The organism is Barnesiella sp. An22 (assembly GCF_963931395.1).
In the GTDB taxonomy this organism is placed as follows: domain Bacteria; phylum Bacteroidota; class Bacteroidia; order Bacteroidales; family Barnesiellaceae; genus Barnesiella; species Barnesiella merdigallinarum.
In genome coordinates this window covers 1960323-2017993 of sequence record NZ_OZ007014.1, presented here as the reverse complement: position 1 = coordinate 2017993, position 57671 = coordinate 1960323, and the positions used below count along the sequence as shown (strand labels likewise).

The window sequence follows — 57671 nt, the reverse complement described above, 5'->3', positions numbered from 1 at the left end:
GCAACCACAACGAGGCCGCTGCCGAGCATCAGGTCGAACTGATTGACAAGATGGCTCACACCTTCGACTTCAGCGAATTGCCGGCCGAGGAACAGCAGCAATGGAAGAATGTTCAGACGGCTATCCAGTCGCTCAAGGAATTTTTGCTGGGGAGCATCAAACCCGATGAAAACAAAGAATCCCTTTCATAGGAAGGGATTCTCGTTGCGTTCGATGCCTATTTCGGTCTCGGGTCCGTGCCCGGGATAGACTACTGTTTCGGGGGGCAATGTCAATAGATTTTTATGAATCGACTCGATGAGCTGGCGGTGATTTCCGCCGGGGAAATCGGTGCGTCCGATATTCAACTGAAAGAGGGCGTCGCCCGAAAGAACGAATCCTGATTCGGGCGCATAGAAGGCCAGACTGCCCGGCGAATGTCCCGGCACGGCAATGGCTCGAATCTCTTCCGTCCCGAGCGTGAAGATGTCGCCGTGGTCGATGTAGTGGCCGATGGGCTCGATTTCTCCTTTGAACGGGATACCGAATGCCTGGCACTGCTGGGGCATGTGCTGCAACAGAAACTCGTCGGCTTGCGAGGCACTGAGGGCGACTCCGTACCGCTGGGCCACAAAGGCGTTGCCGAAGCAGTGGTCGAAATGCAGGTGGGTAGCCAGCAGATATTTTACCGTCAACCGGTTGTCGGCGATAAATCGGGCCAGAGTCTCCTCTTCCTTGGGATAGTAGCACCCGGCATCGACAATGGCACACTCCCGGCTCTCGTCGTCCCACAGCACGTAGCTGTTCACGGGGAGCATGTTGAAGTAGAAACGGTTTATCTTCATGGTTTCTATTTTTTTACAATCTGTACATAGATGACCTTCTTCGTCTCGAAATACTCCTCTTTGAAGTAGTCGCTCAGGTTGAAGAGAATCGACGTCTTCTTCACCGGGGCGAGTTCGCTCTGCAAGTCACCACCCTTGAGGCAGAGCAATCCGTTGGGCAACGCGTTCTGCTGCTCGCGCCGGATGTTCTTTCGAATCAGTTTCAGCAGGTCGGGCAGGGTCATGACGGCCCGGCTCACCACGAAATCATACTCGGTCTTGAGCTCCTCTACACTGCCGTGCTGGAAGGTGACGTTTTGCAACCCGATGGCTTCGGCTACACTCTGGGCCACCTTGATTTTCTTGCCCACCCGGTCGATCAGGTGGAAACGACACTGGGGAAAGAGAATGGCCAGAGGAATACCCGGGAATCCGCCGCCGGTACCCACGTCGAGTATCGTGGTGCCGTCGGTAAAGTCGATGGCCTTGGCGATACCCAGCGAGTGGAGTATGTGGTGCAGATAGAGGTTGTCTATATCTTTGCGCGAGATTACGTTAATCTTCGCATTCCAGTCGGTATACAAGGGGCCCAGTGCCTCGAATTGGCTCTCCTGGGTCGGGGTCAGATTGGGGAAATAGGTTTTGATATATTGCATGAGATTTTATTTAATCAGTCGTCTAACAGGGCTCTCGGGGAGCATGTACATCTCGATTTCCTTGAACGGGACCGCTATCTGCACCTGACCGGTAGCATAGCAGGCAATCTCGTAGGGGTTGAATACCCAGCAGATGCTGTCGTCGGTGAGGTAGAAGTTCTCGTTGGCCGCAATGTTTTCGGTATCGAAAAATCCCAACTCCAGCAGGGAATCGGGCGAAGCCAGGTTCAGACTCTTAAGCAACTGGTCCAGCAATACGTGATTTACCTGGTCGGTCAATTCGGGCAGGAAAATATCTTCGAGAACGATGCGATGCCAGTTCGAGAGGTCTATTGTGTAGAACAGGTCGGAGTACATGCCGTGGGCTCCACCCGTGTACTCCGAGGTGGAGAGGCTGTAGCAGAAAAAGTCGTTGCGGTTATAGACCGTAGAGAGGTTGTAATCGAACTCCCACTCGCACGAGTAGGAGGGACCGTTCTCTTTCATCTCTTTTTCAAACTCGGGTTCGAGCTCCTTGTAGGCGGCTATGTGCGACGCCACGGCTTTCTGAGCCGAACTTTCGAAGAGGGAGTCGCTGGCATAATCGTCGCCGAATACCAGAGGGGCCAGCATCTTTTGCAACCGAATGCCGTCGCCCTCCTGCCGATATTTCGTAGGAACGTCGATAGTTACCGAAACTTTACAGGCCGGCATGGCCGTATCGCCAGCGAGATGATAGCTCTCTTTGATGACGACCTCTTTCACGGCGACCGTATCGGCCGTTGCGTCGTCGGTCGAGTTGTTGCTCTTGAAATTGCAGGAATATAAACAGCCTACCAAGGCGATTATACTCAGTAACGATACCTTTTTCATAGCTACAAGTTTTTTACAAAAATACGCCTTTTACCGGGCTCGGCAAGGGAAAAGTGCAAAAAAAGCAAATTGATGTGGGTGATGGGGTCGCCGATATGAAAGCAAACTGTACCCAGAACAGGCACGATGTTTTTCTGCAAACAGCTGCGAGCAGAGTCGAAAGAATTGTGTACCTTTGCCCACGAATCCCATAATGAAACGGGTATTGCAAATAGAATCGGTATGTTACAAATCGGAAAATTCAATACACTCAAGGTCGTTAAGACGGTCGATTTTGGGCTCTATCTCGACGGTGGCGAGAAAGGCGAAATCTTGTTACCCCGCAAATTCCTCCCCGAGAAGCCGTATGCCGAGGGCGACGAGCTGTCGGTCTTTGTCTATTACGATTCGGAGGACCGACTGATTGCAACTACCCGTAAGCCGTACGTGCAGGTGGGGCAGTTTGCCCGCTTGCAGGTAAAGTCGGTCACGAAGGTGGGAGCCTTTCTCGATTGGGGCGTAGAGGCCAAAGACCTGTTGGTGCCGTTTCGCGAACAGCATGGCGAAATGCAGCCCGACCGATATTATATCGTGTATGTCTATCTCGACTTTGCTACCGGCCGTATTGTCGCATCGGCCAAGCTCGACAAGTTTCTCGATAATGTCCCGCCCGAGTATACCCCCAACCAGCCAGTCGAGATTCTGGTGGTGCAAGAGACCCAACTCGGCTACAAGGTCATCATCAACAACCTGCATTGGGGTGTAATCTATCACAACGAGATTTTCCGTCCCGTTGCCATCGGCGAACATCTGCAAGCCTATATCAAGCAGGTGCGCGACGACGAGCGAATAGACGTGTCGCTGCAACCGATCGGTTATGAGCAGCACATTGACCCGTTGAGCGAAACCATTTTGAAACGGTTGGACGAAGCCGGTGGCCGTCTGCCCCTCTCCGACAAATCGCCGGCCGAGGAGATAGCCCGCTACTTCCAGTGCAGCAAGAAGAGTTTCAAGAAGGCGATAGGGGCTCTCTACAAGGCCCGCCGCATCGTTATCGACGAGCGGGAGATACGCAAGGCCTGATTCGTATCGGTTCCATTATCTTTCGACAAGTTAAAAGAACTTTTTTCTACAACTGTTGTTTAAGAGTTGTAAAGTTTCCCTTGAGGAAATCAAACAACTTTTAATAGGTACTAAACAACAAAAACAGTTATGAAAAGAGTTTTCGTTATGTTGGTCGTCGTGCTGGGAAGCGCGGGACTGCTATTCGCTCAAAAAAGCAACCAAAAGGAGGTAAAACAACTGCAGAGTTTCTTGCAGCAGACCTCGGCCAAAGGCGATGCCAATTATGTGCGCTTGGAAATCACCAATATCAACAATCCGGCCTCTTGGAAGGGGGTGACCTGGAGCGGAGGTCGGGTAATCTCGATTGAGTGGTCGGACAAGAATCTGGCCGGTGAGCTAGACCTGGCCGGCTTTACCGCCCTGCAAAAGGTCGATTGCTCGCGCAACCAGCTTACCGGTATCGAGGTGTCGGGCTGTACGGCACTCAATACCTTGAACGTAAGCCGCAACAAACTCTCGACGTTGAATATCGACAACTGTCCGGCCCTGATCAAGCTCGATTGCTATAAGAATCGGCTTACCGACCTGTCGCTCGCGGAGCTGCCGGGATTGAAAAATCTGAACTGCTCGAACAACCTGTTTGTCGAACTCAATGTGAACGGAGCCCAGCAACTGCAAAGTCTGAACGTACAGGGGTGCCACCTCGAATCGCTGATGGTCGACAGTTGCGAGAACTTGAAAAACCTCTATTGCGGATACAACAAACTGACCAGCCTCAACCTCTTCGGTACGGTGAGCCTCTCGAACTTGAATATCGACGACAACGAAATTGCCAATATGGTTATCTCGAAACTGCCTTCGCTCACTTCGTTTGTTTGCAGCGACAACAACATGAAGACACTGGGTCTGCTCGACTGTACCGCCTTGTCCGACCTAGTCTGCTCGTACAACGACCTCACGACGTTGAGTCTCGACGGGAGCAACAACCTCTATTTTGTCGATTGCTCGTACAACGACCTGACCAATCTCGACTTGAGCAACCGCACCATGCTGCAACGGCTCATCTGCAACAACAACCAGCTGAATACGCTCGACGTTTCGTTTTGTCCCAATCTGGTCTATATCAACTGCCGGTACAACCAGATTATCGACCTGCGCACCATGGGCGACAGCAACCTGCGCATGATTGCCTGCCAGTGGAACTACTAACCAACCATATCCCCTTATCTTGACCGAAAGAGCGATTGCTTGCCCGCATGCCGGGCCGTGCAATCGCTCTTGTCGTATAGGGGTGTGGGGCTTTTACTGGTGTTTGCTTTCGTGGACCGGCGATTGGGCCGATTGCTCTTCGGCAGCCTCTTGCTTGCGATACTCCTCGATCATATACCCCTTGACCTCCTTGAAGAGTCGGGTGGCAAATACGAAGTCGTTCAGGGCTTCGTTCGACGAGGTGAATATCTTGTTTTTGTTGCCGACCCACTCCCGATGGCCCTTGTTGATGAAAACGATATTTTCACCGATACCGATAACCGAGTTCATGTCGTGGGTGTTGATGATGGTCGTCATGTTGTATTCGTGGGTGATGTCACTCAACAGTTCGTCGATAAGAATCGAGGTCTTGGGGTCGAGGCCCGAGTTGGGCTCGTCGCAAAACAGGTATTTGGGGTTCAGGGCAATGGCTCGTGCAATGGCCACCCGTTTCTGCATACCGCCGCTTATCTCCGAGGGGTAGAGGTCATTCACCCCTTTCAGGTTTACACGCTCGAGACAGAACTCGGCCCTCTTCTTGCAGGTGGCATAGTTGTCGCGGGTGAACATGCGCAAGGGGAACATCACATTTCCCAGCACCGTCTCCGAGTCGAACAGGGCCGACCCCTGAAACAGCATGCCTATCTCGGTACGCAGCACTTTGGTCTGGGCCGGTGTCATGGCCATCACGTCGCGGCCGTCGTAGAGAATCTTCCCCTGGTCGGGTCGCAACAGACCTACGAGACATTTCATCAATACGGTTTTTCCCGAGCCGCTCTGTCCGATAATCAGATTGGTTTTCCCGGAGTAGAATTTGGCGGAAACGTCGTGCAGAATCTCTTTCCCGTCGAATTGCTTGTATATGTTATTTACCGTTATCATCAGAACAAGATTTGAGTGAGCACTACATCGAGGAGCAACACGATTACACTGCTGACCACAACCGAATCGGTACTGGCCTGACCCACCTGCAAGGCGCCACCTTTGACCCGATAGCCGTAATACGAGGCTACGCTACTGATGACAAAAGCAAAGAAGAGGGCTTTGAATATGGCTTGCCAAATGTAGTATTCGACAAAGAAACTTTGCAGGCCGTAGATATATTTCGAGACCGAAATGATGTCGGTAAACTGGGCTATGAGGTAGCCGCCCACGATACCGCTGGCCATACTGAAGACAACCAGCACCGGGATGAACGAAACCATGGCGGCAATCTTGGGCAGGATGAGCAGGTTGGCCGAGTTGACACCCATGATTTCGAGGGCATCGATCTGCTCGGTTACCCGCATGGTACCTATCTCCGAAGCAATGTTCGAACCCACCTTGCCGGCCAGAATCAAGCAGAGTATCGACGAGGAGAACTCCAGCAGAATCACGTCGCGGGTAGCCAATCCCACGGCGTATGCCGGTATGAGGGGCGACACCACATTCTTCTGCATCTGAATGGCGATAACCGCACCGATGAAGACCGAGATGGTGATGACGATGGGAATGGAGTCGATGCCCAGTTTGTAGATTTCGGCAATGTATCGTTTGAAAAACTCCCGCCAGCGGTCGGGTCGGGTGAAGACCCGCCTCATCAGCAGGACGTAATCCCCGAATTTTCGTAGTGAATCGTCTATAATCATATCCGTCGTTTTGGAATATCAAGGAACAAAAGTAGTGAAAAAGATTGATGTACAGCAATGCTTTGCCCCTTGAAATGAACTTGACATTATTTTATTTTGTAAAAGTGGCGCATGAATATCTCTATTTCCGTATCTTTGCACGAGATAGAGCAGGACCGTATGCGGTCGATCGAAGGCATACACCTCTCTTGTTGAGTAAAACGCTAATAGATAAAATATGTTCTCCAAACTATTCAAACATCGGGCCGAAGCTGCCGATGCCGCACCCAAGACGACGGCCGAAGTACAACAGCCGGCCTCGGAACCCACGGGCAACAACATGGTGCTGCGTACCGAGGACTTGGTGAAGAAGTATCGCCAGCGTACGGTGGTCAACCATGTGTCTATCGATGTGACGCAAGGCGAAATCGTAGGTCTGCTGGGCCCGAACGGTGCCGGTAAAACGACCACTTTCTACATGACCACGGGTTTGATTACACCCAACCAGGGACATATTTATCTCAACGATCTCGACATCACCGACTATCCCGTCTACAAGCGGGCACAAATCGGCATCGGCTATCTGGCCCAGGAGGCTTCGGTATTCCGCAAGCTGTCGGTCGAGGACAACATCCGCTGTGTGCTCGAGATGACCCCCACGACCAAGGAGTACCAGCGCGAGAAGCTGGAGAGCCTCATTGCCGAATTTCGTCTGCAAAAGGTGCGCAAAAACCTGGGCGACCAACTGTCGGGTGGCGAGCGGCGGCGTACCGAGATAGCCCGCTGTCTGGCCATCAGCCCCAAGTTCATCATGCTCGACGAACCCTTTGCCGGTGTCGACCCCATTGCCGTAGAAGATATTCAGTCGATTGTCTACAAACTGAAAGAGAAGAATATCGGTATCCTCATTACCGACCACAACGCGCCCGAAACCTTGAGTATCACCGACCGTGCCTACCTGTTGTTCGAGGGGAAAATCCTCTTCCAGGGTACCTCGGAGGAGTTGGCCGAAAATCCTATCGTGCGCGAGAAATACTTAGGCCGTAACTTTATCTTCCATCGGAAGAAATTCCTCTAACTTCGCGATTGGCCGCAAATACTTTCTTGTAAAAGAGATAGAGCAGGAGGGCGGTGGCAACGAGACTTACCCAGGCCAGCCACCCCGTGGACGATTGTGCCGTGCCCAGTGCTTCCAGCGTATTGTCCGATGCGTTGCCGGTGACGTAGGCGATGCAGACCACCATGCTGTTGTTAAGAAAATGTCCGAAGATGGGCAGCCACAGGTTGCGGCTCCACACGAGCAGATAACCGAAAAATGCACCCAGCAGCAACCGGGGGAAGAATCCGTAGAATTGCAGGTGTATGGCACTGAACAAGAAAGCGCAGGTCCAGATGGCCCAGTGAGCCCGGCGGCTTTTGCCCTGTACCACTTGCTGGAGTACCCCTCTGAAAACCATCTCTTCGCCCATGCCGGTGAGTAATCCTATACCCAATACCACGGCCAGGAAATGGGCAAACGATTTGATTTGCAGCATCTGTTCGGTCACTGCGGCGGCCGCCTCTTCCTGTTGTCGCATCCACGCCTCGATGCCGCTGAAAGCAGCGGGCAGGCTGATGGACTCGTTCCACTCCACCAGCCGGTTGAACATGGGGGTGGCCACGAAGTAGAGCGCCACGATGCACAGCAACTCGACCAGTCGGGGCGCCTTGTTCAAGTGCAGACCCTGACTGGCATCGCCCCAAAAGAGCATGGCGGCCACCAAGGCCGGCAAGATGAACATGCCAATGTTTTGCAGATACATGCCAATCAACAGGGCATATTCACCCCGCACGAAAAGCATGGGTATGGCGATGACAAACACGCCGCACAAAATCAAAACCAGCAACACGATGAGCTTTACGCCCACCGACGAATGGCGAATGTATTCGGTAATCTTCATAGTGCTCATTTTTTTCGTGGGTAAAGATAGTACAAAAATAAAAGGCGGCCCAGAGAAAAACGTCGTTTTAGTTGGTGCATAAGATTATTTTTGTGCTTCTTTGTATAAGCCTTTAATCTAAAAAGCGCAAAGTGTCTGTCCGGTTGATTTATTGGAATGTATAAATAAAAGAATATACAATAGGCAAACGGTAAACCGTGAACAAATCACATATAACAAAAAGTAAATAAAATTGCATAAATCTACTATTTTGTCAACTTTTTGTTTTGAAGAGTTGGATAAATGTCTATATTTGCAAAATAAATGTGACAAAATAATAGATTTATGGAGGTCGCTATTGTAAAATACAATGCAGGGAATATTTATTCGGTTGTGTGCGCTTTGCGCCGCTTGGGTATCGAGCCGGTGGTGAGCGATTCGCCCGAGGTGCTCTCGCGTGCCGATAAGGTGTTGTTCCCCGGGGTGGGAGAGGCTTCGTCGGCCATGGCGTATTTGCGTGAGCATGGGCTCGACCGGGTGATTGTGGGTCTCACCCAGCCGGTGCTGGCCATCTGCATAGGCATGCAACTGCTCTGCTCGCACTCCGAGGAGGGTGATGTCGATTGTCTCGGCCTCTTCGATACCGAAGTGCGACGCTTTGTTTCGCAGACCAGCGAGCAAAAGGTGCCCCACATGGGGTGGAATACCTTGCGCGGTCTGCGTGGCCCTCTCTTTCACGGCATCGACGAGGGTAGCCATGTCTATTTCGTGCACAGCTACTATGTCCCGGTTTCGGCCGATTGCATAGCAGCATGTGACTATATAAACCCGTTTTGTGCGGCTATGAACAAGAACAATTTCTATGCCACCCAGTTCCACGTCGAGAAGAGTGGGGCGGTAGGGGTACGCATCCTTGAAAACTTTCTGGCCCTATGATTCAACTGATTCCGGCTATCGATATTATTGGAGGACGCTGCGTGCGATTGTCGCAGGGCGATTATGCCCGGCAGCAGGTCTACAACGAGAATCCGCTCGAGGTGGCCAAGGCGTTTGAAGACAGCGGGGTGACCCGCCTGCACCTGGTCGACCTGGACGGGGCCAAGGCCAGCCACGTGGTCAATTACAAGACACTCGAGCAGATTGCCGGCCACACGAGCTTGACAATCGACTTCGGGGGCGGCGTGAAAAGTGATGAAGACCTGCATATCGCCTTTGAGAGTGGTGCCCGGCTGGTGACGGGCGGCAGCATTGCCGTGCGCGACCGCGACCGGTTTGTCGGGTGGATCGAGCGGTATGGCAAAGAGCGCATCATCCTGGGTGCCGACGTACGGGACGAGAAAATCTCGACCGGCGGCTGGCTCGACGACTCGGATGTGGAGCTGATACCCTTTGTGCGCGACTACATGCAGGTGGGCATCGAGCAGGTAATCACGACCGACATTGCCCGCGACGGCATGTTGCAGGGGTGCTCCGTAGAGCTGTATCGCAAGATGCTGGCCGAGTTGCCGGGCATTTACCTGATTGCCAGCGGCGGCGTGGGCTCGTGGGCCGACATCGAGGCACTGCAGTCGCTGGGCGTCCCGGCCGTCATTTTGGGAAAAGCCATTTACGAAGGGCGCATTTCGCTCGACGAAATAGCCCGATTCATCATACATAACAACTGACGTATCATGTTGGCAAAACGAATTATACCTTGCCTCGATGTAAAAGAGGGTATGACTGTGAAGGGAACCCGTTTCGTGAACTTCAGAGAGGCCGGCGACCCGGTCGAGTTGGGCGAATATTACAGCCGACAGGGGGCCGACGAGTTGGTCTACCTCGACATTACGGCTTCGTACGAAGGGCGTGCCACCTTTACCGACCTGGTGAAACGTATCGCTGCCCGTATCGACATACCGTTTACGGTGGGGGGCGGCATCCACTCGCTGGCCGATGTGGACCGGCTGCTGAATGCGGGGGCCGACAAGGTGTCGCTCAACTCTGCAGCCTTGAAAAATCCCCAAATTATCGAAGAGGTTGCAAAAAATTTCGGTTCACAAGTATGTGTTATCGCAATAGATGCTAACTTTGAGGACGGAAATTGGATATGCTACCTGAACGGCGGTCGTGTGCCGACCCGTCGCACGCTTTTCGAGTGGGCCGCCGAGGCGACCGACCGGGGGGCAGGCGAAATACTGTTTACCAGTATCGCTCACGACGGCACACACGGCGGCTATGCCTGCGACGCCTTGCGCGAGTTGCACCGGCAGTTGTCTGTACCGGTAATTGCCTCGGGCGGAGCCGGGACGATGGCTCACTTCAAGGCGGCTTTTGTAGAGGGCGAGGCCGATGCCGCACTGGCAGCCGGTGTATTCCATTTCGGGGAGATTGCCATCCCGGAGCTGAAACAATATTTATCGGGAGAGGGCATTCCCATAAGATTATGACGATATGAACGAAGAGACGATGCAACTGGATTTCGACAAGATGGGCGGCCTGGTGCCGGCCATCGTTCAAGACGACGTGACACAAAAGGTGCTCATGCTCGGCTTTATGAATCCCGAGGCGGTGCGTAAAACCATCGATACGGGACGGGTAACCTTTTTCAGCCGGACCAAGGGCCGATTGTGGACCAAGGGCGAGGAGAGCGGCCACTTCCTGCTGGTGAAATCGATACAGAAGGATTGCGACAACGACACACTGCTGATCAAGGCCCACCCTTGTGGACCGGTGTGCCATACGGGGGCCGATACCTGTTTCGGCGAGACCAACCGCGACGATATGGCCTTTATCACCTATCTGCAAGACTTCATCGAACAGCGCAAGGCCGAGATGCCCGAGGGGTCGTACACCACCTCGCTCTTCAATTCGGGAGTCAACCGCATGGCTCAAAAGGTAGGCGAGGAAGCGGTCGAGACGGTCATCGAGGCCACCAACGGGAGCGACGAACGGCTCATCTACGAGGCTTCGGACCTGCTGTATCACCTGATTGTGCTGCTTACCTCGAAGGGGTATCGTATAGAAGATTTAGCTCGTGAATTAAAAAAGAGGCATAAATAAGACACTATGGAAAAGAAATTGCTTGTCAAATATACCGATGTGCAGATTTGCCGGGAGGAGTTGACCATACTCGATCATGTAAACTTCGAGTTGTACAGCGGCGAGTTTGTCTATTTCATCGGGCGCGTGGGCAGCGGTAAGAGTTCGCTGTTAAAGACCATGTATGCCGATTTGCCCATCAGCGAAGGAGAGGCTTCGGTGCTCGACTTCGACGTGCGCCATATCCGCAACAAGGAGATACCCCTGTTGCGTCGGAAACTGGGTATAGTCTTCCAGGATTTCCAACTGCTTACCGACCGCTCGGTCTACGAGAATCTGGCTTTTGTCCTGAAGGCTACCGGCTGGAAGGATAAAGAGGAGATCGATACCCGGGTAGCCGAGGTGCTCGACCAGGTGGGGATGCGCAAGAAGTCGTACAAGATGCCGCACGAGCTGTCGGGCGGCGAACAGCAGCGTATCGTCATCGCACGGGCTCTGTTGAACTCGCCCAAGATTATCCTGGCCGACGAGCCTACTGGAAACCTCGACCCCCAGACCGGGCAGCAGATTGTCTCGCTGCTTCACCGCATCTGCGAAACGGGAACGGCTGTAATCATGACAACGCACAACCTGAATCTGGTCGAGGAGTTCCCCGGGCGCATCTTGAAATGCGAAGACAAGAGTCTTGTCGAAGTTTAATTTGGCCCGAATAGTTGATAATCCGGCGAAAAAAAATTATTTTTGCCCAGCGATAAGTATAAATTTACATTTTAAAACAAGTAGAATAGAAATGAAAGTACTCAAATTTGGTGGAACTTCTGTTGGTAGCGCCCAATGTATGAAAGATGTTGCCAAATTAATTTGTGACGGGAATCAAAAAATCGTAGTGTTGTCGGCCATGGCCGGGACAACGAACACCTTGGTGGAAATATCGGACTATCTGTATAAGAAGAATACCGATGGAGCCCGGGAAACGATTGGAAGTCTTGAACGAAAGTACATCAAAGTCATCGATGAACTGTACAGCACCGACGAATATAAGCAAAAGGCCCTCGATGTGGTGAAGGGTTGCTTCGACCACATACGCTCGTTTACCAAAGACCTCTTCACGCTGTTTGAAGAGAAGGTCATTTTGGCTCAGGGCGAATTGATGTCGACGGCCATGATGCACAACTACCTGTTGGAACAAGGGGTGAAGTCGGTTCTTATCCCGGCTCTCGACTATATGCGTACCGACAAGAATTCGGAACCCGACAACCAGTTTATCAAAACCAAACTTACGGCATTGTTGCAAGAGAACTCCGATGCCGAAATCTATATCACTCAAGGCTATATCTGCCGCAATGCCTACGGCGAGATTGACAACCTGCAACGCGGTGGCAGTGATTATTCGGCTTCGCTGATAGGTGCTGCTATCAATGCCGAGGAGATACAAATCTGGACCGACATAGACGGCATGCACAACAATGACCCCCGATTCGTGGAGAATACGAAACCGGTTCGTCACCTGCAATTCGAAGAGGCTGCCGAGCTGGCCTACTTCGGTGCCAAGATTCTGCATCCTACCTGTGTGCTCCCGGCCAAGTTGAACAATATACCGGTACGGTTGCTCAACACGATGCAGCCCGATGCTCCCGGTACCCTGATTTGCGATACTCACGAAAATACCAACGGGCAGATCAAGGCTATCGCCGCCAAAGAGAACATCACGGCCATCAAGATAAAATCGGGCCGCATGCTGCTGGCCTACGGTTTCCTGCGCAAGGTATTCGAGATATTCGAGAGCTACCAGACCTCGATCGATATGGTTACCACCTCGGAGGTAGGGGTGTCGCTGACTATCGACAACACGAAACATTTGCAGGAGATTCTCGACGACTTGCGTAAGTTCGGTACGGTTACGGTCGACGAAGACATGGTGATTATCTGTGTTGTAGGCGATTTGGAGTGGAACAATGTAGGGTTTGAATCGGCAGCCGTCCAGGCCATGAAAGATATACCCGTGCGCATGATCTCTTACGGAGGCAGCAACTACAATATATCTTTCCTGGTTCGCCGGCAAGACAAGGTGAAAGCGCTACGATCGCTCAGCCAGTACCTTTTTGAAAACAAATAAATAAATTATAACACAGTGTCATGCAGAATGTGTTCTGCATGACACTTTACTTTTTGTGACACATGTTTCCTATTACTCATTTCAATCAAGAAAAAACTCCGTTTTATTATTACGATAAGACGCTGTTGAACAATACACTCTCTACACTTACCCGCCTGGCCGAAGAACGGAATTTTCAGGTACACTATGCCATCAAAGCCAATGCCAATCCCGAGGTATTGCGACTGATTGCCGCTTCGGGAGTAGGGGCCGACTGCGTAAGCGGCGGCGAGATAAAGGCCGCTCTGGAGGCTGGATTCCCGGCCCGAAAGATTGTATTCGCCGGCGTAGGAAAGGCCGACTGGGAAATCGAGTACGCGCTCGATAACAAAATATTCTGCTTCAATGTAGAGTCGGCCGAAGAGTTGGCCGTCATCGAAGAGCTGGCCCGCAAAAAAGAGACGGTAGCCTCGATTGCCTTGCGGCTGAACCCCAATATCGACGCACATACCCACGAGTACATCACGACGGGCCTGAGTGAAAACAAATTCGGTATTCCCATCGAGATGCTCGATGGCGTACTTGCCCAATTGCAAGGCTATACGCATGTACAGCTTATCGGCTTCCACTTTCATATCGGATCTCAAATCTTGAACATGGAGGCTTTCCGGGTACTCTGCGAACGCATCAACCGCCTGCAAGACGATCTGGTGAAACGGAATATCCAGGTAAAGCACATCAATGTAGGAGGCGGCCTGGGTGTCGATTACGACAATCCGGATAAAAACCCCATCCCCGATTTTGAAACCTACTTCAATGTATTCCGCGACACACTCGACCTGCGCAGCGGCCAACAGTTGCACTTCGAGCTGGGACGTGCTATCGTATGCCAGTGCGGTTCGCTCATCACGCGAGTACTCTATGTGAAGAAATCGCTCAAAAAGCAATTTGTCATCGTCGATGCCGGTATGACCGACCTTATTCGTCCGGCTCTGTATCAGGCCCATCATCATATCGAGAACATTACCTCCGATATGGCCATGCAGCCCTACGATGTAGTAGGCCCTATCTGCGAATCGTCAGATTGCTTCGGAAAGAATGTCATGCTGAATGCAACCGAGCGAGGCGATTTGATTGCTATTCGGTCGGCCGGAGCCTACGGCGAAATCATGGCTTCGCAATACAACTGCCGCCCATTGCCCGGACATTTGATAGAATAAAATAATTATTAACAATAATTTATGTATTCGTATTTAGAAATATAGTATTTTTGCGATTACAAAATTGTAATCATTACAAATAAAGAAAGATGAAAGAATCGGCTCAAAACAAACTACGTCGTTACAACATAAAGCCCTCGGTACAGCGCATGGCCGTGTTGGATTATCTGATGACTCATCACACACATCCGACGGCCGATACAATATTCAATGCTTTGTATCCGTCTATTCCCACACTGTCGAAGGCAACCGTTTACAACACGTTGAATTTGCTGACCGAGCAAGGCGTCATTCAAATGATTACAATCGATGAAAAGAATGCCCGTTTCGATGCCCGTGAAACACCTCACTTGCATTTCAGGTGCAATGAATGCGGCGAAATATTCGATTTCGATTTGCCTCCTTTTGCGATGGATGCACTCAAGGAGTTCGAAGTTACCGACATTCAGATGTATTGCAAGGGCGTATGTCCGTCGTGCCAGAAAAAGAAAGAGAACATCAACTAATCAATAACACAGCATTAACAACTAAAAATAACCAATCATGAAAAAGTTTATTTGTACTGTATGCGGTTACGTATACGAAGGTGAAGAAGCTCCTGAATTTTGCCCCCAATGCCACCAACCCCGTTCGAAGTTCAAAGAACTGGTTGAGTCGGACAAACTCGATTTCGTAACCGAACACCATATTGGCGACGGTGTTGTAGAAGACGCCGAGGTTATGGAAGGTCTTAAAGCTCACTTCGCTGGCGAATGCACCGAAGTAGGTATGTACTTGGCTATGAGCCGTCAGGCCGATCGTGAAGGCTATCCCGAAATTGCCGAGGCTTTCAAACGCTACGCTTTCGAAGAGGCTGAACACGCTTCGAAATTTGCCGAATTGCTGGGTGAAGTAGTTTGGAACACCGAGAAGAACGTAAAAGCCCGTATGGAGGCTGAAAGCGGTGCTTGCGCCGACAAGATGCGTATCGCCAAACGTGCCAAAGAATTGGGTTACGATGCAATCCACGACACGGTACACGAAATGGCCAAAGACGAAGCTCGTCACGGCAAAGGCTTCGAAGGTCTGTACAACCGCTATTTCAAGAAATAAAAAATTGCCATTAGTTTACAGAGAGAGGGCGGCCCGAAAGAGTTGCCCTCTCTTTTTTGTCTGCTGTGTCGCAATAAAATACAGACCGACCGGAATGAAAAATATCTGAAACGATGTTTCGATATTTTATTCTCCACTCATCTTTTTGTATCTTTGTCGCAATTATCAGACTGATCTCAATGAAGAATATACGCAACTTTTGTATCATAGCCCATATAGACCATGGTAAAAGTACCTTGGCCGACCGCTTGTTGGAGTACACCAAAACCATTGCCGAGAAAGACCTGCAAGACCAGGTACTCGACAATATGGATTTGGAGCGCGAACGCGGCATCACCATCAAGAGCCATGCCATACAGATGGAGTATCTCTACCAAGGTGAAAAATACATTTTGAACCTGATAGATACTCCGGGGCACGTCGATTTCTCGTACGAGGTTTCTCGCTCCATCGCCGCCTGCGAAGGAGCTCTACTCATTGTAGATGCTTCGCAAGGCATTCAGGCACAAACGATTTCGAACCTCTATATGGCTATCGAGCACGATTTGGAGATTATTCCGGTAATCAATAAAATCGACCTGGAGAGCGCCCGCCCCGACGAGGTGGAAGACCAGATTGTCGAGTTGCTGGGTTGCAAACGCGAAGAGATTATCCGGGCCAGTGGTAAGACGGGGCAGGGTGTCGAGGAGATTCTTGCCGCCATTATCGAGCGAATAGAGCCGCCCAAGGGCGACGTAGATGCCCCGCTGCAGTGTCTTATTTTCGACTCGGTATTCAACTCGTTCCGCGGAATTATTGCTTATTTCAAGATATGCAACGGCCGTATACGGACCGGCGACAAGGTGAAATTCGTAGCTACGGGCAAGGAGTATGAGGCCGACGAAATCGGGGTGCTCAAACTGGACATGGTGCCGCGCAACGAATTGCTGGCCGGCGATGTAGGCTATATCATTTCGGGTATCAAGACCTCGCGTGAGGTGAAGGTGGGCGATACCATTACCCACATAGACCGCCCGTGTGCGGCAGCAATCGACGGGTTCGAAGAGGTGAAGCCCATGGTCTTTGCCGGTGTTTATCCCATCGAGACCGAGGACTTCGAGAACCTGCGCTCGTCACTGGAGAAACTGCAGTTGAACGATGCTTCGCTTACGTTCCAGCCCGAGTCGTCGGCTGCGCTGGGCTTCGGATTCCGTTGCGGATTTCTGGGGCTGCTCCACATGGAGATTGTGCAGGAGCGTCTCGACCGCGAGTTCAATATGGACGTGATTACGACCGTGCCCAACGTATCGTACAAAGTCTATGACAAGAAGGGCGGAATGATCGAGGTTCACAACCCCTCGGGGTTGCCCGACCCGACCTTGATCGACCACATCGAGGAGCCCTACATCCGGGCTTCGGTCATCACGGCTACCGACTACATAGGCCCCATTATGACCCTCTGCCTGGGCAAACGGGGCGAACTGGTAAAGCAGGAGTACATCTCGGGCAACCGGGTAGAAATCATCTACGACATGCCGCTGGGCGAAATCGTTATCGACTTCTACGACAAGCTGAAAAGTATATCGAAGGGGTATGCCTCGTTTGATTACCACATTCACGACTTCAGAGAGTCGAAGCTGGTGAAACTCGATATTCTGCTCAACGGAGAGTCGGTCGATGCCCTGTCGACCTTGACCCACGTAGACAATGCCGTCACCTTTGGCCGACGCATGTGCGAGAAGTTGAAGGAGCTCATTCCGCGTCAGCAGTTCGAGATTGCCATCCAGGCCGCCATCGGTGCCAAGATTATCGCCCGCGAGACCATCAAGCCGGTACGCAAGGATGTAACGGCCAAATGTTACGGCGGCGATATAAGCCGTAAGCGCAAACTGTTGGAGAAACAGAAAAAAGGAAAGAAACGGATGAAGCAAATCGGTTCGGTCGAGGTGCCTCAAAAGGCTTTCCTGGCGGTGCTGAAACTCGACTAAGCGGGGTTATCCCTTTTTTGATTCCGAGGCAGAAAAACTGTAACGAGCTTTTTTTGTTTAAACTACAAAAACAACCCATATGGACAGCTTGTATGCCATAAAGAAATCGATCAAGAACTACGCCAGCGGCGGTAACGTGTTGATCGTAGCTACACTTTTAGCTTTTATCATAGCCAATTCACCGCTCGCCGATCTCTATTTTTCGTGGTGGGCACAACCCATATCCCTTCAGGTGGGCGGGTTCAACCTCTTCAGTCACGGTGGCGAACCGATGGCGGTCATGACATTCATTAACGATGCACTCATGGCCATCTTCTTTTTCTCTATCGGCCTCGAAATCAAACGCGAGGTGCTGGTGGGCGAGTTGACCTCTCTGAAGCAGGCCCTGCTGCCCATTGTCGCAGCTATCGGCGGCATGGTGGTGCCGGTATTGCTCTTCATGTATGTAGGGCGGGGAAGCGATTTTCTGCGGGGCAGTGCCATACCGATGGCTACCGATATAGCCTTTTCGCTGGGTGTACTGGCGATGCTGGGCAAGCGGGTACCCATTGCCCTGAAGATATTCCTCACTACGCTGGCGGTTGTCGACGACATAGGCGGCATTCTGGTGATTGCCTTCTTCTACTCGACACACATCGAGGTGACCTATCTGCTCTATGCCGTAGGGGTATTCCTGGTGCTATGGATAGGCGGACGGGCCGGCGTAAACAGCAAACTCTTCTACTTTGCATTGGGCGGTGTCGTGTGGTTCCTGTTCCTCAATTCGGGCATTCACCCCACCATTGCGGGGGTATTGGTCGCCTTCTGTATTCCAGCCAAGCCGGTGTTGGCAACCTCGCACTTTATCTGCACGATACGCCAGGAGATTGCCAATTTTCCGCAAGAACAATTCGAAGACAGCGACCGCTCGATTATGCTCTCGAAAGAGCAAATCAACTGCCTGAAGAGCATCGAGTCGGCCTCGGATAAGGTCATCAGCCCGCTGCAGGATTTGGAAGATACGCTGCACCCCGTCATCAACTATCTTATCATTCCGCTCTTTGCCTTTGCCAATGCCGGCATTGTGCTCTCGGGTCTCGAGTTCTCCTCGCTCTTCTCGGGTATCAGTCTGGCTGTTTTCGTGGGTCTGTTGGTGGGAAAATTCCTGGGTATCTTCCTCTCGTCGTGGCTGGTCATCAAGCTGAAAATCGTGCCGATGCCCACCCGCACCACCTGGAAGTCACTGGCAGCCGTATCGGTATTGGGTGGTATCGGATTCACCGTGTCGCTCTTCATCGCCAACCTCTCGTTTGGCGACATGGGGCCCGAAGGAGCTGCACTGCTCGAGCGGGCCAAACTGGGTATTGTAGCCGGTTCGTTGGCGGCAGGAATACTGGGATATATTTTCTTGAATATGACATTGCCCCGACAGGTAGAAGAGGAGGATTGACCCGACCGGGAAGCCGGGTTTACTCAAACTTGATGGACTTGGCCGGACGAATAAGCGAAACCAAATACGAGGGGGCAATCAGCATCAGCACCGAGATGGCCATACAGCCGATGTTCAGCCAGAGGATGTACCAGAAATTGAGTTCGATGGGCACATAAGGCACGTAGTAGGCCTCGGGGTTGAGTTTGATAATGTGGAACTGCTGTTGCAGGAAACACAAGGCCAGACCGATGACATTGCCCCAAATCATACCTTTCCCCACGAGGAAGGTCGAAACATAGAGGAATATCTCGCGTATCGAGGTATTGTTTGCGCCCAGCGCCTTGAGAATACCAATCATGTTGGCCCGCTCCAGAATGATAATCAGCAGGCCTGAAATCATGGTAAAGCCCGATACGGCAGCCATGAGAATGAGAATAATCCACACGTTCATGTCCAGCAGGTCGAGCCACCCGAAAAAGATAGGGTTCAGCGTGCGGATAGATTGCGGGTAGTAGTGGGTGCCGTAATCGTCGGGGCGGTCGATTAACTGCGTATATAGGTCGTAAGCGATATTGTCGGCCTGGTCGAAGTCGTTGACCAGTAACTCGATTTCGCTATACTGGTCGGGGGTCCAGCCGTTGAGCCGTTGCACCTGGCGCACATCGCCAATCATCAACAGTTTATCATAGTCCGAGAAGTCGGTTTGATAGATGCCCGACACCAGGAACCGGCGGGCCCGTACCTGGTCTTGCACGAAGTAGCAATAGATTTTATCGCCCACATGCAGGTTCATTTTGTCGGCGATAGTCTTGGAGACAATCACCTCGTTGGAGGTTGCCGAATCGGTTATGAGGGGTAGATTACCCTCAACCAGATATTTCTTGAAAAACGACCAATCGTAATCGGGCATCACCCCTTTCAGAACCACACCCATAAAGTCGCTGTCGGTCTTGATCATTCCCAGTTTCGTACCTACGGGCTCGACTTTGGCTACCCCTTCGTGAGCCATCAAAACCTGACGCAGGCTGTCGGTATATTGTACCGGCTGCTTTTCGTAGGTCGTATTGCTGTCGAACGAGGTTATCTGTATGTGAGAGCCGAAGCCTACCACCTTGTCGCGAATCTCCTGTTTGAAGCCAATGACAATCGCTACCGAGAGTATCATAACGGCCAAACCCAATGCAACCCCGGCCACGGCTACCCGTATGGCCGGAGGTGTTGCCTTCTTCCGATAGCTTTTGTCGAAATGAATGCGATTGGCAATATATAGTTTCCAGTTATTCATGTACGGCTACACGACCGGGATAGGCCTCCAATGCCTTTTTCAATACGATCAGGGCTTTGGCCAACTCTTCTTTTTCCAGTACATAGGCCATACGCACCTCGTTCTTTCCCAACCCGGGGGTAGTGTAGAAGCCCGAGGCCGGAGCCATGAATACCGTCTGGCCTTCATACTCGAATTCGGAGAGGCACCACTCACAGAACTTGTCGGCATCGTCGACCGGCAACTTGGCCACCGTGTAGAAGGCGCCCATGGGGATGGGAGAGTAGCAGCCTGGGATGCGGTTCAGACCGTCGATCAGGAACTTGCGCCGCTCTACATACTCGTTGTACGTAGCAAGCATATAGCTCTCGGGGGCATCGATCGACGCCTCGGCAATGAGTTGGCCGATAAGCGGTGGACTAAGTCGTGCCTGACAGAACTTCATCACATTCTTCTTCAACTCCTTGTGACGGGTAATCAAGGCACCGATGCGGATACCGCACTCGCTGTACCGCTTCGATACCGAGTCGATAAGCACCACTTGCTCTTCGATACCTTCGAGGTGGAATGCCGAAATGTAGGGAGCTCCGGTGTAACAGAACTCACGATAGACCTCGTCGGAGAAGAGGAACAAGTCGTATTTCTTCACCAGGTCGCGTATCTGGTTCATCTCTTTTTGCGTATAGAGATAGCCCGTGGGATTGTTGGGGTTACAAATCAGTATCGCCTTGGTTTTCGGGGTAATGAGGGCTTCGAACTTTTCGACCGAAGGCAGCGCAAACCCTTCGTCGATCGAGGAGGGCAGAGTCTTGATAACCGCTCCGGCCGAGATGGCAAAGGCCATATAGTTGGCATAGGCCGGTTCGGGTACGATGATTTCGTCGCCCGGGTCGAGGCAGGCCATGAACGAGAACAATACCGCCTCGGACCCGCCGGTGGTGATGATAATATCGTCGGGGGTTACGTGTATGTTGAACTTGGCATAGTATTGAACCAGTTTCTCCCGCAAGCTCTTTATCCCTTCGCTGGGGCTATACTCCAGCGTGCGGCGGTCGATGTGCTTGAGCGCATCCAGACCGATTTGAGGGGTAGGGAGGTCGGGTTGACCAATGTTCAGGTGGTAAACTTTTATACCTCTTTCTTTCGCCTTGTTGGCCAGAGGGACCAGTTTACGTATGGGTGAGGCCGGCATAATTTCACCTCGATGGGAAATAGTTGGCATATCTTCTTCTTTAATGTATAAATAGACTAAACTGAAATTTTTTGAAATGCAAAGATAAAAATTTTACTTTTCTATCCGTCCATAAAAAAGAGAGAATGTGCATGACAGGGGGTTAAATAGAACAAATATGACCATTTACAGAAAGTTATAGAGGGGCTGTCCCGTATCATCAGGATAAGAAAGCGCCCCTTTCGTTTGTCTCTACGCTCATCTTTCACTATCTTTGTAGAAGATAGGGGTGATTCGGAATAAAAAATACCGAAACAAGTTTCGATATTTTATTCTCCGCTCACCTTTCGCTATCTTTGAATAAGATAGGAGTCGGTTCGGCAGAGTCAAAGTTGAAAACTGCGTTTTCCTTTGCCTCTACTCTCACCTTTCGCTATCTTTGTTACACGAATCTGAATAAAGCGAGTTCTATGGATGAATTGAAACATCTCTTTTTGCTCCTGATCTTTCCCGAAAAGACCTGGCAAAAGACAGACAAGGCACCTTGTGCTACACAGCTATTTCTGAATCAGTTTCTTTACCCGCTGATGGGGGTTACGGCTGTGGTCTGTTTTCTGGGATATTTCTTCCACGACATTTCGCTGTCGCGGGCTCTGCAACTGGCCATCATCGAATTTGTAAAATTTTTCGGGGGATTCTATGCGCTGGTGTATGTGATGAAAGTTTTATCGACGCACCTGTTGGAGGTGGTACAGCCCGAGTCGCGAATCAAACGATTCGTAGGGTACAACCTGGGGTTGTACATGTTGTTCGACATCTGCATTCTGGTGGTGCGCTACTTCTGCGAAGTACCGGCCATAGTCGATTTTCTGCCGCTGCTGCTGGCGTATGTCATTTGGAACAGTCAAAAATATATGGAAATACCCGAGCAAAAAAGCATCTTGTATGTGGTGACTACCACAGTGTTGTTTCTGGCTATCCCGATGGCCATACAGAAACTGCTCTACTTTTTCATGCCCGGTGTCATGTAACCATTAAAAGATGAAGATTAAACGATGAAACTACCACAAATAAATATTCGCAACAAACGGGCCTCTTTCGACTACGAGTTGCTCGATACGTTCAATGCCGGCATCGTATTGTCGGGGACCGAAATCAAATCGATCAGGCTGGGCAAAGCGGGGTTGAACGACTCTTTCTGCTACGTCAACAACGGCGAGGTATGGATTAAAAACATGTATATCGCCGAATATTTCTACGGCTCGTACAACAACCATTCGTCGCGCCGCGACCGCAAGCTGCTGCTCAACCGCAAGGAGATTGCGAAAATCGAACGGGCCTCGCGCGAGTCGGGTTTCTCTATCATTCCCACCCGGGTCTTCATCAACGACAAGGGGCTGGCCAAGGTGACCATAGCCATAGCCAAAGGTAAGAAAGAGTACGACAAGCGTGACTCGATTAAAGAGCGGGAAGACAAGCGGCAGATGGACCGCATGTTCAAGCATTGATAGCTTTACGGGTAATAATCAACACCTTTCGATTGTCGGCAAGGGTGGTGGCAAAGAGATAAAATTCGCCGCCGTCTTTGCACTTGAGTCGTTTTTGCAACTCGTTTGCCGTGAGCGGAAAGTTTCGCGTCGAGAGGTTGATGCGGGGATATTGTTTCCCAACCGTTTTCAAACTCTTGGCGTTGAAATCGATGACTTCGACCACCTCGAATTTCCGTCCCGGAAAATCGGGCAGGTAACAATCCGATGTATATAGATGGCTGTTTATTTGCAACTTGTCGACTCCATACGCAGCCGCTACCGATTTATAGGCCCCCGCTTTGAGAATAGACGAGTTGGGCTCGTACAGGTATCGGGCCACCGTATCGCAAGGGGCAGAGTGGGGGAGTTGCCTCTCTTCATCGAGACGGAAAGTGAACGTAGATTCCCGACCCGCGGCATCCATATCGACACAGTGAATCGTCGTGGCCATCTCTTGGGTTGAAGTATCTGAGTTTATGACCAGAAGCAGCTCCTTGCACTCGTTTCGTACCGATACGACATGTACCTCGCCGACCTCGGGCAAAAGCGTCAGAATAGCCGAAATATCGGCCATAGGCGAAACCTTCACGACAATACGTCGGCCATGGCGCAACAGTTGGGGCATCAGTGCCACCACATTAGGCTCGCATTCGTCGAGGGCAAAAATCCGTTTGTTGCCGCTTCCCCTCCGGGCTGGATCGATATAGAGCGTATCGAAACAGCGGTTACAATACTGTATGAAGTGGGTACTGTCATCCTCGACCACCGTGATGTTGTCGGCCCCCAGCCATTTGAAGTTGGAGCGGGCAGCCTGGCAATATTCGGCCATGCGCTCCACGTAAACGACCTGCGTGGCCTTTTGCGCCAGGTAACAGGTATCTATACCCAAGCCTCCGGTCAGGTCGGCCAAATCGCCCGATTGGATGAGTCGTTGCTTATACCGGGCCGTCTGTTCGGAAGAGCATTGCTCGGTCGAGAGGAGTGAGGGAAATACCAGATTCGGGTTAGCTGCCCAGTCCGGCAATTTGTGGCGAATTTTTTTGCGGGCCTCGATTTGCAGAATAGCCCACGCCACATCGAAGTCGGCCTGTATATTCATCAGCCGCAACCGATTGGTATCGGCATCGGCATATTCGGAGATGAAATCTTGGATGGTTCGCTGGTATTTCATGGAGCAAAGATAGAAAAAACTCCTGCAAGTTTGGCTTTTTTGTTTCCACCTTTCCATATCCATATAGACGCTCGGCAAAGTCAAATGTCGAAAACTGTGCTTTCCATTTGTCTCTGCTCTCGCCTTTCACTATCTTTGCAAAGAAATGCAAAACAAGGTTGCGGATGCTTGCCGGCATGGTGTCAGGCAAGAGTCTCACCACCGGATTTTGCCAGTAAAACAGATTTATGAAAAAATACATTCTCGATTTTCGAATAGCCGAAAATGTACAGTTGCATGACAACTATGCACTCTTGAAATTGACACCTGCCAACGGGCAACCGTTGCCCCCCATGCTGCCGGGGCAGTTTGTCGAGGTGCGGGTCGATCGCTCTCCCGCCACCTTTTTGAGGCGTCCTATCTCCATCAATTTTGTCGATTATGACCGCAACGAGTTGTGGTTGCTCATCCGTAAAGCCGGTGAGGGAACCCGTACCCTGTGTGCTCTGCCGGCCGGCGAAACCTTGAACCTGGTTCTGCCGCTGGGTAATACCTTTACACCCCCCGAGAACCCGAACGAGAAGATTCTGCTCGTAGGTGGCGGTGTGGGTATAGCTCCTATGCTCTACTGGGGTAAATACCTGAAGGAAAAGGGTTATACGCCCCGGTTCCTGCTGGGTTTCCGCAGCGACAAAGACCTGCTGCAATACGAGCAGTTCAAGCAGTGGGGCGAGGTTTACATCTCAACCGAAGATGGTTCGTTGGGAGAAAAAGGTTTTGTGACTCAGCACTCGGTGCTCGAGCAGCCGTTCGACCGACTCTATGTGTGTGGCCCCAAGCCCATGATGGTAGCCGTGGCCCGGTATGCCCGTGAGCGGAATATCTTTTGCGAGGTATCGCTCGAGAATACAATGGCATGCGGCGTGGGTGCCTGCCTCTGCTGTGTAGAAGACACGGTCGAAGGCCATGTGTGTGTATGTAAAGAAGGTCCTATCTTTAATATAGAAAAACTCAAATGGCAGATTTAAAAGTTAATATAGGTGCACTGTCCCTGAAAAATCCGGTGATGACCGCTTCGGGGACGTTTGGTTATGGCGAAGAGTTTGCCGATTTCATCGACCTGTCTCGTCTGGGCGGTATCATAGTCAAAGGTACCACGCTGCATCATCGCGAGGGCAATCCGTATCCCCGTATGGCCGAGACGCCTGCGGGTATGCTCAACGCCGTAGGTCTCCAGAACAAGGGCGTAGACTATTTCATCGAGCACATCTATCCCCGTATCCAGGAGATCGATACCCACTTTCTGGTGAATGTGTCGGGAGCCTCGGTCGAGGACTATGTGGCTACCGCCGAGAAGATTGCAGCCTTGGACCGTATCCCGGCCATCGAGTTGAATATCTCGTGCCCCAATGTAAAGGAGGGCGGAATGGCTTTCGGTACCTCGTGCCAGAGTGCGGCTGCCGTTGTGCGGGCCGTGCGGGCTGCCTACCCGAAGACACTGATCGTGAAACTGTCGCCCAACGTGACCGACATTACCGAAATAGCCCGAGCCGTCGAGGCCGAAGGGGCCGATGCCGTGTCGTTAATCAACACCTTGCTGGGTATGGCTATCGATGCGCAGCGGCGTCGCCCGGTACTCTCGACCGTCACTGGCGGACTGTCTGGAGCCTGTGTCAAACCCATTGCCCTGCGTATGGTTTGGCAGACCTATCATGCCGTGAAGATTCCTATTGTGGGGCTGGGGGGTATTATGAATGCCACCGATGCCATTGAATTCCTGTTGGCCGGAGCTTCGGCCATCGAGGTAGGTACCGCCAACTTCATAGACCCTCAGATTTCGGAGAAAATCGTCGACGGAATCGACGAATATCTCGAAAAAAATCATATCTCGTCGGTAAAAGAGTTGATAGGCGGACTTATTCTATAAGCTGTTTATTAACAGATAAATAAAAAATAGCGAATATAGATTGCAGTAATGCAGCAAATCTATATTCGCTATTTGAGTATTGCTTTATATGCTGGGTGAGAGGGTGATATAAAGTATTACTTCATATCTGTTCCCCTCACCGGCATCAACAAGTCATTAAAGAATCTCGACAGAGCGTTTGATGAAGTTGCTCAAAGCCTCGCCCTTCAGCATGTTGTTGGAGAGGAGAGCCAAGTCGACCAACTGACGAACCAGCGGGTTCTTGTCGGCATAGCTCTTCAGTACGTCCGACTCTTTGGCACGCAATTCCTTGGCCTTCTCTTCGGCACTCTTCAAAGCCTCTTTGTCGGCTACGGGTACCTCTTCGTCCTTCTTGTCTTTCTTGGCCTCTTGCAGACGGGTGATTTCGGCATTGACCGTGTTCAACTCGTCGAGTATCGGGGTCAACTGCTCTTTGCACGACGACTCGGTGTCGGCGATAATCCGTTGCGTCAAGGGGTGCTCGGTGTTGACAATGAGGTTGTAGCTGTCGGGCAGTTCGCCATAGATGGCCATACCCGGTTGTATGGCAGCCATATCCTTCATACGACGCATGAACTCGTTCTGCGTAATCACGATAGGTTGTGCCGTAGCACCTACGGGCTCGAACATAACCAGGAAGTCGCTCTTCTCGATGACAGGAATCTGCGATTTGAATACCGTAGTCATCACTTCGCGCTGTTGCTCATTGAGGGCAACCGACGACTTGTTGTCGCTCTTCTGAATCAATCGGTCTATCAAGTCGCTGTCGACCCGTACGAAACGACATTTACCCAACTTCTGCTCCAACATACCGATGAAGTGGGGGTCTAACTGACCGTTCATCAGCAACACATCGTAACCCTTCGCGGTAGCGGTCTCGATGTAGCTGTATTGGGCCTCCTTGTCGGTGGCATACAGGTAGATGAGTTGTCCGTCCTTGTCGGTCTGGTTGCCTTCAATCAGCGTCTTGTACTCGTCGAGGGTGTAGTATTTCTCTTCGGTATCTTTCAGCAGAACGAATTTCTGAGCCCGTTCGTAGAACTTCTCGTCCGAGAGCATACCGTACTCGATGAAGATCTTCAGGTCGTCCCATTTCTCTTCGAACTGTTTGCGGTCGCTGTTGAAAATCTCTTGCAAACGTTCGGCCACCTTCTTGGTGATGTAACCCGAAATCTTCTTCACATTCGAGTCGCTTTGCAGGTACGAACGCGATACGTTCAGCGGGATGTCGGGCGAGTCGATGACACCTTGCAGCAACATCAGGAAGTCGGGGACGATACCTTCGACCGAATCGGTTACAAATACCTGGTTGCAGTACAGCTGTATCTTATACCGGTTGATGTCGATGTTGTTCTTGATTTTCGGGAAGTAAAGAATACCCGTCAACTTGAAGGGGTAGTCGATATTCAGGTGAATCCAGAAGAGCGGTTCGTCGATGCCGGGATAGAGGTCGGAATAGAATTTCCTGTAATCCTCGTCGGTCAGGTCGGTCGGTTTGCGAGTCCAGGCCGGCTCCAAGTCGTTGATGACTTTGTCTTTGTCGGTATCGACATATTTGCCGTCTTTCCACTCTTGCTCTTTACCGAATACAACGGGTACGGGCAAGAAGCGGCAATACTTCTTCAGCAGCATCTCGATGCGTTGCTCTTCGAGGAACTCCTTGTTCTCATCGTCGATATACAACACAATATCGGTACCGCGTTCGCTCTTGTCGATGTCGGTCATCTCGTAGGCAGGCGAACCGTCGCAGCTCCACATGACACCTTTTGCCCCCTCTTTATAGGACAAGGTGCGAATCTCGACCTTCTTCGAAACCATGAAGGAGGAGTAGAAGCCCAAGCCGAAGTGGCCGATGATGGCGTTGGCATCGTTTTTATATTTCTCCAGAAACTCTTCAGCACCCGAAAAGGCAATCTGGTTGATATATTTGTCTATCTCTTCGGCCGTCATGCCTATACCGTGGTCGGAGATGGTAAGCGTGCCGGCCTTCTTGTCGATCGAAACCGATACGTTCATCGCACCCAGCTCGCCTTTGAAGTCGCCAAAAGATGCCAGAGTCTTCAGTTTCTGCGTAGCATCGACGGCATTGGATACCAGCTCTCTCAAGAATATTTCGTGATCGCTGTACAAAAACTTTTTGATAACGGGGAAGATGTTGTCGGTTGTAACCCCGATAGTACCTTTTTGCATGGTTATATGTTTTTATTGTTACAATTTTCTACTCGAAATTTTTTCAAAAAAAATGCCAGACTCAAAAAGTCTGACATTTTGGCTTATTCTCTTTCTGTCGTGTCACGCCTCTTTCTTCGAGTCGATAATCGACGAAACGATTTTGTGATTTTCCTGGTCGAAGTCGACCCGTATCGTATCACCCTCCTGAACGGTAGCCCGGATAATCATCTCGGCCAACTCATCCTCGAGATATTTCTGGATGGCCCGTTTCAAGGGTCGGGCACCGAACTGCACATCGTACCCCTTCTCGGCAATGAAGTTTTTGGCAGCATCGGTGATTTCGAGGTGATACCCCAACGTCTCTACCCGTTTGTAGAAGCCGCTCAATTCCAAGTCTATAATCTGGAAGATGGCTTTCTTGTCGAGCTGGTCGAACATGACGATGTCGTCGATACGGTTCAGGAACTCGGGCGAAAAGGCACGGTTCAGAGCCTTTTGGATGACACCCCGCGAGTAGTCTTTCTCCGAAACGGTATTGGTCGAGAAACCTACGCCCTGGCCGAAATCCTTCAACTGGCGGGTACCGATGTTCGAAGTCATAATCAGGATGGTATTCTTGAAGTCGATACGACGACCCAGACTGTCGGTCAACCGGCCTTCGTCCAAGACCTGCAACAGCAGATTGAATACATCGGGGTGAGCCTTCTCTATCTCGTCGAGCAGTACGACCGAATAGGGTTTGCGGCGTACCTTCTCGGTGAGCTGGCCACCCTCTTCGTAACCCACGTATCCCGGAGGGGCACCAACGAGCCGCGACACGGTGAACTTCTCCATATATTCACTCATGTCGATGCGGATAAGGGCATCTTTCGAGTCGAACAGATACTCGGCCAACTTCTTGGCCAGATGCGTTTTACCTACGCCCGTCGGACCCAGGAACATAAAGGTACCGATAGGCTTGTCGGGGTCTTTCAATCCCACCCGGTTGCGCTGTATGGCCTTCACCACTTTGTCTACAGCCTCATCCTGACCGATAATTTCGCGCTTCAGTTCTCCAGCCATGGCCAGCAGTTTGTTGCCTTCGGCCTGAGCAATACGCTGCACGGGCACGCCGGTCATCATGGCTACCACCTCGGCTACTTTCTCTTCGTCGACAATCTCGCGGTGTTGCTGCATCTGTTTCTCCCAGTTGTCTTTGGCCGTCTCCAGAGAGAGCTGCAACTCCTTCTCCTTGTCGCGGAAGCTGGCTGCCAATTCGTAATTCTGCGATTTCACGGCGTTTATCTTGTCCTCGCGGCAAGTCTCGATTTGAGCCTCCAGACTCTCGATCTCCTTAGGTACCGTAATGTTCGACACATGTACCCGGGCTCCCGCTTCGTCCAAGGCATCGATGGCCTTGTCGGGGAAATTCCGGTCGCTGATATAGCGGTCTGTCAATTTGACACAAGCCTCCAGCGCAGCGTCGGTATAGGTTACGTTGTGATGGTCTTCGTAACGGCCCTTGATGTTGTTGAGAATCTGCAGGGTCTCTTCGGGTGTCGTAGGCTCGACCATAATCTTCTGGAACCGACGCTCCAAGGCTCCGTCTTTCTCGATATTCTTGCGATACTCGTCGAGCGTGGTGGCACCGATACACTGTATCTCGCCCCGCGAAAGTGCCGGCTTCAGCATGTTGGCCGCATCGAGCGAACCGGTAGCGCCACCGGCCCCCACGATGGTGTGAATCTCGTCGATAAACAAGATGATATTGGGGTTTTTCGAGAGTTCGTTCAAGATAGCCTTGATGCGCTCTTCGAACTGTCCGCGATACTTGGTGCCGGCTACAATCGAAGCCATGTCGAGCGAAATGAGCCGTTTGTCGAACAACACACGCGATACCTTACGCTGCACGATGCGCAGAGCAAGCCCCTCGACAATAGCCGATTTGCCCACACCCGGCTCACCGATGAGTACCGGGTTGTTCTTCTTCCGGCGGCTCAATACCTGGGCCAGCCGCTCTATCTCGTTGTCACGGCCTACGACGGGGTCGAGACGACCCTCTTCGGCCGCCTTGGTCATATCGGTACCGAAGTTGTCGAGCACGGGTGTATCGTTGTTGCTGCGCTGTGTCGAAGCGCTGCTGCCACTGCCGCCTTGCTGTTGTTCGCGGCGATAGTTGCGCTCATCCTCCAGTTCGTCGTCATCGTCGTCGGTAAAACCGGCTCCCATACCACGAGGGGAGGGGTGTTGTTCGGCCTCTGCTTCGCCAGTCGCTTCACCTTTTAAAAAGGCCGACACTTCGTCGTAGGTGATGTCGTTCGTATGGAGTATTTTCGCAGCCGGAGAATCCGATTCTTTCAAAATGGCCAGCAACAAGTGCTCCGAGTCGGTCTCTTGGCTCTTCATAAATCGAGCCTCGAGCATACTCATTTTCAACACTCTGTCTGTGCTTTTACTGATAGTCAGCTCGCTCGACTGCTGTTCCATGTGATTGTTGGAAGCGGATAGTTCATTTTCCAGCGAACTCTTTATCGTGCGAAGAGAAGCACCCAGCCCCACTAAGGCATCGACAGCCCGATTGGCCCCATCGCGTATAATCCCCAGCAACAAATGCTCGGGAACGATGTTGGAATTTTGAAGGCGTTCGGCTTCCTCCCGGCTGTAACCGAGAATTTCCTTTACATGTTGTGAAAAGTTTCTTTCCATAAACAAATCTGTCTCCTTATATTGATTTAGCAAATATACCACCTTTACGCCAAATATTGGCAGGTAAATATTATTTCTTGTGTATAACAAATAACATGCCGAATTTTCCCATTTGCCGAAGATTATTTATTGAGGGAGATACCTCGGTTTTTTCAAAAAATTGGTATCTTTGTACGCTAAAGAATCAATGTATAACCAATTTTCACTAATAAATGATTGACCAGGATAGAATTCTAAAGATAGACATCAATCAAGAGATGCAATCGGCCTACATCGATTACTCCATGTCGGTGATTGTAGCTCGAGCCTTGCCCGATGTGCGCGACGGTTTCAAGCCGGTACACCGCCGGGTGTTGTTCGGTATGGACAAACTGGGAAACACATCGGATAAACCTTACAAGAAATCTGCGAGAATCGTCGGTGACGTATTAGGTAAGTATCACCCGCACGGCGATTCGTCGGTATACTATGCACTGGTACGTATGGCCCAACCGTGGTCCTTGCGTTACCCGCTGGTCGACGGCCAGGGTAACTTTGGTTCGGTCGACGGCGACAGCCCTGCCGCCATGCGTTATACCGAGGCGCGACTCTCGCGCATTGCCGAAGAGACGCTTCGCGATATTGAAAAGGATACGGTCGATTTTACCCCCAACTTCGATAACACGCTCGAAGAGCCTACCGTATTGCCCACCCGCATACCGCAACTGCTGGTAAACGGGGCCTCGGGTATTGCCGTAGGTATGGCGACCAACATGCCGCCTCACAACCTGTCGGAGTGTATCGATGCTTCGGTTGCTCTGATCGACAACCGCGACATCACCATCGAGGAGTTGATGCAATATATCAAGGCTCCCGACTTCCCCACAGGGGGCATCATCTACGGCTATGCCGGTGTAAAGGATGCTTTCGAAACAGGCCGCGGTCGTATCGTCATCCGTGCCAAAGCCGAAATCGAGGTAGACAGCTCGACGGGTCGCGAATCGATTATCGTATCGGAAATTCCCTATGCCGTCAACAAGTCGGAATTGATTAAGAAAATCGCCGACCTGGTCGAAGAGAAGCGTCTGGACGGAATCTCGAACATCAACGACGAGTCCGACCGTGCCGGCATGCGCATCGTTATCGAAGTCAAGAAAGATGCCAACGCCAGCGTGGTGCTGAACAAGCTGTTCAAAATGACCGACCTGCAGTCGTCGTTCAGCGTCAACAACATTGCACTGGTACATGGTCGTCCTCAAACCTTGAACCTGAAACAACTGCTCGAATCTTTCGTTGACCACCGTCACGAAGTGGTTTTGCGCCGGACTCGATTCGACCTGGCCAAAGCCGAGGAGCGGGCCCATATACTCGAAGGTCTGATTATTGCATCGGACCACATCGACGAGGTTATCAAGATTGTAAGAGCTTCGCAGACTCGCGAAGAGGCCCGCACGCGCCTGATGGAGCGCTTCTCGCTCAGCGACAAGCAGGCTCAGGCCATTGTCGATATGCGTATCGGTCAGTTGACCGGTCTCGACCAGGACAAACTGAGAAACGAGTATGCCGAAATCGAAAAGATGATTGCCTATTATCACCAGATTTTGGCCGACGAAGCGGTCTGCATGAAGGTGATAAAAGACGAGCTTATCGAAATCAAAGAGAAATATGGCGACGAGCGCAAGACCGAAATCGTCTACTCGTCCGAAGAGTTCAATGCCGAAGACTTCTATGCCGACGACGAGATGATTATCACCATCTCGCACATGGGCTATATCAAACGTACGCCGCTCTCCGAATTCCGTGCACAAAACCGGGGTGGAGTAGGGGCCAAGGGCAGCAACACCCGCGAAGAAGACTTCATCGAATATATCTATCCCGCTTCGATGCACAACTACATGCTCTTCTTCACGCAGAAAGGTAAATGCTACTGGCTCAAGGTATACGAGATACCCGAAGGCTCCAAGAGCTCGAAGGGTAGGGCCATACAGAATATGCTCAATATCGACTCGGACGACAAGGTAAATGCCTTTATCCGCGTGAAACGGTTGCAAGACCCCGAATACAACATGTCGCACAACCTGCTCTTCTGTACGCGCAAGGGTATCATCAAGAAGACCAAACTCGAAGCCTATTCGCGTCCTCGCCAGAACGGTGTGAATGCCATCACCATTCGCGAAGACGACCAGGTGATACAAGTGCGGCTCACCACGGGCGACAGCCAGATTGTCATTGCCAACCGTCACGGCCGGGCCATCCGCTTCCACGAGAGCGCCGTACGTGAAATGGGACGTAATGCTACCGGTGTAAAGGGTATGACCCTCGACAACGACGACGATGCCGTAGTAGGAATGATTTGCGTAAACGACCCCGAGAAAGAGACCATCATGGTGGTTTCGGAGCAGGGATACGGCAAACGCTCGCTCATCGAAGACTACCGCATAACCAACCGCGGTGGTAAGGGTGTGAAGACCTTGAACATCACCGACAAGACCGGTTATCTGGTTGCCATTAAGTGTGTAACCGACGAGAACGACCTGGTCATCATCAACAAGTCGGGTATCACGTTGCGCATGAAGGTAGCCGACGTGCGTGTCATGGGCCGTGCTACGCAAGGTGTTCGGTTAATCAACCTCGAAAAACGGAACGACGAAATTGCTTCGGTCTGCAAAGTCTTGTCGGACAGTGTCGATGAGAACATGCAGGACGACAACGTCACCGAAATTGCAGAATAAATTGTTAATCCTAAAATAAACACGCAATGAAAAAAACAACATTAACCGCAGTATTACTGCTTTCAGTCATTTGCGCATTTGGCCAAAAGAAAGCGGTGAACCGAGCTTTCAGCGAAGCCAAGATGGAGAATCCCAACTTCCAGGAGGCCCGTACCACCATTCAGGGTGCACTGACCGATCCCGAATCGAAAGACGATGCCAAGACTTGGTATGTAGCCGGTTTCATCGAAAACACCTATTTCGAAAAAGACAATGTTCAGAAAACATTGGGTATGACGTTGAAAGACGGCGACGGTCCCATGTACGACGCTCTGGTAAAAAGCTACGAGTATTTCCTGAAATCTATCGCGCTCGATACGCTGCCTAACGAAAAAGGCAAAGTAAAGCCCAAATATGTAAAAGACATTCGTAAAACACTGAAACAAAACATCGATGGATTTGCCAATGCCGGCGTATACTATTTCACACAGAAAGACTACAAGAAAGCCTACGATGTGTGGGGTATCTACCTGGACATTCCCAAACTCTCGATTATGAAGGGTGAGAAAAGCGGTCTTCCTGCCGACTCGACTATCGCCATTCTGGAGTTCAACCGGGCTTTGGCTGCCTTGCAGACACAAGATCACGCTCTGGCTATCAGCGCACTGAACGACGCTAAAGGCAACGGCTACAACCAGAACGACATCTACAAATACCTCGTTTACGAATATGAGCAAACTCAAGACACTGTCAACCTGATTCAAACCCTCCAGGAAGGCGAGAAGCTGTTCAAAAACGAAATGGTAGAGGTTAAAGACGAAATGGGCAACACGGTGATGGACGAGAACGGCCAGCCCAAAATGCAAAAAGAAAATACCTACACGCTGAAACTGATTAACCTCTATATCTACAGCGGTAAGTACGACGAGGCTATCGCCACGCTCGATGCCATCTTGGCCGAAGAACCCGACAAAGCCGAGTATTGGAATGTAAAAGGTAATCTGTACGAGTCGCAAAAGAAATACGACCAATCGATCGAGTGCTTCGAGAAGGCTATCGAAATCAATCCTACCTATGCCGATGCTCTGGGCAACATGGGTCGTATCTACTTCAACCTCGCCGTACAGAAAAACAACGAAATCAGCTCGATTACCGACAACGTAAAATATACCGAAGCTCGTGAAAAAGAGGTAATTCCTCTGTTCGAAAAATCGCGTCCGTACTACGAAAAAGCATACGAACTGAAACCCGATGAACCGGACTATAAGTATGCGTTGCGCAACATCTATTACAACTTGAACGATGCCGAGAAACTGAAAGCTATCGAAGGCCAATAATAGTCAATCGGTAAAACCATAAAAAAAACAGCCATTCTTTCGGAGAGTGGCTGTTTTTTTATACCGATGGAGCGACTTGCTACCATTGTAAAAGATCTGTGCCCTCGAAAAATACACGCCCACGAACCTCTATACAATTCCGGCCTTCATTATACCAGATGCGCATAGGGCGACCATTCATACTACCCGAAGCTCGTTGAATATTGACTGTGGATATTTTCCGATCGATAAACTCCTGAATAATGTCCCAATGCTTAACCTGGGCAGTTTCATCGTTGAATAGGTCGCAAAGCTGCTCAGCACTCAGTTTCTTCAAATCGATATTTTCCATCATAATCCTCCTTTTTAGTATACCATAAATCGAGAAAGCGAGAATAAATTACATCCATCCAAAGATATGAAAGGAGAGGATAAAAACAAACCTAATCCGCAATATTTTAGGGCTCGCATGCAACATATAAAAGCTCGCAAAGCAGCACTTGAAACCCACAAAACATAAAACATTTCGTTTTTACAATTCTGCACTTCACGTATAAAGATTATATGCAACCATTGAAAATACGCGTATAACCGCTCGTTATTCCATGCTTGGGAAAGGTATCACCGGCAATAAATAACTACGATAAAAACGGCTTAAAGGAGGCTCAAATGCCACAAATGTAGATTAGGTTTGAAGACCTGCAATCACCATTAAGCCGTTTCTGCTATAACAGAGATATCCATTGTTGGTCAGGTATCATCTATTCATCTCTCGGTTTCCAACAAATATTCATCTTCGTATATTTCTCTCGATTGTCTATTTATCATAATATAAATTATAGAACATTTTATTTTTTACAATTCTACTCTCGTTTATAAGAGATATGCACCCACTGAAAATTATCCCAGCTCGTGCCGAGGACTCATTCTTTAAGCCTCACACTGCGACCGTCCTATTCATAAAATAGTCCCCACTGGTCGGCATCTTCCGAATCGACAGGATAGATTGACCGGAAAGGTTGACCGATGGAGGCCGACGTATGTAGTCGATGGTCTTGTAGCTGAGGTTACCAGCAGGATAATGGCGAGCGCCGCAATAAAGAGAGCGGTACCCCAGGAACCTTATCCAGGCATTGAGCCATTGGGTGGCGTAGTAGTCGTAGTATCCGCTCAGGTAGAGGAAGGTGCCTTGGTCACACTCTACATCAGCATATCATGTGTATAGGCATACTACACTCGAACTCGAGGGTTCGGTTTAGCTTAAAATTTGTCCAGACCGGATTTACGGGGTCCAACAGATGTTAGGGAGAACCTGAAAGCAAAAAAAATCGAGCGTAATTGAAACTCTTGAATCTAAGACTCGGGAGAGAAGCTCTCGAAAGTGTTGTCGGAGTAGAAAATCATGATTTTGACGATTCGTCTATTTTTAGCATCGGCTTCACGAGGTGGAATATACGGGATATTTTTCGATCTTTCACTCTCATTTTCAGCAGAATTTGCAAAATTTATAGCCCTATTTGAGCTATTTTCCTTCGCATATTCGGGTTTGCTCGTATCCTCGGCCGTATTTTTACCACTCTCGTCATCGAATAGCGACATGAACGGAGAGCCACCAGCAGGTAAACCCGAATCATCTTCGGTCGGGATGATAGTCGACGATTCGATTGCTGCGGAAAAGGCGCCATTCGACTCTGACAGGAGCATCGGGCCATTACCATACAGCAGCCAATAAATAGAGAGGTCGGGGTACCTCTCATGTATCTTACCGATAGTCGTGATACTGATTTTCTGGTTGCGACCACTTAGCATCTGCGACATCGACGGACGTTGTATCCCGGTGTTGTCGGCAAATTGTGTAATGGTAATTCCCAGGTAGTCGATAAATTGTTTGATACGATCGGCCACGGCAAGTGCCACAGTTTTATCATTTCCCATAAAGCAGATTTTTAAGCCAGAAAATACGTTACAAATGTAATCAATGAAATTTAAAAATCAAAATTTCATAAGTAACTTTTTGTAAATAACAGATGTAAACAGTAGAACCCGCAAATTTGCAAATTGAATATGCGAGATAGATGTCACATTTGTAATTCGGGTATCACATATATTAAATTTATACTTTATAAAATATATCTTAAGTTATTGATAATAAGTATATAAAAATATCATATACGACGATTTGATAAGGATTTTGACCGATGATGATATTTTATTATAAATAAAAACTACACATATAGACATACAATATATTGATATATAAGTATATATAGCATAAAATATTACAGATAACTAATGTTTATCGACTTGTTTATGCTGTATTTACAAAATTATCTCCTACCCCCTACTCTATTTACATTTGAATTAAAAGAATAAGTACAACAGTAAATTTTCACTGAGTTGTATTTGTAAATTATTGATTTGCAAATGTAATTTTAATAATAATTGCATCGCTCCTACTTTTTTGGAGGCTTATCTCGCCTACGATTTATTTTTGATGTACCGATGTAAATCGTTTCGTAAATAGCTCAAGGATTTTGCATCAAAACGGCACAATTTCGAATCTACTGTTTTTATATACAATCAATTATACAAATACAAACAGCTATACAAACCAATACGAAATAGAAAAAAAGAGGCCCAAAGCCTAAGCCTTGAGCCTCTATAATCGTTTTATCGGCGTTTATCGATGTTACTTAATCTTTCAACTCTTCACGCAGGTAACGAGCCGTAAATGTATCGCATTGACTAACCTTCTCGGGGGTTCCCGTAGCTAACACGTAACCGCCGTTGCGTCCACCCTCTGGCCCCATGTCGATAATGTGGTCGGCACACTTGATGATGTCGAGGTTATGCTCAATAACAATCACGGTATTTCCTTTCTCGACCAGTCGGTTCAGCACCGACAGCAATACACGTATATCCTCGAAGTGCAAACCGGTGGTAGGTTCATCGAGTATGTAGAGCGTTTTGCCGGTATCGCGTTTGGAAAGTTCGGCAGCCAGCTTCACCCGCTGGCTCTCTCCACCCGACAGCGTGGTTGAGGGTTGCCCCAGTTTGATGTAGCCCAGCCCCACCTCTTGCAGCACTTTGATTTTGGAGATGATGGCCGGAATATTTCCGAAAAACTCGACAGCCTGGTTGATGGTCATGTCCAGCACATCGGCAATCGATTTTCCTTTGAAGCGTACCTCGAGGGTCTCGCGGTTGTAGCGTTTGCCATGGCATGCTTCGCACGGCACCAGTACATCGGGAAGGAAATTCATCTCGATAGTCTTGTAGCCGTTGCCACCACACACCTCGCAGCGCCCGCCAGCTATGTTGAAAGAGAAGCGTCCCGGCTTGTAGCCGCGGATCTTTGCCTCGGGCAACTCGACAAACACATTTCGGATGTCGGCAAACACCCCGGTATAGGTAGCCGGATTGGAGCGCGGCGTGCGCCCCAGCGGCGACTGGTCTACGGTCACCACCTTATCGATATTCTCCAGCCCCTCGATTTTTTCGTAGGGCAACGGAGCTTGCAACGAGCGATAGAACTTCTGGCTGAGAATCGGCTGCAGTGTTCCGTTAATCAGGCTCGACTTGCCGCTGCCCGATACGCCGGTCACACAGATAAATTTACCCAGAGGAAACTCGACCGTTACGTTTTTGAGGTTATTGCCCGTAGCCCCCGACAGCACAATCTTCTTACCATTGCCTGGCCGACGCTGGTGCGAATACTCGATTTTCTTCTCGCCGTTCAGATATTGCGCTGTGAGCGTGTTGGTCTTGAGCATCTCTTCGGGGGTACCGGCAAAGACGATGTTGCCACCGAGGCGCCCGGCCCGAGGGCCCAGATCTACCACATAGTCGGCGGCCAGCATCATCTCTTTGTCGTGCTCCACGACGATAACCGAGTTGCCCATATCGCGCAGCTCCTTCAGCGAATTGATGAGCCGGGTATTGTCGCGCTGGTGCAACCCGATGCTGGGCTCGTCGAGAATATAGAGCACATTGACCAGTTGTGAGCCTATCTGCGTAGCCAGCCGTATGCGTTGGCTCTCGCCGCCCGACAAGGTGGCCGAGGCCCGGTTGAGACACAGATAGTCCAGCCCCACATCGACCAGGAAGTGCAACCGGCTGCGTATCTCTTTCAATATCTCCACGGCAATTTTGCGTTGCTGCGGTGAGAGTTCGTATTCGACCTGATTGACCCACTCGTACAGTTCCGAAATATCCATCTCAGCCAATTCGGCAATGTTCTTCCCGGCTATCCGGTAATGCAGGGCCTCGCGGTTCAGCCGTCGGCCTTCGCAACTGGGGCATACGGTCGTCGTGACAAACTGCCCCGCCCACTTCTGGGCCTGCGACGAGGCATCGCTCTGCTGTTGTACCTCGATATATTTGATCAAGCCATCGAACGAGAGAAAGTAGTTCGATGTACCCAACGACTCGTTTTTGATTTGCAACCGTTCGTCCGTCCCGTTCAGAATATCGTCGAGCGCCTCCTCGGCCAGGTCTTTAATCGGGGTCTTCAACGTGTTGCCATATTTCTCGCAGATGGCAGCAATCTGCCAAAATATCAAGGTATTTTTATATTTACCCAATGGGACGATGCCTCCTTCGTAAATCGACTTCTCGTCGTTGGGGATAATCTTTTCACGGTCTATGATATTGACATAGCCCAACCCCTTGCATCGGGGGCAGGCACCTTGCGGCGAGTTGAACGAGAAGTTGTGCGGGGCCGGTTCGCTATACGACAAACCCGTTTGGGGGTCCATAAGCGTGCGGCTGTAATGGCGCAATTCCTGCGTGTCGGCATCGAGAATCATCAACTGGCCGTCGCCCTGTTTCATGGCTGTCTTTACACTCTCTTGCAGCCGGCGTTCGTCGTCCTTGTCGACCACCAGTTTGTCGACCACCAGCTCGATGCTGTGATTCTTGTATCGGTCGAGCTTCATGCCGTGTGTAATCTCGCGCAATTCACCGTCGATACGTACGGTCAGGTATCCCTTGCGGCGCACCTGTTCGAACAGCTCCTTGTAGTGCCCCTTCCGGTTACGCACCAGCGGTGCCAGTATGTAGGTGCGGCGGCCCTGGTACTTCTCCAGAATAAGTTCGATAATCTTCTCCTCGGTATATCGCACCATTTTCTCGCCCGACAAGTAAGAGTAAGCCTCGCCGGCCCGGGCAAAGAGCAACCGCAGAAAATCGAAAATCTCGGTCGTCGTTCCTACCGTCGAACGCGGATTCTTGTTGGTTGTCTTCTGCTCGATAGAGATCACGGGGCTCAACCCGGTAATCTTGTCCACATCGGGACGCTCCATATTGCCGAGCATGTTGCGGGCGTAGGCCGAAAATGTCTCGATATAGCGTCGCTGCCCCTCGGCAAAGATGGTATCGAACGCCAACGACGATTTGCCGCTGCCGCTCAATCCGGTAATTACCGTCAGGCTGTTGCGCGGGATGGTGACATCTATGTTTTTGAGGTTATGCACACGAGCGCCATATACCTCGATTTGATCTTCTGCTTTCATTTCTTATCGATTACCCACTCTTTTCTGTAAGTTGTAAACTTACGTTTCGTGTAATACAAATCCTCTTTTTGTGGTATCTTGATGTAATAGACTTTTCTCGACTTGTCGGGCATGGTACGGGCACGCAACCAGGGGTTGGCCTCTTTGAGCTGGGCGTAGGATACACCATGCTCCTGAGCAAAAAACGCCAGGTTTTCGATGGTCGTGTCGACCCGTATCTCGGTATAGCGAATAGGCTGGTACAGCTGACGGGTCTTCAACTTGTACCCGTATTTGGCCGGTGAAGAGAAAATCTCTTTCATGGCCAAGATGCGGAACACATAGCGCGAGGTCTCTTCGTTCAGCCACAAGTCGAACGAATGGTCGGCCAACTGCTTTTTGAGCTCCGAAGAGATGCGCCCCATGCCGGCATTGTACGATGCCGCTACGGTGGTCCAACTTCCATACTTGGCATAAGCCTCTTTCAGGTAACGGCATGCGGCCCGGGTCGACTTCTCTACATGGCACCGCTCGTCGATGTCGTCGTTGACCTCCAATCCGTATTCACGCCCCGTGCGTGGCATAATCTGCCAGATGCCCATGGCCTTGGCCGGAGATACGGCCCGCGGGTTGAGCGTGCTCTCGATTACGGCCAGATAGAGGAAATCGCTCGGGATGCCCTCCTCTTTCAGGATAGGTGCCATGATGGGGAAATAGCGGTTGGCCCGCTTGATGACCAGCGAGGTCGAGGAGTGCATGTAGCACAGCGTGGTCAACTCGCGGTCGAATCGTTCGTACATGTCGAGCCGGTCCAGGTCTACCACCTCGCCGGCAAATTTTACTTGCAACGGAAATTCGGGAATCACTACATCCGAAAAATCCTTCTGCGCCATCTCCTCGCCCTGTACCTGTTGTACAAAAAGGGGTGAAACGACCGACAGCGCAACCATAAAATATTTGTTCAATCTCATCTGTCGCAGTGTTTTTTCAATCTTTGGAACGCATGATGTTGATGTGTCCCTTCAGTTTTATCTTTTGGTTGTTGGAGCCTTTTGCCTCGATCACATAATAATAGACTCCGGGGTCGACATACTTGCCATGATACTTCCCGTCCCAACCATTTTCGGGGTTGTCGAGATAGCACATCTGTACCCCCCATTTGTTGAATATCCAGCATTTGAAGCTCACAATCGACTTGTAGGCCACCTTCCACTCGTCGTTCACGCCCGGACTTGTACCCGGCGAGAAGGCATTGGGAGCCTCGAGGCGGGGCTCGCCGATGTTGACGGTAAAGGTCTCGCTGTAAGCCTGGCACTCGGCCGTACTGTTGCTACCGACAAGACGTACATACGTGACCCCTTCGTCGCGGAAAGTGTAGCGCAGGGTCTGGTCGTTGTAACGGGCAATCGTGGTCGAGAAATCCTCCTTGTCCGAAAACTCCCATTCGATGTGAGTCACGGCATCGGTCGTATAGGCCTGAAACTCGATTTCGGCCGGAGCCGAACCGCCCAGGTATTCGGTCGGATGCCGGTCGTCTTCGTTGAGCGCATCCTCCCGATAGCTCTGCTCGGCAACAGCCGTCACCCCTATCGCCGTAGTTACATACTCTCCTGTCGATACAGTCTGCTCCATACCCCAATAGTTGAGCAATTGGTCGCCCGAGATGACAAAGTCGGTATTGCATAGCGGTGCCGTCACTTGGACGGTCGACGTGAAATTGTCAATCGTCTCCGACTGAGCGGTCTGCACATAGGTGAGCGCTTCGGCATTCCACACCAGACTCATGTAACTGACAGAAAGTTCACGATTCAGCACCTTGGGTGCACCGTTTATCGAGTAGTAGTTGAGCCGCGAGCCGCTCCCGTCGAGCAGCAGCGTGGTGAGTTCGCACTGCCCCGAGTCGTTCGAGACCGACGCCCCGTTCAGCACGAGAGGAGCCTGCGAATAGTCGATTATCCACAGGTAGTAGCTGCGTCCGTTCTGTTCGATTATGTATCCGCAATCGGCTTCGGTCAGGGTGAGTGTCGAGAGGTACCCGTTCTGCACCGCACCGGTGACCGGTGTGGATGTAGCTGCCCCCGACGGGCCAAACTTGCTCCACGAGATGAGCGAATCGTCGGCACCCGAAAATTCGACGGTCGCCTGGTCGAGCGAGTAGACGACAAAGACTCCCCCATTCAGACCGGTACTGGCCTCGGGAGTATAGCTGTATGCCGGTTTCCCCCCACCCGTCACGGTTATCTGTTGGGCACACAAGCCGCCAAATGTAAAGAGAGCTGTCAAAAACAAGAGGAATCTGTACATATCAATCCGAATCATAAATGTGAATGACAAAGTTACAACTTTTCGACCAATCGCATTTCTATCCGCAATTTAAAATTTCCCAATAAAGCCGCTTCGATAAGAATAATTGAGACAAAGGCCCTACCCATACGTTTTTGACTTGCATCTGACAATATTTTTATATACTTTTGTTTCTTGTATATTACCATCAGACACAAAACGCAAACCATTAACAATATGAGATATACACGAATAACGATAGTTTTGCTATTCTGTTTTACTGCACTCTTTATGCTTTCGGCTCAAACCGAAAATTTACAAACCAAGGTTATCGACGGAAAAGAATTTTATATCTACAAGGTAAAACCCTCGGAAGGGTTCTATGTGCTCAGCCAGAAATTCGGCATTTCTCAAGAGGAGATTATCCGCTACAATCCAGCTGCCAAAAACGGACTGAAACGGGGACAACTACTGATGATCCCGACTCACAGGACAGCTCAGGGCGAGCCCGAAGGTTCTGAAATAGAAAGCACCTTCGAGCATACCATCGTGCGAGGCGAATCGCTCTACTCCATCTCGAAGATGTACAAAGTGACTATTCAGAGCATCATCGACCTGAACCCCGGTTCCGAGCGGGGTATCAAGGCGGGAGCCACACTGAAAATTCCACAACGCTATAAAAAAACGACCTCGAAAGCCCAAAACAAGGCTGTCACTACGGCAACAGCCAAATCGCAAGGTACAGCCGTAACGGCAACATCCACCCCTACTCCCGAAAATACAACCGCTACGACCGACAACGGAAACGGAGAGTATGTATATCATACTATCGGCGAAGGCGAAACGCTCTTCTCCATATCGAAAAAGTACGATATCGACATAGAAACCATTCTCAAACTTAACCCCGGCATCTCTCCCAACCACCTCAAGAAGGGGTCGGTCATTCGACTTACCCCCGATACCAAAGAGATAAACGTGACTATCGAGCAAAAACAACTCTACACACAGTACAAGGTGCGCAAGAAAGAGACCTTGTACAGCATCTCCAAAAAATTCGGGACCACAGTCGAGGAGATTAAAAAGTGCAATCCCGACCTCAAGCAAATTCGTCAGGACGACATCATCAATATCCCGGCCGGTATCGAATACAATACCGTGACGGCCGAAAACCCCATCACCAGCGCCGAAATCAACAACATATACAACAAGCTGTACAAGAGCGACAAACGGGGAGTAATCAACGTAGCCGTGATACTGCCGTTCATGTTGCAACAAACACACCCCGACACCAAAGCCAGCCTGTATACCGAATACTACCAAGGTTTCCTGATGGCCGTAGACAGCCTGAAACGCCAAGGAGCCTCGATCAACGTGTACGCCTACGATTCCGAAGAGTCGGACGCTACGGTACGCCGCATCCTGACCAATCCCGAGATGAAGGAGATGGACTTGATTATCGCTCCCGAAAGCGACAATCACATCAAACTGATTGCAGACTTCGGCCTAGCCAACGACATCAATGTGGTCAACACCTTCTCTCTCAAGAACGAAGAGGTTTCGCACAATGCCAAAATCTTCCAGACCAATATTCCTCACTCGTACCTCTACGCCGAAGCCGCCGACCGGTTCATCCGTTATCTGGGCAACCGCAAGGTGATATTCCTCACCCACACGGGCGAAGAGAACGACAAGCGCGACTTTATTGCCGGACTGAAAGAGGAGCTTTCGCGTGCCCATATCGCATACAGCGAGATTCGATTCGACAACGAACTGAACCTGTTGAATCAGGATTCCATTCTAACCGGAGCAAGCGGAATCGTATTCGTTCCTACATCGGCTAAGAAAAAAGAGCTGTCGTTGATTGTTGCCCCTATCGAGACCCTCAAAGAGAACCGGACCGACCTCGACATCGCCCTCTTCGGTTATCCCGAGTGGCTCACGCAGGTACCCGAATATCTGAACGAGTTCTATAAGTTGAACACCTATCTCTACTCCCGCTTCTATGCCAACCCCTTCGACGAAAATACCAAGGCGTTCCACAAGCGGTTCCTCTATTGGTACAACAAAGACATGATCAATGCCAGCCCGCAATATGCACTGCTCGGTTTCGATACCGGCATCTACTTCCTCACGGCCATACGGGCCAACGGCAAGAATTTCGCCACCCAGCAGTTGACCTCTTCGAGCGACCGTATCCAGACCGATTTCTCGTTCCAGCGCATCAACAACTGGAGCGGATTCATCAACAAGTCGTTCTATTTTGTCAACTTTGCTCCCGATTTCACGATCAAAAAAATTAGAGAATAATTCATGAGACTGTTGCGATATATCTGTTTGCTTGCCGCCCTCGTCACCCTGCAGACGGGTTGGGCACAGCGTAGCGATTACGAGCCCGAATTTACCGTGGGCATAAAGGGGGGGACCACCTTGTCGAGTGTATCGTTCACCCCTACCGTCACCCAGTCGCTGCTGTTGGGATACACGGGTGGAGTCTCGGTGCGCTATATCGAAGAGAAATTTTTCGGACTCATTGCCGAGGTCAACTTCACCCAATGCGGTTGGAACGAGACCTTCGATACCGACCCCTATACCTACTCGCATACCCTCAATTATGTGACGGTACCCTTCCTCACCCACTTCTTTTTCGGGAACCGGGTGGTGCGCGGTTTTATCAATGCCGGGCCACAGATTGGATTTCTTCTGGGCGACAGCTACAAGAGCAATTTCGACATCCACAATCTGCCCGAATTCAGCCAGAAAAGCAAGGTGAAAGAGATATATACCATGGACATCGCCCACAAGATAGACTACGGTATCATGGCCGGTGCCGGTATCGAGTTCCGCATAGCCCGCTCGCACGGTATCGTACTCGAGGGTCGCTACTACTACGGATTGGGCGACATCTTCAGAAACCGAAAGAAAGATGTTTTCTCGGCTTCACATAACCAGATTATCACTATCTCGCTGGGGTATCTCTATCACTTCTGATACGGGCTGTACAGAATTTTGAAAACCAGTTCGCGCAACAGGTCTCCATCGTTGCTCGAAGCTCCCGACCCGATACCTTTCGACCGGGCATCGTACTGCCGGATAAGGGCAATGATGTCGATACACTTGAACGCGTTGTAGATCCGCATGGCCGTCAGATAGTCGCGTGCCTGAGAGGGGTAACGTAAGTTGAGTTCCTTGGCTATGCCATTGTCCGACCGATCGGCCGAAAAGAAACAAAGTAACAGATTGGCAAAAAAGTTGAACAGCACACTTATGGTCACCACCAGCGGGTTGTTCTTGGGATTCTGCTCGAAATGGTTCACAATTCGGGCCGCCTTCGGCACATTGTGCGTGACGATGGCATTGAGCAGTTCGTAGTTGTTGTAATCTTTACTGATACCCACATTCTGCTCTACCGCCTCGGGAGTGATGCGCATGCTCCCCTCGGGCAGCGAAATGGCCAGTTTGTCGAGCTCGCCGCTCAACCGGCTCAGGTCATTCCCCACGAAATCGGCCAGCATCGACACCGCTTTGGGGTCGATCGACAGTTTTTTCGCAGTCACATAGGTATTGATAAACGCCGGCAGCTGGCTGTCGTACAATTTTTTCGACTCGTATACCAGTCCTATTTTCTCGATACCGGCTATAATCTTTTTATTCTTGAGCGAGCCGTTTTTGTAGCAGATAACCAGAATCGTGCGCATCTGAGGCTTCTGCAGATAGTACGATAGATTGTCTATCCCCTTGATATTCTGAGCCTCCTTGACAACAATCAGCTGATGTTCGGCCATCATCGGGAATCGTTTGGCCGCATTCACCACCAGAGCAAAGTCGTCGACATCGGCTCCATACAGAATGGTCTGGTTGAAATCCCGCTCCTCCTCCCTCAAGGCATTGGCAATGATGGCATCACAAATCAGGTCGATGTAATACGACTCATCGCCCATGAGCAGGTAGACAGGCTTGAACAACTTCTTGCGAATATCCTGCAAGATGGCAATATGCTGGTTGGAATCTTTCTTGGCCATAGCGGTTAATCCTCGTCAAATCGCAGATGCTTCACGGTTGTCCGTTTGTCGATAATCAATTTCAGCGCCTCGACCCCGATCAAGACATGCTCCTCTACGAAGTCTTGAGTGATTTTCTTGTCGCTCTCGGCTGTCTTCACACCGCTTGAAATCATGGGTTGGTCCGAAATAAGCAACAGAGCCCCCACCGGAATGCGATTGGCAAAACCCACCGAAAAGAGGGTGGCCGTCTCCATATCGACTGCCATACAGCGAATGCGGCGCAAATACTCCTTGAAGTTGTCGTCAAACTCCCATACCCGTCGGTTGGTCGTATACACGGTCCCCGTCCAGTAATCGCGGTGATGGTTCCGCACGGCTGTCGATACGGCCCGCTGCAACATGAAGGCCGGCAGAGCTGGCACCTCGGGCGGGAAATAGTCGTTCGAGGTACCCTCGCCCCGTATGGCGGCAATCGGCAAGATGTAGTCGCCCAACTTGTTCACCTTCTTGATACCGCCGCATTTCCCCAAAAACAGAACCGCCTCGGGAGCCACGGCACTCAACAGGTCCATGATGGTAGCGGCGTTTGCGCTACCCATGCCAAAGTTGATAATCGTTATCCCCTCGGCCGATGCACTGGGCATATTGCTGTCTTCGCCCAAGATTGGCACGTTGAAATGGGAGGCAAATATCTCGACATACTTCGAGAAGTTGGTCAGCAGGATATGCTTCGTAAACTCCTCGACCGGACGTTGCGTATATCGGGGTAACCAATTTTCGACAATCTCTTGCTTTGTTTTCATAAATCGATATTTTTGGAGTAAATTTACAGAAATAATTAGAAAGCACAAATTTTCTACTGCGAGATGATTGAACTGAACCTGCCCCCCTATCCCTGCAAGCTGAAACAGGAAAAGGATAAAATCCTTATCTTCGACGAGTTGCGCCGGCGATATGTAACGCTTACTCCCGAGGAGTGGGTGCGGCAACATTTCGTGGCCTTCCTGGCCAACGAAAAAGGATTTCCTCGCGGACTGATGGGTAACGAAATTTCGCTCACGCTCAACAAATGCAGCCGACGGTGCGATACGGTGGTCTACGACCGCAATGGTCGCCCCCTCTGCATCGTCGAATACAAGGCCCCGCACATCGAGATTACCCAAAAGACCTTCGACCAGATTGTACGCTACAACCAAGTGCTTCAGGTAAACTACCTGCTGGTCTCCAACGGGCTCACGCACTACTGCTGCCGCATCGACTATGCCACCGGCAGCTACGCCTTCCTGCCCGACATCCCGACCTATACCAACTTGTAGCAGCTCCGCCTCGCCCGGCTCGACAAGCTATATATAACCCTATACAAAAAAAGACCCGCTACGTAAGCGAGTCTTTTTTGTGAGGTTCCTAGCAGAATCGAACTGCTGTAAACGGTTTTGCAGACCGGCGCCTAACCACTCGGCCAAGGAACCATATGTCTTTCGAGCGATTGCGAGTGCAAAGATAGAGTATATTTTCCGATTATGCAACACTCTTGCCCTATTTTTTTACTCTCTTCGATTTTATTTCTCGCAACTTGCAATCCACATCACAGTCGCAGCAAGACGATGGTGGTTCATTACGATTCTGCACCATCTTGACTATCTTGTAAATAGCGTATGCAAAGGCTATCGCTACGATGCCTGTGACTATCCAGGATTGAATCGAGGCACTCATCACTTTTTCTCCAGAAAATAGGTGTAACGGTTGTCAATATCGTCGACGGTATAGACCTCGCGCCCCTTGTACCGGCTCATATAGGCGAGCATCATCAAGTCGCCCGAGCACGAGAGCAGGTGGAAGAACAACAGTACGGCGATGGCAATCTTGCCCCACAGGGGCAGCGGGAAAAGCAACAACACCACAAGCAATCCCGACAGGATGCGAAGCGGAGCCAAAGCTATTCGTTTGAAAGTTTTGTAATCGGTCAGGAAATTGTGTGCCGCAGCAAAGAAGACAAACGAGCGCCAAATAGCCCCGAAACGCACATCGGCTGCCCCTTCGGAACGATATACGAGCCAGTGTATAAATTCATGCAGAGGTATCATAAGGGCATAGCCCACCACTACCCACACAAGACTCGCCCCTATTTCGAGAAAGAATTGGCTCGCCGATTGGGATTCTTGCCACAAAGCTATCATAAACCCGACACCGAAAAGCACCAGCAGCAGAACTCCAATATAGATGGCGCGGAATGTCGTTTTGGGGAGGTTGCGCATCAAGAAGAGTTTGATGTCGCTATACGTAAACGAGTCGATTACCCGATAGCCAGCCTTTTCATAAAAGGACAAAAAGGTTTCTTTATCCATAGTTTACTATATAAATAATGATCCAATCTGATAAACGATGAATGCAACAATCCACGCCACACAAGTATTATATATAACAGTAAAGGCTCCCCATTTCCAGCTGCCCGACTCTTTGATGACAGCCACGACCGAAGCGATACAAGGGATATAGAGCAGCACGAATACCATGAACGTGAGAGCAACCAGCGGCGTAAAATCGGGGGTACCCGTTGCCGGGTTGGGTTGCGAGATGCGTTGTGACAACGTGAGAGTTTCGTCCGAATCGTTCTCGGAGTACAACACCCCGAGGGTACTTACCACCAACTCTTTGGCTGCTGTTCCCGAAAGTAATGAAGTGGTTACTTTCCAGTTAAAGCCCAACGGCTCGACCAGCGGCGTAAGAGCCTGCCCTATCTTGCCCAGATACGAATTGCTCTGTTGCTCCATCTGCTCGTGCGGCGTCAGTTCCCGCTCATACGATTCGGCAGGACGGGGGAAATAGCTCAGGAACCAGATAATGACCGAGGCTACCAATATCACCCCTCCCATTTTGCGCAAATATTGCTCGGCTTTGCTCCACATGTGGCGGATAGTGGCTTTGGCCGTAGGCATACGATAGGGTGGCAACTCCATCACAAATGGCGTTTCGTCGACCTTAAAGAGAAAGCGGCGCATCAACTTGGCTGTAACGACTGCTACAACGATACCCAACACATAAAGACCGACAAAAACCAAACTGGCATAGCGTGGGAAAAATGTACCCACCAGCAGAATATAAATAGGGATGCGTGCGCTGCATGAGATAAACGGGTCGATAAGTATGGTTATCAGTCTACTGCTCCGGCTCTCGATGGTGCGGGTAGCCATAATGGCCGGTACGTTGCAACCGAAGCCCATGACCAGAGGAATGAACGATTTTCCGTGCAGCCCTATCTTGTGCATGATCTTATCCATGATGAAGGCCGCTCGGGCCATATATCCCGAGTCTTCCATAAACGAAATGAAAAGATAGAGTATCAAGATGTTGGGCAGAAACACAATGACACCTCCTACTCCGCCAAGAACACCGTCGATGAGTAAATCTTTCAGCGGCCCGGCCGGCATATAAGTACCTACCAGCCCCGACAGCCACGCCACAAAACTCTCAATCCACTCCATCGGATAGGCACCCAACGAGAAAGTGGCTTCGAACATGAGCCACATGAGGAGAATAAAGATAGGGAACCCGAATAGTTTGTTGGTGACAAACGAGTCGATAATGCGTGTCGAGCGGGCCTCTTCCTTATCGCCCGGCGTATAGGTCTCGGCCAAAGCTCCTGAAATGAAGCCATATTTTTCATTGGCAATAGCCGACTCTATGTCTTCGTTCAGGGTAGCTTCTATCTCTTTCACCTCCTGGTCACGCAACTTCATCAGTTCGGGATAGGAGTCTGCCCCCTCCAGAATTTTTTTCACCTCGGCATCGCCTTCGAGAGTCTTGATGGCCAGATAACGGGGCGAGAACTCCCGCGTGCAGGTGGGGTCCTGTTTCAACAGGTTTTTCAGCGGAGTGATACCGTTTTCAATCACATTCCCCAGATTGACGTGAACGTGACGCACCGATTCGTTACGCCCCTCATACACGTCGATAACCGTGTCGAACAGCTGGTTTACCCCCTTGCCCGACCGGGATACCGTGGGAACAATGGGCACACCTATCATGTTGCCCAAGTACTTGTAGTCGATTTTGCCACCGCTCTGCTCCAGCTCGTCGAACATATTCAGGGCGATGACCATGCGATAGTCCATATCGATTAACTCGGTAGTGAGGTAGAGATTCCGCTCCAGATTCGAAGCCACCACTACGTTCACCAGCACATCGGGTGTCTCGTCTTTCAGATAGCGGCGCACATACAGCTCTTCGGGCGAATAGGCCGACAGCGAATAGGTACCCGGCAGGTCATAGATATTGAAGTGGTAGCCTTTATACTCGAAGAAACCCTTCTTGGCATCGACTGTCACACCACTGTAATTGCCCACATGCTCGTGAGCACCCGAAGCGATATTGAACAACGAGGTCTTGCCGCAGTTGGGATTTCCCACCAGGGCGATATTGATGGTCTTGGTACTTTTCGAGAGAGCCCGTTTTATACATTCGTCCTCCTCCGAAGGAGTCAACTTCGACTCTCCGCTGGCTTTGTTGGCATCACCAAATACGGCCTCGGCCTCTTCGGGAGTAATCACTTCGACCAGCGAAGCCTCGCTGCGCCGCAGCGAGATTTCATAATCCATGATCTTATATTTGATAGGGTCTTTCAACGGAGCATTCAACTCGACAAGGACTGTTTGTCCTCTGACAAACCCCATTTCGATAATCCGTTTTCGGAATGCCCCGTGACCTAACACTTTAACAACAACGGCTTTATCGCCTGTTTTCAAATCGGACAACCGCATATTCTATCTGTTTAACTTTGTTTCCAAATGCAAAGTTCGCAATTTGTTCCGATTTATTGCTATATATCACCCCTATATTATTTATAATCCGTATAAATAATAACATATTTTCACTATTTTACAAAACAAAAGCGGACCGGCGATTATTCTCACCGGTCCGCTCTGTTCCTATTCGTAGCGTATGCTTACAGTTGTCGTTTGCTGACAGCGCCCTCTACAAAATTTATAAAGGCATTGTTTACCAATCGGTTACCGCCAGGCGTAGGATAATCGCCCGAGAAATACCAGTCGCCCGGATGGCTGGGAATAGCCTCATGCAATCCCTCCAGAGTCTGATAGATAATCTCGACTTGGGCCGAAATATCGTCGGAGGTAAGCATTTGGGCTATCTTCTCCGACACCTCCTCCTGGGTAAAGGGGGCGTAAATCTCCTTTACATAGTTGACAATCTCCTCTTTGGGTCTGTTTTGCTGTGCTTTGGATTTGCGGTATACCTCGTCGATTACCGACTGCATGCCCCGCTCTTTCAGCAGTTCCATGGCAGCCTTGAAGGCAATAAACTCGCCCATGCGCGACATGTCTATACCATAACAGTCGGGAAAACGCACTTGCGGCGACGACGAAACGATGATGATTTTTTTCGGGTGAAGCCGGTCCAGTATCTTGATGATACTTTGCCGCAACGTGGTACCGCGCACAATACTGTCGTCGATAACCACCAGATTATCTACCCCCGGTTCTACCGTGCCGTAGGTGATGTCGTAGACGTGGGCGGCCAGATCGTCGCGGGTATCGCCCTCGGCGATGAAGGTACGCAGTTTAATGTCCTTGATGGCCACCTTCTCCGAGCGGACCTTGAGCGAAAGTATCTGCCTCAGTTCGTCGTCGGTAAGGCTGTCGCCGGCCTGCCGGATGCGGGCCAGCTTCTGTTCGCTCAGATAGCTGTCCAACCCCTCGAGCATACCGTAAAAGGCCACCTCGGCCGTGTTGGGGATAAACGAAAAGACACTGTGCGCCAGGTCGTAGTCGACACTCTTGAGAATCTGGGGGGCCAGGTGGCGCCCCAACTCCTTGCGCTCGCGATAGATGTCGACGTCGCTACCCCGCGAGAAATAGATGCGTTCGAACGAACAGGCACTGTAATTGGCCGGCGGGAGAATCTGCTCGATGTGCATGTCGCCCCGACGGTTCACCACCAGACATTCGCCCGGTTGCAGCTCTTTCACCTGCTCGACCGAGAGGTTCATGGTGGTTTGTATGACCGGACGCTCCGATGCCACGACCACAATTTCGTCGTCGGCATAATAGAAAGCCGGGCGTATGCCCCGCGGGTCGCGGAAGGAGAACATGTCGCCGCTGCCGGTCATGCCGCAGATGACGTAACCACCGTCCCAGATGCGCGAAGGTTTCTTGAGTATCTCGGCCAGATTCAGGTTGTTCTCGATCGACTCGGTAATTTCTATATCGTCGAGCCCCTCCTTCTTGTAGAGGTCGTACAACCGCTGGTTCTCCATATCAAGGGCATGCCCCAGTTGTTCCAGCAAGACAAAGGTATCGGCATAGCTGCGGGGGTGTTGCCCCTTGGCCACAATGCTCTCGAATATCTCGTCGACGTTGGTCATGTTGAAGTTGCCGCACAACAACAGGTTGCGCGAACGCCAGTTGCCCCGGCGCAAAAACGGGTGTACATACGACAGTCCCGAGCGGCCGGTGGTGCTGTAGCGCAGGTGGCCCATATAGACTTCGCCGGCAAAAGGCAGGTGCAGGGCCGCCCACTCGGCATCGGTCGTATCGTGGGGCGTATTCTGAATTTGGGCCTTTACATTGGCAAAAATCTCTTGTATGGCACCGGTCCCCAAAGCGCGTTCCCGGTAGATAAACTCTTCGGCCGGACGTGCGTGCAACTTCACGCAAGCCAACCCGGCCCCCTCCTGCCCCCGATTGTGTTGCTTCTCCATGAGCAGGTAGAGCTTGTTCAACCCATACATGTACGAGCCATACTTTTGCTGATAATAAGCGAGTGGTTTCAACAACCGCACCATGGCGATGCCACACTCGTGTTTGATAACTTCTGTCATAAAATCGAATCCTTATAAAAACGATATGCAAGTGTCATAACGCAAAACGAGCCACAACAAGATTTTTCAGGTCTGTTATAGCTCGTTTCTGTATCATGGGGTCATCTATCCGATAGGTTATTCACTCAATATTCATTAACGGATAAACAACAGTTCTCTGTACTTGGGAAGCGGCCACATCTCGTTGTCGATCATCAGCTCGAGCTTGTCGATGTGGTAGCGAATCTCGTCGAGGTGCGGAGCCACGGTGTCGTGATAGGCAATAGCTTTTTCGCGCTCGTTCTCAATCTTGTTGGCCACCTTGCGGGCCTCGACCATGGTGTGAACCTTCTCCTTGATGGTGAGCAAGTGGTAGGCTATCTTCTCGATTACCTCCATGTCTTGCGTAGCAATCTGCTCGCTCTTCTCGGCCGGGAACAGACTCTTGATTTTGAACACGTTGTCGAGCAGGAGCGACTGATACCGTGTGGCTACCGGCACGATGTGATTGATGGCCAGGTCGCCCAGCACACGGGCCTCAATCTGTATCTTCTTGGTGTAGATTTCCCACTTCACTTCATTGCGGGCCTGCAGCTCTACCCGGGTAAAGACGTTGGTCTGCTCGAACATCTTCACCACATCGTCTTTCAGGTAGTTGTCAAAGATAAGCGGCACACTCGTTTCGCAATCGAGTCCGCGACGCTCGGCCTCGGCCTTCCACTCGTCGCTGTATCCGTTGCCGTCGAAGCAAATGTCTTTGCTCTCGTTGATAAGCTCCTTGAGAACCGTGAGGATGGCCTGTTCTTTCTCCTTGCCTTCGGCAATGAGGGCATCGACCCGTTGTTTGAACTCCTGCAACTGAGAGGCCACGGCAGCATTCAAGGCAATCATGGCGCTGGCACAGTTGGCCGACGAACCTACGGCCCGGAACTCGAATCGGTTGCCGGTAAAGGCGAAAGGCGATGTACGGTTGCGGTCGGTATTGTCCATCAAGATTTCGGGAATCTGGGCAATATCCAGTTTCAAGCCCGACTTGCCGCTCATGTTCAACACATCTTCCGAAGTGCTCTTGGCCAGTTTGGCGAGGATTTCGCTAATCTGTTTGCCCATGAAGATGGAGATGATGGCCGGGGGTGCCTCATTGGCACCCAGACGGTGACCGTTGGTAGCCGACGAGATGCTGGCTTTCAACAGACCATTGTATTTATAGACGGCAGCCATTACATTGACAATAAACGTAATGAACTGCAGATTCTCTTTGTGTGTCTTACCGGGGGCAAAGAGCAACACGCCGGTATCGGTGCCCAGCGACCAGTTGTTGTGCTTGCCCGAACCGTTTACGCCCTTGAAAGGCTTCTCATGCAGCAACACTCTGAAGTTGTGCCGACGGGCCACTTCGCGCATAACCGACATGAGCAGCAGGTTGTGGTCGTTGGCCAGGTTGGTCTCTTCGAAGATAGGAGCGACCTCGAACTGGTTGGGAGCAACCTCGTTGTGACAGGTCTTTACCGGGATACCCAACATGTGGCACTCGATTTCGAGGTCTTGCATGAAGGCTTCGACGCGAGAGGGAATGGCTCCGAAATAGTGATCTTCGAGCTGTTGGTTCTTGGCACTCTCGTGTCCCATAAGGGTGCGACCCGTAAGCACCAGGTCGGGACGAGCGGCATAGAGGCTCTCGTCGACCAGAAAATACTCCTGCTCCCATCCCAGATAGGAGTAAACGTGGTTGACATGCTCGTCGAAATATTTGCAAACGGCAGTCGCCGCTTTGTTTACACTGTTCAATGCTTTCAGCAACGGAGCTTTATAGTCGAGCGATTCGCCGGTATACGATATGAATATCGTGGGAATACACAGCGTTTTGTCAAGTATAAATGCAGGCGAAGAGATATCCCAGGCCGAGTATCCCCTAGCCTCGAAGGTATTGCGGATACCGCCATTGGGGAAACTCGACGCATCGGGCTCCTGCTGGATGAGCAGTTTGCCCGAGAACTCCTCGACTACACCGCCTTTGCCGTCGTGCTCGATAAAGGCATCGTGCTTTTCGGCCGTACCGTCGGTAAGCGGGTGAAACCAGTGGGTATAGTGCGTAGCACCCATTTCGAGGGCCCATTTGCGCATGCCGGCAGCGACGCTATCGGCTACCTCGCGGCTCAGCGGAGTGCTGTTGTCGATCGCCTCGATTACGGCTTCGTAGGTCTTTTTGGGCAGATACTTGAACATCTTCTCCCGGTTGAAGACATATCGTCCGTAATACTCAGACGGCCTCTCCTTCGGAAAATTGACGGGGACTGCTTTCCGACTAAAAGCTTCTTTCGTCACTTTGAATCTTAGCATTGACATAGTTGAATGTATTAGGTTTAGTTTGTGTTATTTCTTGTTTACAGCTTCCAGTTTTGAATACGCGAAATAGCCTCTACCGTATCCTCGTATCGTCCGAAGGCCGTCAAGCGGAAATATCCTTCGCCCGAGGGGCCGAACCCGACTCCGGGAGTACCTACGATATGACACTCGTGCAACAGACGATCGAAAAACTTCCACGAAGATAATCCATCGGGAGTCTTTACCCAAATATATGGAGCATTATCTCCTCCAAATATTTTCAACCCGACATTCTGAAGCGACTCTTTCAAGAGCCGGGCATTGCGCATATAGTACTCGATAGACTCTTTTATCTGCTTGTTACCCAGCGGACTATATGCAGCTTCGGCAGCTCGTTGCACAATATAGGAAGTGCCATTGAATTTGGTTGTCTGCCGGCGGTTCCACAGCGGGTTCACCATCACCTTTTTGCCGGCTGCGTCGTAGAGTTTCAACGCCTTGGGCACTACGGTATAGCCGCAACGCAGACCGGTGAAACCGGCTGTCTTGGAGAAGCTGCGGAACTCGATGGCTACCTCTTTGGCTCCCTCCATTTCGTAGATGCTGTGCGGAATATCTTCTTCGTGGATGAAGGCCTCGTAAGCCGCATCGAAGAGGATGAGCGACTCGTTTTCACGGGCATAGTCGACCCACTTTTGCAGTTCAGTTTTCGACAATGCGGTTCCCGTGGGGTTGTTGGGGTAGCACAGATAGATAATGTCGGGGCGTTCGGTGGGCAGAGCCGGCACGAAGTTGTTCTCGGCCGTACAGGGAATATACACGATTTGGCTCCAGTGCTCCCCATCGCCGGCCAACTCGCCGGCTCGACCGGCCATCACGTTGGTATCGACATAGACGGGATAAACCGGGTCGGTCACGGCCACCCGATTCTTCACACTCAGAATATCGCCGATGTTACCCAGGTCGCTCTTGGCACCGTCGCCGACAAAAATTTCGTCGGGATCGAGTTCAACGCCTCGCGTTCTGAAGTCGTGTTCGATAATGCGCTCCTGCAGGAAACGGTATCCCTGCTCGGGACCATACCCCCTGAAGGTCTCGGCACAACCCATCTCGTCGACTGCCTTGTGCAGCGCCTCGATGATGGCCGGGACGATGGGCCGCGTCACATCGCCTATGCCCAGGCTGATGATGCGGGCCTCGGGGTTCTGCTCCTTATAGGCGTTTACTTTCTTCTTTATATCTGAAAACAGATAGCTCTCTGCGAGCTTCAAATAATTTTCATTAATCAATACCATATACTTCTATTATTATCGTCGGGCCATTCACCCTCAAATACGGTGACGGCACCGCCAGTCATGTAAATTCGATTGTTTTGTTCGTTCCACTCGATCGACAAATCTCCACCCAGCAGATGCAACTTGGCCCGGCGGTCAGACTTGCCATTCAGTACGGCAGCCACCAGCGTAGCACAAGCGCCGGTTCCGCACGCCAGAGTCTCGCCGGCCCCGCGTTCCCACACGCGCATTCTCAGGTGTTGTGGCGACTGCACCTCGACAAACTCGACATTGGTGCGCCGTGGGAAGAGTTCGTGATGCTCGATCAGCGACCCGATGTGATGCAGGTCGTAGCGGTCCATGTCGTCGAGAAAGATAACCGCATGCGGGTTACCCATCGACACGCAGGTGATGGCAAAACGATTCCCCTCAATCTCGAGAGGTTGCGATACGACGGGACTCTCCGAAAGATTTACCGGTATATCGGGAGCCGACAATATGGGCTCACCCATATCGACCGTAACCTGTTCGACCTTATTGTCTTGAATATGCAGTGTGAGGTGTTTGACGCCGGCAAGCGTCTCGAGAGTCAACTCCTTTTTGGTGGTCATCCCCTTGTCATATA

Annotated in this window: 48 protein-coding genes and 1 tRNA gene (2 of these 49 cut by a window edge); 24 read left to right on the top strand and 25 right to left on the bottom strand. The window is 50.8% G+C overall.

Going from position 1 to position 57671, the window contains the following annotated elements; genetic code table 11:
* Window positions 1–191, top strand: the 3' end of a protein-coding gene (locus tag ABGT88_RS08300; RefSeq protein ID WP_346701502.1) for a tetratricopeptide repeat protein. 1228 nt of this gene lie to the left of the window's left edge; only the last 191 of its 1419 coding nucleotides appear in the window; its start codon lies off the left edge, out of view; its stop codon occupies window positions 189–191.
* Here the strand turns inward: ABGT88_RS08300 and ABGT88_RS08295 are convergent.
* From ABGT88_RS08295 to ABGT88_RS08285, 3 genes are read right to left on the bottom strand one after another with little or no spacing between them, the layout of a single operon-like run.
* Window positions 186–824: an MBL fold metallo-hydrolase gene (locus tag ABGT88_RS08295; RefSeq protein WP_346701500.1), complete on the bottom strand. Its 639-nt coding sequence runs from the start codon at window positions 822–824 to the stop codon at window positions 186–188. The genes ABGT88_RS08300 and ABGT88_RS08295 overlap by 6 nt on opposite strands.
* Window positions 825–829: 5 nt before the next feature.
* Complete coding sequence (gene rsmG, locus ABGT88_RS08290; protein WP_300130611.1) at window positions 830–1459, bottom strand: 16S rRNA (guanine(527)-N(7))-methyltransferase RsmG; 630 nt, start codon at window positions 1457–1459, stop codon at window positions 830–832.
* Between the two features lie 6 nt (window positions 1460–1465).
* The gene (locus ABGT88_RS08285) at window positions 1466–2311 is read right to left on the bottom strand and encodes a DUF3298 domain-containing protein (RefSeq protein WP_346701497.1); all 846 of its coding nucleotides are present in this window, start codon (window positions 2309–2311) and stop codon (window positions 1466–1468) included.
* A 222-nt stretch (window positions 2312–2533) separates the two neighbouring features.
* Here ABGT88_RS08285 and ABGT88_RS08280 point away from each other — a divergent pair, with 222 nt between their 5' ends.
* Together ABGT88_RS08280 and ABGT88_RS08275 are read left to right on the top strand one after the other, a co-directional pair.
* The gene (locus ABGT88_RS08280) at window positions 2534–3373 is read left to right on the top strand and encodes a S1-like domain-containing RNA-binding protein (RefSeq protein WP_346701495.1); all 840 of its coding nucleotides are present in this window, start codon (window positions 2534–2536) and stop codon (window positions 3371–3373) included.
* A 129-nt stretch (window positions 3374–3502) separates the two neighbouring features.
* Window positions 3503–4564, top strand: coding sequence for a hypothetical protein (locus ABGT88_RS08275; protein WP_346701493.1), 1062 nt, complete (start codon window positions 3503–3505; stop codon window positions 4562–4564).
* A 93-nt stretch (window positions 4565–4657) separates the two neighbouring features.
* Here ABGT88_RS08275 and ABGT88_RS08270 read toward each other — a convergent pair whose 3' ends face one another.
* Together ABGT88_RS08270 and ABGT88_RS08265 are read right to left on the bottom strand one after the other, a co-directional pair.
* On the bottom strand, window positions 4658–5485 hold the full coding sequence (locus ABGT88_RS08270) for an ABC transporter ATP-binding protein (protein WP_298664202.1): 828 nt from the start codon (window positions 5483–5485) through the stop codon (window positions 4658–4660).
* A complete protein-coding gene (locus ABGT88_RS08265) occupies window positions 5485–6225 on the bottom strand; it encodes an ABC transporter permease (protein WP_162611666.1) in 741 nt (246 codons plus the stop codon). The genes ABGT88_RS08270 and ABGT88_RS08265 overlap by 1 nt, the downstream gene beginning before the upstream one ends.
* Window positions 6226–6550: 325 nt before the next feature.
* Between ABGT88_RS08265 and lptB the strand changes: the two genes are divergently transcribed.
* Window positions 6551–7288: an LPS export ABC transporter ATP-binding protein gene (gene lptB, locus ABGT88_RS08260; protein WP_087407755.1), complete on the top strand. Its 738-nt coding sequence runs from the start codon at window positions 6551–6553 to the stop codon at window positions 7286–7288.
* Here lptB and ABGT88_RS08255 read toward each other — a convergent pair.
* On the bottom strand, window positions 7260–8150 hold the full coding sequence (locus tag ABGT88_RS08255) for a type II CAAX endopeptidase family protein (RefSeq protein WP_346701491.1): 891 nt from the start codon (window positions 8148–8150) through the stop codon (window positions 7260–7262). The genes lptB and ABGT88_RS08255 overlap by 29 nt on opposite strands.
* A 324-nt stretch (window positions 8151–8474) precedes the next feature.
* Here ABGT88_RS08255 and hisH point away from each other — a divergent pair, with 324 nt between their 5' ends.
* The 11 genes from hisH (at window position 8475) to nhaA (ending at window position 18950) form a co-directional block, all read left to right on the top strand.
* Window positions 8475–9065, top strand: coding sequence for an imidazole glycerol phosphate synthase subunit HisH (gene hisH, locus ABGT88_RS08250; RefSeq protein WP_346701489.1), 591 nt, complete (start codon window positions 8475–8477; stop codon window positions 9063–9065).
* Window positions 9062–9793: a 1-(5-phosphoribosyl)-5-[(5-phosphoribosylamino)methylideneamino]imidazole-4-carboxamide isomerase gene (gene hisA, locus ABGT88_RS08245; protein WP_346701487.1), complete on the top strand. Its 732-nt coding sequence runs from the start codon at window positions 9062–9064 to the stop codon at window positions 9791–9793. The genes hisH and hisA overlap by 4 nt, the downstream gene beginning before the upstream one ends.
* Before the next feature lie 6 nt (window positions 9794–9799).
* Window positions 9800–10555, top strand: coding sequence for an imidazole glycerol phosphate synthase subunit HisF (gene hisF / locus ABGT88_RS08240; RefSeq protein ID WP_346701485.1), 756 nt, complete (start codon window positions 9800–9802; stop codon window positions 10553–10555).
* Between the two features lie 19 nt (window positions 10556–10574).
* Complete coding sequence (hisIE, locus tag ABGT88_RS08235) at window positions 10575–11168, top strand: bifunctional phosphoribosyl-AMP cyclohydrolase/phosphoribosyl-ATP diphosphatase HisIE (protein ID WP_087407756.1); 594 nt, start codon at window positions 10575–10577, stop codon at window positions 11166–11168.
* A 6-nt stretch (window positions 11169–11174) separates the two neighbouring features.
* On the top strand, window positions 11175–11846 hold the full coding sequence (locus ABGT88_RS08230) for a cell division ATP-binding protein FtsE (protein WP_087407434.1): 672 nt from the start codon (window positions 11175–11177) through the stop codon (window positions 11844–11846).
* 91 nt (window positions 11847–11937) lie between these two features.
* Window positions 11938–13263 carry an aspartate kinase gene (locus tag ABGT88_RS08225; RefSeq protein WP_087407435.1) on the top strand — a complete coding sequence of 442 codons (1326 nt, stop codon included), beginning with the start codon at window positions 11938–11940 and terminating at the stop codon, window positions 13261–13263.
* A gap of 62 nt (window positions 13264–13325) precedes the next feature.
* Window positions 13326–14462 carry a diaminopimelate decarboxylase gene (gene lysA, locus ABGT88_RS08220; protein ID WP_087407436.1) on the top strand — a complete coding sequence of 379 codons (1137 nt, stop codon included), beginning with the start codon at window positions 13326–13328 and terminating at the stop codon, window positions 14460–14462.
* Window positions 14463–14551: 89 nt separating this feature from the next.
* On the top strand, window positions 14552–14968 hold the full coding sequence (locus ABGT88_RS08215) for a Fur family transcriptional regulator (RefSeq protein ID WP_087407437.1): 417 nt from the start codon (window positions 14552–14554) through the stop codon (window positions 14966–14968).
* A gap of 37 nt (window positions 14969–15005) precedes the next feature.
* Window positions 15006–15554: an NADH peroxidase gene (locus ABGT88_RS08210; RefSeq protein ID WP_087407438.1), complete on the top strand. Its 549-nt coding sequence runs from the start codon at window positions 15006–15008 to the stop codon at window positions 15552–15554.
* Between the two features lie 179 nt (window positions 15555–15733).
* Complete coding sequence (gene lepA, locus ABGT88_RS08205) at window positions 15734–17521, top strand: translation elongation factor 4 (RefSeq protein WP_298664185.1); 1788 nt, start codon at window positions 15734–15736, stop codon at window positions 17519–17521.
* 79 nt (window positions 17522–17600) lie between these two features.
* A complete protein-coding gene (nhaA, locus tag ABGT88_RS08200) occupies window positions 17601–18950 on the top strand; it encodes a Na+/H+ antiporter NhaA (RefSeq protein ID WP_346701481.1) in 1350 nt (449 codons plus the stop codon).
* 19 nt (window positions 18951–18969) lie between these two features.
* On the opposite strand, the gene ABGT88_RS08195 is transcribed toward nhaA, so the two are convergent.
* Window positions 18970–20217: an ABC transporter permease gene (locus ABGT88_RS08195; protein ID WP_258327558.1), complete on the bottom strand. Its 1248-nt coding sequence runs from the start codon at window positions 20215–20217 to the stop codon at window positions 18970–18972.
* Window positions 20210–21418 carry a pyridoxal phosphate-dependent aminotransferase gene (locus ABGT88_RS08190; protein ID WP_087407442.1) on the bottom strand — a complete coding sequence of 403 codons (1209 nt, stop codon included), beginning with the start codon at window positions 21416–21418 and terminating at the stop codon, window positions 20210–20212. The genes ABGT88_RS08195 and ABGT88_RS08190 overlap by 8 nt, the downstream gene beginning before the upstream one ends.
* 419 nt (window positions 21419–21837) lie before the next feature.
* Between ABGT88_RS08190 and ABGT88_RS08185 the strand changes: the two genes are divergently transcribed.
* Window positions 21838–22398 carry a hypothetical protein gene (locus tag ABGT88_RS08185; RefSeq protein WP_346701478.1) on the top strand — a complete coding sequence of 187 codons (561 nt, stop codon included), beginning with the start codon at window positions 21838–21840 and terminating at the stop codon, window positions 22396–22398.
* A 24-nt stretch (window positions 22399–22422) separates the two neighbouring features.
* The gene (smpB, locus tag ABGT88_RS08180; protein WP_087407444.1) at window positions 22423–22875 is read left to right on the top strand and encodes an SsrA-binding protein SmpB; all 453 of its coding nucleotides are present in this window, start codon (window positions 22423–22425) and stop codon (window positions 22873–22875) included.
* On the opposite strand, the gene ABGT88_RS08175 is transcribed toward smpB, so the two are convergent.
* Window positions 22865–24067 (bottom strand): THUMP-like domain-containing protein, encoded by a 1203-nt coding sequence (locus tag ABGT88_RS08175; RefSeq protein WP_346701476.1) that lies wholly within the window; start codon window positions 24065–24067, stop codon window positions 22865–22867. The two genes, smpB and ABGT88_RS08175, sit on opposite strands and share 11 nt — an antisense overlap.
* A gap of 227 nt (window positions 24068–24294) precedes the next feature.
* Here ABGT88_RS08175 and ABGT88_RS08170 point away from each other — a divergent pair, with 227 nt between their 5' ends.
* Window positions 24295–25074: a dihydroorotate dehydrogenase electron transfer subunit gene (locus ABGT88_RS08170; RefSeq protein ID WP_258327560.1), complete on the top strand. Its 780-nt coding sequence runs from the start codon at window positions 24295–24297 to the stop codon at window positions 25072–25074.
* Complete coding sequence (locus ABGT88_RS08165; protein ID WP_087407448.1) at window positions 25062–25973, top strand: dihydroorotate dehydrogenase; 912 nt, start codon at window positions 25062–25064, stop codon at window positions 25971–25973. Before ABGT88_RS08170 ends, ABGT88_RS08165 begins: the two co-directional genes overlap by 13 nt.
* A 156-nt stretch (window positions 25974–26129) precedes the next feature.
* Here the strand turns inward: ABGT88_RS08165 and htpG are convergent, their stop codons facing one another.
* Window positions 26130–28184, bottom strand: coding sequence for a molecular chaperone HtpG (gene htpG, locus ABGT88_RS08160; RefSeq protein WP_346701473.1), 2055 nt, complete (start codon window positions 28182–28184; stop codon window positions 26130–26132).
* Window positions 28185–28286: 102 nt separating this feature from the next.
* Window positions 28287–30851 (bottom strand): ATP-dependent Clp protease ATP-binding subunit, encoded by a 2565-nt coding sequence (locus tag ABGT88_RS08155; protein WP_087407450.1) that lies wholly within the window; start codon window positions 30849–30851, stop codon window positions 28287–28289.
* A 212-nt stretch (window positions 30852–31063) separates the two neighbouring features.
* On the opposite strand from ABGT88_RS08155, the gene gyrA reads away from it, so the two are divergent.
* Together gyrA and ABGT88_RS08145 are read left to right on the top strand one after the other, a co-directional pair.
* Window positions 31064–33562 carry a DNA gyrase subunit A gene (gyrA, locus tag ABGT88_RS08150; RefSeq protein WP_346701471.1) on the top strand — a complete coding sequence of 833 codons (2499 nt, stop codon included), beginning with the start codon at window positions 31064–31066 and terminating at the stop codon, window positions 33560–33562.
* A 95-nt stretch (window positions 33563–33657) separates the two neighbouring features.
* Window positions 33658–34878, top strand: coding sequence for a lipopolysaccharide assembly protein LapB (locus tag ABGT88_RS08145; protein ID WP_158096819.1), 1221 nt, complete (start codon window positions 33658–33660; stop codon window positions 34876–34878).
* A gap of 79 nt (window positions 34879–34957) precedes the next feature.
* Here the strand turns inward: ABGT88_RS08145 and ABGT88_RS08140 are convergent, their stop codons facing one another.
* From ABGT88_RS08140 to ABGT88_RS08120, 5 genes are all read right to left on the bottom strand, one after another.
* Window positions 34958–35212: a hypothetical protein gene (locus ABGT88_RS08140; protein WP_258327564.1), complete on the bottom strand. Its 255-nt coding sequence runs from the start codon at window positions 35210–35212 to the stop codon at window positions 34958–34960.
* Window positions 35213–36210: 998 nt separating this feature from the next.
* Window positions 36211–36792, bottom strand: a complete 582-nt coding sequence (locus ABGT88_RS08135; RefSeq protein WP_258327565.1) for a helix-turn-helix domain-containing protein — start codon at window positions 36790–36792, stop codon at window positions 36211–36213.
* Between the two features lie 758 nt (window positions 36793–37550).
* Window positions 37551–40370: an excinuclease ABC subunit UvrA gene (gene uvrA, locus ABGT88_RS08130; RefSeq protein ID WP_346701468.1), complete on the bottom strand. Its 2820-nt coding sequence runs from the start codon at window positions 40368–40370 to the stop codon at window positions 37551–37553.
* Window positions 40367–41320 (bottom strand): lytic transglycosylase domain-containing protein, encoded by a 954-nt coding sequence (locus ABGT88_RS08125; RefSeq protein ID WP_346701466.1) that lies wholly within the window; start codon window positions 41318–41320, stop codon window positions 40367–40369. Before ABGT88_RS08125 ends, uvrA begins: the two co-directional genes overlap by 4 nt.
* 16 nt (window positions 41321–41336) lie before the next feature.
* The gene (locus ABGT88_RS08120) at window positions 41337–42668 is read right to left on the bottom strand and encodes a gliding motility-associated C-terminal domain-containing protein (protein WP_346701464.1); all 1332 of its coding nucleotides are present in this window, start codon (window positions 42666–42668) and stop codon (window positions 41337–41339) included.
* A 255-nt stretch (window positions 42669–42923) separates the two neighbouring features.
* On the opposite strand from ABGT88_RS08120, the gene ABGT88_RS08115 reads away from it, so the two are divergent.
* Together ABGT88_RS08115 and ABGT88_RS08110 are read left to right on the top strand one after the other, a co-directional pair.
* Window positions 42924–44939, top strand: a complete 2016-nt coding sequence (locus ABGT88_RS08115) for a LysM peptidoglycan-binding domain-containing protein (protein ID WP_258327569.1) — start codon at window positions 42924–42926, stop codon at window positions 44937–44939.
* A 3-nt stretch (window positions 44940–44942) separates the two neighbouring features.
* On the top strand, window positions 44943–45620 hold the full coding sequence (locus tag ABGT88_RS08110; RefSeq protein WP_087407459.1) for a porin family protein: 678 nt from the start codon (window positions 44943–44945) through the stop codon (window positions 45618–45620).
* On the opposite strand, the gene holA is transcribed toward ABGT88_RS08110, so the two are convergent.
* On the bottom strand, window positions 45611–46651 hold the full coding sequence (gene holA, locus ABGT88_RS08105) for a DNA polymerase III subunit delta (RefSeq protein WP_346701461.1): 1041 nt from the start codon (window positions 46649–46651) through the stop codon (window positions 45611–45613). The genes ABGT88_RS08110 and holA overlap by 10 nt on opposite strands.
* Window positions 46652–46656: 5 nt before the next feature.
* A complete protein-coding gene (locus ABGT88_RS08100) occupies window positions 46657–47436 on the bottom strand; it encodes an AMP nucleosidase (protein ID WP_087407461.1) in 780 nt (259 codons plus the stop codon).
* Window positions 47437–47499: 63 nt separating this feature from the next.
* Between ABGT88_RS08100 and ABGT88_RS08095 the strand changes: the two genes are divergently transcribed.
* Complete coding sequence (locus tag ABGT88_RS08095; RefSeq protein ID WP_346701459.1) at window positions 47500–47949, top strand: type I restriction enzyme HsdR N-terminal domain-containing protein; 450 nt, start codon at window positions 47500–47502, stop codon at window positions 47947–47949.
* Between the two features lie 82 nt (window positions 47950–48031).
* Here ABGT88_RS08095 and ABGT88_RS08090 read toward each other — a convergent pair.
* The 7 genes from ABGT88_RS08090 to dapF all read right to left on the bottom strand — a co-directional run.
* Window positions 48032–48102, bottom strand: a tRNA-Cys gene (locus ABGT88_RS08090).
* Between the two features lie 243 nt (window positions 48103–48345).
* Entirely contained in the window at window positions 48346–48978 is a 633-nt protein-coding gene (locus ABGT88_RS08085) for a DUF3267 domain-containing protein (RefSeq protein ID WP_346701457.1), read from the bottom strand.
* A gap of 6 nt (window positions 48979–48984) precedes the next feature.
* Complete coding sequence (gene feoB / locus ABGT88_RS08080) at window positions 48985–51390, bottom strand: ferrous iron transport protein B (RefSeq protein ID WP_346701455.1); 2406 nt, start codon at window positions 51388–51390, stop codon at window positions 48985–48987.
* Window positions 51391–51575: 185 nt separating this feature from the next.
* The gene (locus ABGT88_RS08075) at window positions 51576–53468 is read right to left on the bottom strand and encodes an amidophosphoribosyltransferase (RefSeq protein WP_346701453.1); all 1893 of its coding nucleotides are present in this window, start codon (window positions 53466–53468) and stop codon (window positions 51576–51578) included.
* 135 nt (window positions 53469–53603) lie between these two features.
* Window positions 53604–55793, bottom strand: a complete 2190-nt coding sequence (locus ABGT88_RS08070) for a glutamine synthetase III (RefSeq protein ID WP_346701451.1) — start codon at window positions 55791–55793, stop codon at window positions 53604–53606.
* Window positions 55794–55831: 38 nt separating this feature from the next.
* Entirely contained in the window at window positions 55832–57067 is a 1236-nt protein-coding gene (locus ABGT88_RS08065; RefSeq protein ID WP_346701449.1) for an LL-diaminopimelate aminotransferase, read from the bottom strand.
* On the bottom strand, window positions 57058–57671 hold the 3' portion of the coding sequence (gene dapF, locus ABGT88_RS08060; RefSeq protein ID WP_087407469.1) for a diaminopimelate epimerase. Its footprint extends 244 nt past the window's final position; 614 of the gene's 858 nt are visible here — the last part of the coding sequence; its start codon lies off the right edge, out of view — the gene reads right to left on this strand; its stop codon occupies window positions 57058–57060. The genes ABGT88_RS08065 and dapF overlap by 10 nt, the downstream gene beginning before the upstream one ends.

Excerpts from the sequence above, each read along its gene's own strand:
- ABGT88_RS08230 (WP_087407434.1), top strand. The coding sequence starts at position 11,175 with ATGGAAAAGAAATTGCTTGTCAAATATACCGATGTGCAGATTTGCCGG.
- hisF (WP_346701485.1), top strand. The coding sequence starts at position 9,800 with ATGTTGGCAAAACGAATTATACCTTGCCTCGATGTAAAAGAGGGTATG.
- ABGT88_RS08195 (WP_258327558.1), bottom strand. The coding sequence starts at position 20,217 with ATGAATAACTGGAAACTATATATTGCCAATCGCATTCATTTCGACAAA.
- feoB (WP_346701455.1), bottom strand. The coding sequence starts at position 51,390 with ATGCGGTTGTCCGATTTGAAAACAGGCGATAAAGCCGTTGTTGTTAAA.
- ABGT88_RS08165 (WP_087407448.1), top strand. The coding sequence starts at position 25,062 with ATGGCAGATTTAAAAGTTAATATAGGTGCACTGTCCCTGAAAAATCCG.
- ABGT88_RS08140 (WP_258327564.1), bottom strand. The coding sequence starts at position 35,212 with ATGATGGAAAATATCGATTTGAAGAAACTGAGTGCTGAGCAGCTTTGC.
- ABGT88_RS08070 (WP_346701451.1), bottom strand. The coding sequence starts at position 55,793 with ATGTCAATGCTAAGATTCAAAGTGACGAAAGAAGCTTTTAGTCGGAAA.
- ABGT88_RS08135 (WP_258327565.1), bottom strand. The coding sequence starts at position 36,792 with ATGGGAAATGATAAAACTGTGGCACTTGCCGTGGCCGATCGTATCAAA.
- ABGT88_RS08175 (WP_346701476.1), bottom strand. The coding sequence starts at position 24,067 with ATGAAATACCAGCGAACCATCCAAGATTTCATCTCCGAATATGCCGAT.
- smpB (WP_087407444.1), top strand. The coding sequence starts at position 22,423 with ATGAAACTACCACAAATAAATATTCGCAACAAACGGGCCTCTTTCGAC.
- ABGT88_RS08095 (WP_346701459.1), top strand. The coding sequence starts at position 47,500 with ATGATTGAACTGAACCTGCCCCCCTATCCCTGCAAGCTGAAACAGGAA.
- ABGT88_RS08125 (WP_346701466.1), bottom strand. The coding sequence starts at position 41,320 with ATGAGATTGAACAAATATTTTATGGTTGCGCTGTCGGTCGTTTCACCC.
- lysA (WP_087407436.1), top strand. The coding sequence starts at position 13,326 with ATGTTTCCTATTACTCATTTCAATCAAGAAAAAACTCCGTTTTATTAT.
- ABGT88_RS08255 (WP_346701491.1), bottom strand. The coding sequence starts at position 8,150 with ATGAAGATTACCGAATACATTCGCCATTCGTCGGTGGGCGTAAAGCTC.
- ABGT88_RS08225 (WP_087407435.1), top strand. The coding sequence starts at position 11,938 with ATGAAAGTACTCAAATTTGGTGGAACTTCTGTTGGTAGCGCCCAATGT.
- uvrA (WP_346701468.1), bottom strand. The coding sequence starts at position 40,370 with ATGAAAGCAGAAGATCAAATCGAGGTATATGGCGCTCGTGTGCATAAC.
- holA (WP_346701461.1), bottom strand. The coding sequence starts at position 46,651 with ATGGCCAAGAAAGATTCCAACCAGCATATTGCCATCTTGCAGGATATT.
- ABGT88_RS08085 (WP_346701457.1), bottom strand. The coding sequence starts at position 48,978 with ATGGATAAAGAAACCTTTTTGTCCTTTTATGAAAAGGCTGGCTATCGG.
- lptB (WP_087407755.1), top strand. The coding sequence starts at position 6,551 with ATGGTGCTGCGTACCGAGGACTTGGTGAAGAAGTATCGCCAGCGTACG.
- rsmG (WP_300130611.1), bottom strand. The coding sequence starts at position 1,459 with ATGCAATATATCAAAACCTATTTCCCCAATCTGACCCCGACCCAGGAG.
- lepA (WP_298664185.1), top strand. The coding sequence starts at position 15,734 with ATGAAGAATATACGCAACTTTTGTATCATAGCCCATATAGACCATGGT.
- hisH (WP_346701489.1), top strand. The coding sequence starts at position 8,475 with ATGGAGGTCGCTATTGTAAAATACAATGCAGGGAATATTTATTCGGTT.
- ABGT88_RS08170 (WP_258327560.1), top strand. The coding sequence starts at position 24,295 with ATGAAAAAATACATTCTCGATTTTCGAATAGCCGAAAATGTACAGTTG.
- ABGT88_RS08210 (WP_087407438.1), top strand. The coding sequence starts at position 15,006 with ATGAAAAAGTTTATTTGTACTGTATGCGGTTACGTATACGAAGGTGAA.
- ABGT88_RS08065 (WP_346701449.1), bottom strand. The coding sequence starts at position 57,067 with ATGGTATTGATTAATGAAAATTATTTGAAGCTCGCAGAGAGCTATCTG.
- hisIE (WP_087407756.1), top strand. The coding sequence starts at position 10,575 with ATGCAACTGGATTTCGACAAGATGGGCGGCCTGGTGCCGGCCATCGTT.
- ABGT88_RS08120 (WP_346701464.1), bottom strand. The coding sequence starts at position 42,668 with ATGATTCGGATTGATATGTACAGATTCCTCTTGTTTTTGACAGCTCTC.
- ABGT88_RS08115 (WP_258327569.1), top strand. The coding sequence starts at position 42,924 with ATGCTTTCGGCTCAAACCGAAAATTTACAAACCAAGGTTATCGACGGA.
- ABGT88_RS08285 (WP_346701497.1), bottom strand. The coding sequence starts at position 2,311 with ATGAAAAAGGTATCGTTACTGAGTATAATCGCCTTGGTAGGCTGTTTA.
- ABGT88_RS08185 (WP_346701478.1), top strand. The coding sequence starts at position 21,838 with ATGGATGAATTGAAACATCTCTTTTTGCTCCTGATCTTTCCCGAAAAG.
- ABGT88_RS08100 (WP_087407461.1), bottom strand. The coding sequence starts at position 47,436 with ATGAAAACAAAGCAAGAGATTGTCGAAAATTGGTTACCCCGATATACG.
- nhaA (WP_346701481.1), top strand. The coding sequence starts at position 17,601 with ATGGACAGCTTGTATGCCATAAAGAAATCGATCAAGAACTACGCCAGC.
- ABGT88_RS08075 (WP_346701453.1), bottom strand. The coding sequence starts at position 53,468 with ATGACAGAAGTTATCAAACACGAGTGTGGCATCGCCATGGTGCGGTTG.
- ABGT88_RS08155 (WP_087407450.1), bottom strand. The coding sequence starts at position 30,851 with ATGGAAAGAAACTTTTCACAACATGTAAAGGAAATTCTCGGTTACAGC.
- ABGT88_RS08110 (WP_087407459.1), top strand. The coding sequence starts at position 44,943 with ATGAGACTGTTGCGATATATCTGTTTGCTTGCCGCCCTCGTCACCCTG.
- htpG (WP_346701473.1), bottom strand. The coding sequence starts at position 28,184 with ATGCAAAAAGGTACTATCGGGGTTACAACCGACAACATCTTCCCCGTT.
- ABGT88_RS08270 (WP_298664202.1), bottom strand. The coding sequence starts at position 5,485 with ATGATAACGGTAAATAACATATACAAGCAATTCGACGGGAAAGAGATT.
- gyrA (WP_346701471.1), top strand. The coding sequence starts at position 31,064 with ATGATTGACCAGGATAGAATTCTAAAGATAGACATCAATCAAGAGATG.
- ABGT88_RS08215 (WP_087407437.1), top strand. The coding sequence starts at position 14,552 with ATGAAAGAATCGGCTCAAAACAAACTACGTCGTTACAACATAAAGCCC.
- ABGT88_RS08275 (WP_346701493.1), top strand. The coding sequence starts at position 3,503 with ATGAAAAGAGTTTTCGTTATGTTGGTCGTCGTGCTGGGAAGCGCGGGA.
- hisA (WP_346701487.1), top strand. The coding sequence starts at position 9,062 with ATGATTCAACTGATTCCGGCTATCGATATTATTGGAGGACGCTGCGTG.
- ABGT88_RS08280 (WP_346701495.1), top strand. The coding sequence starts at position 2,534 with ATGTTACAAATCGGAAAATTCAATACACTCAAGGTCGTTAAGACGGTC.
- ABGT88_RS08295 (WP_346701500.1), bottom strand. The coding sequence starts at position 824 with ATGAAGATAAACCGTTTCTACTTCAACATGCTCCCCGTGAACAGCTAC.
- ABGT88_RS08190 (WP_087407442.1), bottom strand. The coding sequence starts at position 21,418 with ATGCCAACTATTTCCCATCGAGGTGAAATTATGCCGGCCTCACCCATA.